Annotated in this window: 51 protein-coding genes and 3 pseudogenes (1 of these 54 running past the window's edge); 28 read left to right on the top strand and 26 right to left on the bottom strand. The window is 62.0% G+C overall.

All coding sequences use genetic code 11. The features are described from left to right. Positions 1-1,025 carry the 5' portion of a LacI family DNA-binding transcriptional regulator gene (locus AB0N24_RS20535; RefSeq protein ID WP_364128314.1) on the bottom strand. It extends 7 nt beyond the left edge of the window, so only the first 1,025 of its 1,032 coding nucleotides appear in the window; it begins with the start codon at positions 1,023-1,025; its stop codon lies off the left edge, out of view. Between the two features lie 650 nt (positions 1,026-1,675). Here AB0N24_RS20535 and AB0N24_RS20530 point away from each other — a divergent pair. From AB0N24_RS20530 to AB0N24_RS20510, 5 genes are all read left to right on the top strand, one after another. Then, positions 1,676-2,959, top strand: a complete 1,284-nt coding sequence (locus tag AB0N24_RS20530) for an MFS transporter (RefSeq protein ID WP_364128311.1) — start codon at positions 1,676-1,678, stop codon at positions 2,957-2,959. A 33-nt stretch (positions 2,960-2,992) separates the two neighbouring features. Beyond that, positions 2,993-4,234, top strand: a complete 1,242-nt coding sequence (locus AB0N24_RS20525; protein WP_364128309.1) for a CoA transferase — start codon at positions 2,993-2,995, stop codon at positions 4,232-4,234. Then, a complete protein-coding gene (locus AB0N24_RS20520; protein ID WP_364128306.1) occupies positions 4,231-5,394 on the top strand; it encodes an acyl-CoA dehydrogenase family protein in 1,164 nt (387 codons plus the stop codon). Before AB0N24_RS20525 ends, AB0N24_RS20520 begins: the two co-directional genes overlap by 4 nt. 93 nt (positions 5,395-5,487) lie before the next feature. Then, positions 5,488-7,536 carry a 3-hydroxyacyl-CoA dehydrogenase NAD-binding domain-containing protein gene (locus AB0N24_RS20515; protein ID WP_364128303.1) on the top strand — a complete coding sequence of 683 codons (2,049 nt, stop codon included), beginning with the start codon at positions 5,488-5,490 and terminating at the stop codon, positions 7,534-7,536. A 69-nt stretch (positions 7,537-7,605) separates the two neighbouring features. Next, complete coding sequence (locus tag AB0N24_RS20510; RefSeq protein WP_364128300.1) at positions 7,606-8,793, top strand: acetyl-CoA C-acyltransferase; 1,188 nt, start codon at positions 7,606-7,608, stop codon at positions 8,791-8,793. 39 nt (positions 8,794-8,832) lie between these two features. On the opposite strand, the gene AB0N24_RS20505 is transcribed toward AB0N24_RS20510, so the two are convergent. The 6 genes from AB0N24_RS20505 to eda form a co-directional block, all read right to left on the bottom strand. Next, positions 8,833-13,677, bottom strand: coding sequence for an NAD-glutamate dehydrogenase (locus AB0N24_RS20505; RefSeq protein WP_364128297.1), 4,845 nt, complete (start codon positions 13,675-13,677; stop codon positions 8,833-8,835). A 1,365-nt stretch (positions 13,678-15,042) separates the two neighbouring features. Continuing rightward, positions 15,043-15,834: an SDR family oxidoreductase gene (locus tag AB0N24_RS20500; protein ID WP_364128294.1), complete on the bottom strand. Its 792-nt coding sequence runs from the start codon at positions 15,832-15,834 to the stop codon at positions 15,043-15,045. A gap of 167 nt (positions 15,835-16,001) precedes the next feature. Beyond that, entirely contained in the window at positions 16,002-16,823 is an 822-nt protein-coding gene (locus tag AB0N24_RS20495; protein ID WP_364128292.1) for a sugar phosphate isomerase/epimerase family protein, read from the bottom strand. Positions 16,824-16,997: 174 nt separating this feature from the next. Then, the gene (locus AB0N24_RS20490) at positions 16,998-18,410 is read right to left on the bottom strand and encodes an MFS transporter (RefSeq protein ID WP_364128289.1); all 1,413 of its coding nucleotides are present in this window, start codon (positions 18,408-18,410) and stop codon (positions 16,998-17,000) included. Positions 18,411-18,746: 336 nt separating this feature from the next. Then, positions 18,747-19,292: an AAA family ATPase gene (locus tag AB0N24_RS20485; protein ID WP_364128286.1), complete on the bottom strand. Its 546-nt coding sequence runs from the start codon at positions 19,290-19,292 to the stop codon at positions 18,747-18,749. Continuing rightward, positions 19,289-19,936 (bottom strand): bifunctional 4-hydroxy-2-oxoglutarate aldolase/2-dehydro-3-deoxy-phosphogluconate aldolase, encoded by a 648-nt coding sequence (gene eda / locus AB0N24_RS20480; RefSeq protein WP_364128283.1) that lies wholly within the window; start codon positions 19,934-19,936, stop codon positions 19,289-19,291. Before eda ends, AB0N24_RS20485 begins: the two co-directional genes overlap by 4 nt. Positions 19,937-20,083: 147 nt before the next feature. Between eda and AB0N24_RS20475 the strand changes: the two genes are divergently transcribed. The 9 genes from AB0N24_RS20475 (at position 20,084) to AB0N24_RS20435 (ending at position 28,693) form a co-directional block, all read left to right on the top strand. Continuing rightward, positions 20,084-21,070 (top strand): Gfo/Idh/MocA family oxidoreductase, encoded by a 987-nt coding sequence (locus tag AB0N24_RS20475; RefSeq protein ID WP_364128280.1) that lies wholly within the window; start codon positions 20,084-20,086, stop codon positions 21,068-21,070. Beyond that, positions 21,063-22,058 (top strand): LacI family DNA-binding transcriptional regulator, encoded by a 996-nt coding sequence (locus AB0N24_RS20470; RefSeq protein WP_364128277.1) that lies wholly within the window; start codon positions 21,063-21,065, stop codon positions 22,056-22,058. The genes AB0N24_RS20475 and AB0N24_RS20470 overlap by 8 nt, the downstream gene beginning before the upstream one ends. Then, positions 22,055-22,621 (top strand): VOC family protein, encoded by a 567-nt coding sequence (locus AB0N24_RS20465; protein WP_364128274.1) that lies wholly within the window; start codon positions 22,055-22,057, stop codon positions 22,619-22,621. The genes AB0N24_RS20470 and AB0N24_RS20465 overlap by 4 nt, the downstream gene beginning before the upstream one ends. Before the next feature lie 3 nt (positions 22,622-22,624). Next, positions 22,625-23,515, top strand: coding sequence for a sugar phosphate isomerase/epimerase family protein (locus AB0N24_RS20460; protein ID WP_364128272.1), 891 nt, complete (start codon positions 22,625-22,627; stop codon positions 23,513-23,515). Next, positions 23,515-24,507 (top strand): Gfo/Idh/MocA family oxidoreductase, encoded by a 993-nt coding sequence (locus tag AB0N24_RS20455; RefSeq protein WP_364128269.1) that lies wholly within the window; start codon positions 23,515-23,517, stop codon positions 24,505-24,507. Before AB0N24_RS20460 ends, AB0N24_RS20455 begins: the two co-directional genes overlap by 1 nt. Positions 24,508-24,609: 102 nt before the next feature. Beyond that, a complete protein-coding gene (locus AB0N24_RS20450; protein ID WP_364128467.1) occupies positions 24,610-25,896 on the top strand; it encodes an MFS transporter in 1,287 nt (428 codons plus the stop codon). Positions 25,897-26,134: 238 nt separating this feature from the next. Next, complete coding sequence (locus tag AB0N24_RS20445) at positions 26,135-27,121, top strand: Gfo/Idh/MocA family oxidoreductase (protein ID WP_364128266.1); 987 nt, start codon at positions 26,135-26,137, stop codon at positions 27,119-27,121. A gap of 122 nt (positions 27,122-27,243) precedes the next feature. Further along, positions 27,244-27,993 carry an SDR family oxidoreductase gene (locus tag AB0N24_RS20440; protein ID WP_364128264.1) on the top strand — a complete coding sequence of 250 codons (750 nt, stop codon included), beginning with the start codon at positions 27,244-27,246 and terminating at the stop codon, positions 27,991-27,993. Between the two features lie 235 nt (positions 27,994-28,228). Beyond that, on the top strand, positions 28,229-28,693 hold the full coding sequence (locus AB0N24_RS20435) for a VOC family protein (protein WP_364128261.1): 465 nt from the start codon (positions 28,229-28,231) through the stop codon (positions 28,691-28,693). 788 nt (positions 28,694-29,481) lie between these two features. Here the strand turns inward: AB0N24_RS20435 and AB0N24_RS20430 are convergent. The 8 genes and pseudogenes from AB0N24_RS20430 to AB0N24_RS20395 form a co-directional block, all read right to left on the bottom strand. Further along, a pseudogene (locus AB0N24_RS20430) lies at positions 29,482-29,730 on the bottom strand (sugar phosphate isomerase/epimerase); the annotation flags it as partial. Between the two features lie 308 nt (positions 29,731-30,038). Continuing rightward, positions 30,039-30,899 carry a carbohydrate ABC transporter permease gene (locus tag AB0N24_RS20425; protein ID WP_364128259.1) on the bottom strand — a complete coding sequence of 287 codons (861 nt, stop codon included), beginning with the start codon at positions 30,897-30,899 and terminating at the stop codon, positions 30,039-30,041. Further along, complete coding sequence (locus AB0N24_RS20420) at positions 30,896-31,828, bottom strand: sugar ABC transporter permease (RefSeq protein ID WP_364128256.1); 933 nt, start codon at positions 31,826-31,828, stop codon at positions 30,896-30,898. Before AB0N24_RS20420 ends, AB0N24_RS20425 begins: the two co-directional genes overlap by 4 nt. A 56-nt stretch (positions 31,829-31,884) precedes the next feature. After that, complete coding sequence (locus AB0N24_RS20415; RefSeq protein WP_364128253.1) at positions 31,885-33,321, bottom strand: sugar ABC transporter substrate-binding protein; 1,437 nt, start codon at positions 33,319-33,321, stop codon at positions 31,885-31,887. Positions 33,322-34,573: 1,252 nt separating this feature from the next. Continuing rightward, positions 34,574-35,095 (bottom strand): hypothetical protein, encoded by a 522-nt coding sequence (locus AB0N24_RS20410; RefSeq protein WP_364128464.1) that lies wholly within the window; start codon positions 35,093-35,095, stop codon positions 34,574-34,576. Between the two features lie 30 nt (positions 35,096-35,125). Beyond that, the gene (locus tag AB0N24_RS20405) at positions 35,126-35,335 is read right to left on the bottom strand and encodes a hypothetical protein (protein WP_364128251.1); all 210 of its coding nucleotides are present in this window, start codon (positions 35,333-35,335) and stop codon (positions 35,126-35,128) included. 162 nt (positions 35,336-35,497) lie between these two features. Continuing rightward, positions 35,498-36,022 carry a PaaI family thioesterase gene (locus tag AB0N24_RS20400; protein ID WP_364128248.1) on the bottom strand — a complete coding sequence of 175 codons (525 nt, stop codon included), beginning with the start codon at positions 36,020-36,022 and terminating at the stop codon, positions 35,498-35,500. Positions 36,023-36,066: 44 nt separating this feature from the next. Beyond that, on the bottom strand, positions 36,067-36,783 hold the full coding sequence (locus AB0N24_RS20395; RefSeq protein ID WP_364128245.1) for an SDR family oxidoreductase: 717 nt from the start codon (positions 36,781-36,783) through the stop codon (positions 36,067-36,069). 126 nt (positions 36,784-36,909) lie between these two features. Here AB0N24_RS20395 and AB0N24_RS20390 point away from each other — a divergent pair, with 126 nt between their 5' ends. Further along, a complete protein-coding gene (locus AB0N24_RS20390; protein WP_364128243.1) occupies positions 36,910-37,392 on the top strand; it encodes a helix-turn-helix domain-containing protein in 483 nt (160 codons plus the stop codon). A gap of 161 nt (positions 37,393-37,553) precedes the next feature. Here AB0N24_RS20390 and AB0N24_RS20385 read toward each other — a convergent pair whose 3' ends face one another. Further along, entirely contained in the window at positions 37,554-38,186 is a 633-nt protein-coding gene (locus AB0N24_RS20385) for a Mov34/MPN/PAD-1 family protein (protein WP_364128461.1), read from the bottom strand. A gap of 541 nt (positions 38,187-38,727) precedes the next feature. Here AB0N24_RS20385 and AB0N24_RS20380 point away from each other — a divergent pair. After that, positions 38,728-38,892: pseudogene (locus AB0N24_RS20380) on the top strand (transposase); the annotation flags it as partial. Between the two features lie 535 nt (positions 38,893-39,427). Here AB0N24_RS20380 and AB0N24_RS20375 read toward each other — a convergent pair. The 3 genes from AB0N24_RS20375 to AB0N24_RS20365 form a co-directional block, all read right to left on the bottom strand. Next, positions 39,428-40,351: an aminoglycoside phosphotransferase family protein gene (locus AB0N24_RS20375; protein WP_364128240.1), complete on the bottom strand. Its 924-nt coding sequence runs from the start codon at positions 40,349-40,351 to the stop codon at positions 39,428-39,430. 380 nt (positions 40,352-40,731) lie between these two features. Next, entirely contained in the window at positions 40,732-40,875 is a 144-nt protein-coding gene (locus tag AB0N24_RS20370) for a hypothetical protein (protein ID WP_364128237.1), read from the bottom strand. A 344-nt stretch (positions 40,876-41,219) separates the two neighbouring features. Beyond that, on the bottom strand, positions 41,220-41,939 hold the full coding sequence (locus AB0N24_RS20365) for a TetR/AcrR family transcriptional regulator (protein ID WP_364128234.1): 720 nt from the start codon (positions 41,937-41,939) through the stop codon (positions 41,220-41,222). A 101-nt stretch (positions 41,940-42,040) separates the two neighbouring features. Between AB0N24_RS20365 and AB0N24_RS20360 the strand changes: the two genes are divergently transcribed. The 5 genes from AB0N24_RS20360 to AB0N24_RS20340 all read left to right on the top strand — a co-directional run bounded on the left by AB0N24_RS20360 (position 42,041) and on the right by AB0N24_RS20340 (position 45,624). After that, entirely contained in the window at positions 42,041-42,856 is an 816-nt protein-coding gene (locus tag AB0N24_RS20360) for a DUF4386 domain-containing protein (protein WP_364128231.1), read from the top strand. 5 nt (positions 42,857-42,861) lie between these two features. Next, positions 42,862-43,455, top strand: coding sequence for a hypothetical protein (locus tag AB0N24_RS20355; RefSeq protein WP_364128228.1), 594 nt, complete (start codon positions 42,862-42,864; stop codon positions 43,453-43,455). Beyond that, the gene (locus AB0N24_RS20350; RefSeq protein WP_364128225.1) at positions 43,452-44,411 is read left to right on the top strand and encodes an NAD-dependent epimerase/dehydratase family protein; all 960 of its coding nucleotides are present in this window, start codon (positions 43,452-43,454) and stop codon (positions 44,409-44,411) included. The genes AB0N24_RS20355 and AB0N24_RS20350 overlap by 4 nt, the downstream gene beginning before the upstream one ends. A gap of 163 nt (positions 44,412-44,574) precedes the next feature. Continuing rightward, complete coding sequence (locus AB0N24_RS20345) at positions 44,575-45,273, top strand: DUF2306 domain-containing protein (RefSeq protein ID WP_364128222.1); 699 nt, start codon at positions 44,575-44,577, stop codon at positions 45,271-45,273. 150 nt (positions 45,274-45,423) lie between these two features. Further along, entirely contained in the window at positions 45,424-45,624 is a 201-nt protein-coding gene (locus tag AB0N24_RS20340) for an AbiV family abortive infection protein (protein ID WP_364128220.1), read from the top strand. Positions 45,625-45,994: 370 nt separating this feature from the next. Here AB0N24_RS20340 and AB0N24_RS20335 read toward each other — a convergent pair. Together AB0N24_RS20335 and AB0N24_RS20330 are read right to left on the bottom strand one after the other, a co-directional pair. Then, positions 45,995-46,479: pseudogene (locus AB0N24_RS20335) on the bottom strand (recombinase family protein). Positions 46,480-46,748: 269 nt separating this feature from the next. Further along, positions 46,749-47,327 (bottom strand): ABATE domain-containing protein, encoded by a 579-nt coding sequence (locus AB0N24_RS20330; RefSeq protein WP_364128218.1) that lies wholly within the window; start codon positions 47,325-47,327, stop codon positions 46,749-46,751. Positions 47,328-47,394: 67 nt separating this feature from the next. Between AB0N24_RS20330 and AB0N24_RS20325 the strand changes: the two genes are divergently transcribed. The 4 genes from AB0N24_RS20325 (at position 47,395) to AB0N24_RS20310 (ending at position 50,193) form a co-directional block, all read left to right on the top strand. Then, complete coding sequence (locus AB0N24_RS20325; RefSeq protein ID WP_364128215.1) at positions 47,395-47,784, top strand: carboxymuconolactone decarboxylase family protein; 390 nt, start codon at positions 47,395-47,397, stop codon at positions 47,782-47,784. Next, complete coding sequence (locus AB0N24_RS20320; RefSeq protein ID WP_364128212.1) at positions 47,781-48,821, top strand: hypothetical protein; 1,041 nt, start codon at positions 47,781-47,783, stop codon at positions 48,819-48,821. The genes AB0N24_RS20325 and AB0N24_RS20320 overlap by 4 nt, the downstream gene beginning before the upstream one ends. 13 nt (positions 48,822-48,834) lie before the next feature. Next, the gene (locus AB0N24_RS20315; protein ID WP_364128209.1) at positions 48,835-49,458 is read left to right on the top strand and encodes a LysE family translocator; all 624 of its coding nucleotides are present in this window, start codon (positions 48,835-48,837) and stop codon (positions 49,456-49,458) included. A gap of 324 nt (positions 49,459-49,782) precedes the next feature. After that, entirely contained in the window at positions 49,783-50,193 is a 411-nt protein-coding gene (locus AB0N24_RS20310; RefSeq protein ID WP_364128206.1) for a DUF1016 N-terminal domain-containing protein, read from the top strand. A gap of 342 nt (positions 50,194-50,535) precedes the next feature. Here the strand turns inward: AB0N24_RS20310 and AB0N24_RS20305 are convergent, their stop codons facing one another. From AB0N24_RS20305 to AB0N24_RS20295, 3 genes are all read right to left on the bottom strand, one after another. Next, a complete protein-coding gene (locus tag AB0N24_RS20305; RefSeq protein WP_364128203.1) occupies positions 50,536-51,153 on the bottom strand; it encodes a DinB family protein in 618 nt (205 codons plus the stop codon). 444 nt (positions 51,154-51,597) lie between these two features. Next, positions 51,598-51,849 (bottom strand): hypothetical protein, encoded by a 252-nt coding sequence (locus AB0N24_RS20300; protein WP_364128200.1) that lies wholly within the window; start codon positions 51,847-51,849, stop codon positions 51,598-51,600. A 488-nt stretch (positions 51,850-52,337) separates the two neighbouring features. Then, complete coding sequence (locus AB0N24_RS20295; protein WP_364128197.1) at positions 52,338-52,601, bottom strand: hypothetical protein; 264 nt, start codon at positions 52,599-52,601, stop codon at positions 52,338-52,340. Between the two features lie 352 nt (positions 52,602-52,953). On the opposite strand from AB0N24_RS20295, the gene AB0N24_RS20290 reads away from it, so the two are divergent. The 3 genes from AB0N24_RS20290 to AB0N24_RS20280 all read left to right on the top strand — a co-directional run bounded on the left by AB0N24_RS20290 (position 52,954) and on the right by AB0N24_RS20280 (position 54,621). Next, entirely contained in the window at positions 52,954-53,544 is a 591-nt protein-coding gene (locus AB0N24_RS20290) for a molybdopterin-dependent oxidoreductase (RefSeq protein ID WP_364128194.1), read from the top strand. 100 nt (positions 53,545-53,644) lie between these two features. Beyond that, the gene (locus AB0N24_RS20285) at positions 53,645-54,292 is read left to right on the top strand and encodes an FAD-binding oxidoreductase (protein WP_364128191.1); all 648 of its coding nucleotides are present in this window, start codon (positions 53,645-53,647) and stop codon (positions 54,290-54,292) included. Beyond that, complete coding sequence (locus tag AB0N24_RS20280; RefSeq protein WP_364128189.1) at positions 54,289-54,621, top strand: DUF6510 family protein; 333 nt, start codon at positions 54,289-54,291, stop codon at positions 54,619-54,621. The genes AB0N24_RS20285 and AB0N24_RS20280 overlap by 4 nt, the downstream gene beginning before the upstream one ends. Positions 54,622-55,069: 448 nt before the next feature. Here AB0N24_RS20280 and AB0N24_RS20275 read toward each other — a convergent pair whose 3' ends face one another. Both AB0N24_RS20275 and AB0N24_RS20270 read right to left on the bottom strand, forming a co-directional pair. Further along, on the bottom strand, positions 55,070-55,282 hold the full coding sequence (locus AB0N24_RS20275; RefSeq protein ID WP_364128186.1) for a hypothetical protein: 213 nt from the start codon (positions 55,280-55,282) through the stop codon (positions 55,070-55,072). Between the two features lie 922 nt (positions 55,283-56,204). After that, positions 56,205-56,756: a hypothetical protein gene (locus AB0N24_RS20270; RefSeq protein ID WP_364128183.1), complete on the bottom strand. Its 552-nt coding sequence runs from the start codon at positions 56,754-56,756 to the stop codon at positions 56,205-56,207. Positions 56,757-57,671 lie beyond the last annotated feature (915 nt).

Below are 57,671 nucleotides of genomic sequence, written 5' to 3'. Positions count from 1 at the left end.
GAGCGTTCGCGCGCCGCCGCCGCGGGTGCAGCAGTGCTGCCGCGGCGGACGAGCCACCCCGCCGACACCGACTCATATGGGTCGTTGCCGGCTGGCGGGTTGTTGAGTTGGCGGATGAACCAGAGCCCGCAGGAAGTGGCCACGTCGCCGATGGGGAGGCTGATGGTGGTGAGGCCAGGCCCCCACCAGGAGAACCCGCTTTGATCGCCGAATCCGACGATGGACAGCTCGCCGGGGACGTCGACGCCCATCTCGAGCAGGCCGTCCAGCACGCCGACGGTGTGCAGGACGGACCCCAGGACGACTGCGGTCGGCGGGCTCGGCAGATCCAGCAGCCGACGCACCGCCGCTCGAGCGTGCTCGGGCTGGGCCGGTGGGCCCAGTTCGACCAGGTCGGAGCGCTGCGAGATGCCCTGGTCGTGCAGGGCGTGCCGGTAGCCCTCGAGTCGATCCCGCCCGGTGGGGAGGTCGGCCTGTGCGCCGATATAGGCGATCCGGGTATGGCCGAGATCCAGCAGGTGCGTCGTGGCATCTTTCAGCGCCCGGTGTTCGTCGAGGCCGAACCACTGGGCTCCGAGTGGCGGGTGCCTGCGCAGCAACTGGACGTGCGGCATGCCCCGCAACAGGTTGACCGAGTCATTGTGTGGGCTCGGAGTAGGGGCGATCACCACGCCCGCCGCGCGGCTGGCGGACAGCTCGCGCAGGTGGCGTCGTTCGATGAGGCGATCGTCGAACGTCTCGGCCAGCATCAGCTGGTAGTCTTCGCCGGCCATGATCGCGGACAGTTCGTGGGCGATGGTGTAGTAGAAGCTGTTCCGTATATCGGGGATGACCAACCCTACGACGTTGCTTGGGGCGCCGCGCATCATCCTGGCCGCGTGGTTGCCCACGTAGCCCAGCTCGGAAGCAGCTTGGCGGACGCGGGCCTTGGTCTGCTCACTGATGCGGGTGTCATCGGCGAGCGCTCGACCGACGGTGGAGACCGACAGCTGCAGATGTACAGCAATATCCTTGGTCGTGACCATCGTTCCTCCTGGCGCAGTCGCGGCGTATGACTCATGCTAACGATAGCACGAGCGTAGCCGGAGTCAAGGCCGATGTTTTCGTCGCGCACGGACGGCGCGCGCGACGACGAGTGGGCGGGACGCGTGTCAAGGTCGCATACTTCGGCGCCCAGGCATGGTCCTGATATCCCGACGTTTGTGGATCTAGAACAACGGCGGCCATGTCGCGCCGCGGTGGTTTACATGTGAAGCAACCATACAACCTCCCAGTGTATTGATGTGAGGCAGTGGGCCGTCCGCGACGAAATGGATCCTTCTCTTGACCCGCATCAGGGCTGTGCTATCGTTAGCACCAGTTGCACATTCCTCCGCACGCGATGATCCGCTAGCAGACTTGCGTCAGGAGGAAGGACAGCCCGAAAACTGTCAAGCGGCTGCGCACCAGGTGTGTCCGCCCGTGAACCAGGAAGGTGACTTCCAGGGGTTACCGGGACCGGCAGCCTGCCGCACTTCGTGTCCGTCCACTGCGCACCGGTCAAATCCACATGAGAACCCCAACCCCTCTCGACTAGGAGACAACGATGTCCCAATCGACCCCTTCCAGTGCGGGCCAAGCCCCCGCGGCAGCTGGTCCCACCGTTGGGCCCGCCGTACCCACGTACCCTGAGCCCATGGACGTCATCTCCATGGACTCGGTTCCGGCCAGCCCGGCTCCGTCCCGTGTTAGTAACAACCCTGAGGGCATGCCTTCAAAGGCCGTTGCTGCCGTATCCCTGGGACTGCTGGCCTTCTCGTTCACGCTCAACGCCATGGACCGGCAGGTCTTCGCGCCCCTGCTGCCCTCGATCAGTACTGAGTACGGGTTCAGCCTGCAGGCCGGTGGACTCATGGCTACAATCTTCACACTCGGGATGGCGGTCGCAGGCATCCCCGCCGGGTTCCTTGTCGAGCGTTTCTCGCGCAAGACGGTCCTGGTGGTCAGCATCGTGGTCTACTCCCTGGGCACGCTGGCTACCCCGCTGGCCTCGTCGTGGGGTGATATGGCCCTTTACCGGATCGTCTCGGGATTTGGTGAAGGGATGCAGGCCGCCGCACTGTTCGCGGCTGTTGGCGCCTTCTTCCACTATCGTCGTGGTCTGGCGTTGGGGGTCTTGGGCTTCGCGTTTGGTGTAGGTGCGATCTTCGGCCCGCCGCTGGGTGTCATGTTTGCCGCCCAGTTCGGATCCTGGCGCGCCCCTTTCGTCATCTTCGGGCTTCTTGGCCAGCTTGTGGCGTTGACGGTAGCGTTCTTCGTCAGCCGCAAGTTCACGGAACGGGCGATCAGCATGTCCAGCGTCGAGGGTTCCTACGACTACATGCCGGCGAAGGCTTACAACCGCAACTCCTTGGCGATCGCCGCCGCGTCCGGCTGCGGTGCCCTCGCTCTTTACGGGTTCCTGGGACTGTACCCGACTTTCCTTGTAACTCAGCTGGGCGTGTCCACCAGTCAGTCCGCGCTGGCGCTCAGCTTCGTGGGCTTAGGAGGCCTGGCCGGGCTCTTCGGCGGCTGGATCGGCGACCGACTCAACCAGAGGATCCTGCTGATCGTTTCCTTGATCGTGATGGCGGTGATCGGGGTGCTGATCTACCAGGTACAGGCATCGTTCGCCTGGCAGTGCGTCTTCGCCTGCTTGATGGGCGTGTTCGGTACCGGCGTCTTCTTCCCCAACACCAACAGCGCGATCCAGCGGGCGGTACGTCCACACCAGGTGGGGCGAGCCGCCGGTCTGTTCGTCACCTGCTACTACGGGTCGGCCGCCTTCTCGGGGCTGCTGTTCGCGGCGCTGGTGCCGAAGCTCGGCTGGCAGGGAGCCGGCCTGCTGCAGGTCACGGTGCTGCCGTTGGTGGCTGCCGCGATCATGCTGATCGTGCAGCCCAAACTGTTCAACAACGCGGCCCGCGCGGCCACTCACTGATCGCCTCGATGATCATCACGGAAGGAGAGCCAAATGACTGACTCCGGTTCGCAAGATCGGCCTGTAGGCGCGCTGTCGGGGGTCGTCGTAGCCGACTTCAGCAGGGTACTCGCCGCACCGTACGCGACGATGCTGTTCGGTGACCTTGGCGCCGACGTGATCAAGATAGAGCGACCGGGTCTTGGTGACGACACCCGTCAGTGGGGGCCGCCGTTTACTGATGACCATCAGGCGACGTACTTCCTGTCCGTGAACCGCAACAAGCGTTCGTTCACGGCCGACATGTCCGACCCGGCAGACCACGACGACCTGGTTGAGCTGATTCGTCGCGCTGACGTGCTGATCGAGAACTTCCGTCCGGGCACAATGGCACGGCACGGGTTGTCCTACGAGCAGGTCGCGGCGGTCAACCCGCGGCTGGTGTATTGCTCGATCACCGGGTTCGGGGCGGACGAAGCCGGCGCGGCCCTGCCCGGCTACGACCTGCTGGTGCAGGCCGTGGGGGGACTGATGAGCGTGACCGGCCCGGGCCCGGGTGAGCCGGTCAAGGCCGGCGTCGCGCTGGTGGACGTGCTGACCGGCCTGCACGCCGCGATCGGCGTGCTGGCCGCCCTGCGTGCTCGGGAGACCACGGGTCGAGGCCAGCTGGTAGAGGTCAACCTGCTCAGTACCCTGCTGTCCAGCATGGTCAACCAGAGTGTTGGCTACACCGCCGGCGGCGCGGTCCCGGGCATCCTGGGGAACCGGCACCCTTCAATCGCGCCATACCAGCTCTTCCCGGCTTCCGACCGGCCGGTCGTCATCGCGGTCGGCAACGACCGGCAGTTCGCGCAGCTGTGCGCGGCCCTCGGAATCCCCGAGGCTGGGGACGATCCACGTTTCGCGACCAACCCGGCCCGCGTCGCGCACATCAACGAACTCGATCAGACCATTACGGCACAAACCATTCAACAGACTGCCGACTACTGGTACCGGGTGCTGTCAGCCCGCGGGGTCCCCTGCGGCCCTGTCAACGACATCGCCGAAGCTTTCGCGATGGCCAGCGAGCTCGGGCTGAACGCCCGCATCACTGTAGGCGCCGACCAGGACAGTGTTGACCTGGCCGCCAACCCGATCATGCTGTCCGACACGCCAGTCACCTACGTCCGTCGGCCACCACGCCTTGGGCAGCACGCAGACGAAGTGCGCGCCTGGCTTCAGAGCGCCACCACCACCGACCCCCCGCAACACCACCAAAACAGCAGCAATCACCAGCCAATGGGAGCACATCCGTGACCGACCTTGCCATCGACTACCTCAACATCGACTCCCTGCTCACCCAGCAGGAAATCGACCTGCGCAGCCAGGTCCGCCAGTTTGTCGACGACCGAATCCGGCCCAACATCAAGTCCTGGTACGAGGACGCGGTCTTCCCCCAAGACCTGGTGAAGGAGATGGGGAGTCTCGGACTGCTGGGAATGCACCTTAAGGGCTACGACTGCGGCGGGCGGACCGCCGTCGAGTACGGGATCGCCGCCATGGAACTTGAAGCCGGCGACTCCGGCATCCGCACCTTCGTGTCGGTGCAGGGATCACTCGCCATGAGCGCGATCTCCAAGTTCGGTTCAGAGGAGCACAAGCAGCAGTGGTTGCCCGGCATGGCCGCAGGTGAGCTGATCGGCTGCTTCGGTCTCACCGAGCCCACCGCGGGCAGCGACCCCGCCAACATGCTCACCCGAGCCGAGCGTGCAGGGTCGGGCTGGGTGCTGAACGGAGCTAAACGCTGGATCGGTCTCGCCTCCGTCGCCGATGTTGCGATCATCTGGGCGGGCACTGAGGACGGCATCCGCGGCTTCGTCGTTCCGACCGATACGCCGGGTTTCTCGGCCACTCCGATCTCGGAAAAGCTGTCGATGCGCGCCTCGATCCAGTGCGACGTCACGCTCGACGACGTCCGGCTGCCAGACAGTGCCGCACTACCTGGCGTGGTGGGGCTCCGTGGTCCCTTCTCCTGCCTCAACGAAGCGAGGTACGGCATTTTGTGGGGCGCCATGGGCGCAGCCCGCGACGCCTACCAAGCCGCCTTGGCCTACGCGAGCGAGCGCACCCAGTTCGGCAAACCGATCGCCTCGTTCCAGCTCACCCAGCAGAAGCTGGTGGACATGGTCCTGGAGATCCAGAAGGGAACACTCGTGGCCCTTCAGACGGGGCGGCTTAAGGACGCCGGCCTTCTGCGTCCGGAGCAGATCTCCTTTGGCAAGCTCAATAACGTCCGCCAGGCGATCGAGATCTGCCGTTCGGCCCGCACCATCCTCGGCGGAAACGGGATCACACTCGAGTACTCACCCCTGCGGCACGCCAACAATCTCGAAAGCGTTCGCACCTACGAGGGTACCGACGAGATCCACACGCTGATCGTGGGCCGGGCCATCACCGGTATCCCGAGCTTCTCGTAGTCCAGGGCGATTCCTCAGCCCTGCGCTTCCGCAACCCTGACCTCTCGCGTGTCGGGGGCCCTGTCCTGTTTTGTCTATGTGAAGGGAAGTCTTGTGTCAGAAACCGTTACCGAGACCCGCACCACTTATGTTGACCATGCCGGTTACCGCTTTGCTCTGCTGACTCTTGGGAACTCCGGTCACCGCCCCGTGACCCTGGGCCCGGCATCGCTGGCCGGGTTTGAGGACGCTGTGTGCGCCTTGGACCTGTCCGGAGTGGATGCGGTGGCCGTGACCGGCAAGGGCTCGGTTTTCTGTGCCGGTGCGGACCTGAAGACGATGACAGAGGCCACGACGCCGGAGCAGGCCGAGGACGTGGCGCGTCGCGGCCTGGAAGTGCTGGGCCGGCTGGCGGCCGTTCCGGTGCCCACTTTCGCGTTCGTCAACGGGATCGCGCTCGGCGGAGGATTGGAACTGGCTTTGCACGCGGACTACCGCACCGCCGCAGACTCGGTCCGTGCTCTGGGCTTTCCCGAAGTCCGCCTCGGCCTCGTGCCCGGCTGGGGTGGTATTCCGCGCACCGCGGCACTACTCGGCTCCGCCCAGACGGCGTGTTTGGTGGTCACGGATTCGCTCGCGGGCAGAAACATCTCGGCCCGGACGGCCGCCGAGCTAGGCTTGGTCGATGCCATACTCCCCGAGGGCGGCTTCCTGACCGCATCGCTGGATTTCGCCGCCGGTATCCTCTCCGGCAGGGCTGCAGCTTCGGCCGGTGCCGGTCGTGGTCCGGAGCAGGAACCATCCGGCGCAGTCCATGGATCAGAAGCACTAGAGGACGTCCGGACACAGCTCGACGCCCGCCTGCACGGCGCCGCCCCCGCTCCCTACCGTGCCCTTGAGCTTATCGCCGCGGCGGCCGCCGCCCCCGCCGGCGCCGCCGAACAGACGGCGGCGGAGATCCTGGCCTTCGGCGAGCTGCTGCTCACCGACGAGGCGCGTGCCAGCATTTACGCCTTCCGCCTCACGCAATCCCTGGCGAAGAAGCCCGCGGGCAGGCCGACCGCCGAGCCGCTACCGATTCGCTCGATCGGCGTAGTCGGTGCCGGACTGATGGCCAGCCAGCTCGCCCTCCTCTTCGCGCAGCAGCTGCGCGTACCCGTGCGGATCACGGACCTGTCCCAAGAGCGCATCGACGCAGCACTGGACTGGATCGGCGGCCAACTGGACAAACTGGTGGGTCGCGGACGCCTGGACGCCGCCGAGGCTGTCCGCGACTTAATCACCGGAGGCACTGACAAGGCAGCTTTCGCGGACTGCGATGTAGTCATCGAGGCCGTTTTTGAGGAACTGGAGGTCAAGCGCGCGGTGTTCGCCGAGCTCGAACCGCTGCTGCGGCCGGAAGCCCTGCTGCTGACCAATACATCCTCGCTGTCGATTGAGGCTATGGGCACCGCCCTCGCCCGCCCCGGGCGGCTGATCGGCTTCCACTTCTTCAATCCCGTGGCCGTGCTGCCGCTGTTGGAAATCATCACCGCGTCGCAAACGGACGAGACCACGCTGGCGACCGCGTTTGAGCTGGCCCGGTGCCTGCGCAAGACCGCCGTAGTCGCCACGGATACGGCCGGTTTCGTGGTGAACCGCGTGTTGACGCGGATGCTCGTCGAGGTCCTTTCCTTGGTTGACGACGGCGGTGATCCCGCCGTCGTGGACCATGCCTTGGATCCGCTGGGCCTGCCCATGACGCCGCTGGAACTGCTGCAATTCATTGGCCCGGCCGTGCAGCTGCATATCTGCGAGACCATGCATGAGGCCTATCCGGCGCGCTTCGCGGTGAGCACCAGCCTGAGGGCGCTCGTCGCAGCGGGGCTCCCCGGCTATCTGGACAACCACGGCGGAATGTCAACTGCCGCCGCTGCCTTGCTGCCCGCGTCGAAACCGGTAGATGTCGGCGGAGTCCGCGCCAGGCTCCTGGCCGCGCTGGCCCAGGAAGTCACCGTGATGCTGGACGAGTCGGTCGTGGCTGGACCCGAACAGATCGACGTGTGCATGATCCTCGGCGCCAATTTCCCCTTCCACGCCGGCGGCCTGACACCGCTGCTGGACCGCGAAGCGGGCACCGCCTTCCATTCGGAGCTGCGCGTTCCCGTCCCCGCCGTCGGGTAGTCCCGCCCGCGGCCCGGGGCCCATGCCCACAGGCTGGCCCTCCATCGCCTGTCCCATCCAGGAGTACAGATGAACCGAAATGCAGATGTTGTTATCGTTGGGGCCGCCCGCACGCCGCAAGGCAGGCTGATGGGTCAACTCGCCCCGTTGTCCGCCGTCGAGCTCGGCGGCGCCGCGATCGCCGCGGCACTCGACCGCGCTGGCATCCATCCCAATGCTGTCGACGCCGTCATTATGGGACACGTGCTCCAGGCCGGGGCAGGACAGAATCCTGCCCGGCAGGCAGCTGTCGCCGGGGGCATTCCGCTCAGCGCCCACGCCGTCACCGTTAACAAGGTGTGTCTGTCCGGACTGAGCGCCATCATCGACGCGAGTCGGCTGCTGCGGCTGGGAGAAGCCGCGGTGGTGGTCGCCGGCGGACATGAATCAATGAGCAACGCCCCGCATTTGCTAGCCGGTTCACGCACCGGGCATCTCTATGGCGACGCTGCGCTGGTTGACTCGGCGGCCCACGACGGACTCACCGATGCCTTCGATCACGAGGCTATGGGCCTGGCCACGGACTATGCCAATGCCGCCCTGGGCATTCCCCGCGCCGAGCAGGACAAGGCGGCGGCCAACTCGCACCAGAGGGCAGCCGCCGCGCGGGCCGCCGGCCTCTTCGACGCGGAGATTGTCCCCGTCCAGGTGCCGCGGCGCCGCGGCGCCGCCGAGCTGGCAGGCACCGACGAGGGTGTGCGTCCGGACAGCAACGAGGAGTCGCTCGGCAAGCTCAGGCCGGCGTTCTCGCCGACCGGCACGGTTACGGCCGGCAATGCCTCGCCGCTCAATGACGGTGCGGCCGCCGTCGTCCTGACAACCCGGGGTTATGCAGACGTCCACGACCTCGAGATCATGGCGGTCCTCGGCGCCCCGGGACAGACCGCGGGTCCAGACACCTCGCTGCCGGACAAACCGGCCCGTGCCATCAGCAAGGCGCTTGAAACGGCCGGCTGGAGCGTGGATGATCTTGACTTCGTGGAGATCAATGAGGCGTTTGCCTCCGTAGCCCTGCATTCGGCGGCACAGCTCGGGATCGACATGGACAGAGTCAACGTCAACGGGGGAGCGATCGCTCTGGGGCATCCCATTGGAGCCTCAGGTGCGCGGGTTGTGGTCGCTGCCGCGTACGAGCTCCAGCGTCGCGGCACCGGCAAAGCGGCAGTAGCACTGTGCGGCGGCGGGGGCCAGGGTGAAGCGTTGCTCCTGTCACGTTGACTCAGCGTTTTTCAGAACTGAAACAGGCGCTATTCCAACTCACCGCCGCACCAGGGTCCGCAGGAGTTTCAGCGCCACGGAGATGGAGGCGAGGTCCATTTGCCCGGGCTTTGTGGCCTCCGCAAAGGTGTCCTTGATGCGACCCAGTTGTTCCTCGTGTCCGCGCTCCCACTCCACGATGCGTTCCAAGGTATTGGCACCTGGTGCACTAAGGCCCTGGGTGGTCTGCATGACGGAAATGGTCATGTCTGCCACGGCGGTATAAACATCGTCGCGCAATGCGGCCCGGGCGAGGGCCTCCCACCGGTTCTGCCGGGGCAGGTCGGTGATGCGCAGCAGCAGACTCAACGCACCGATCCGATGGAAAACGGCATAGTACAGATCGGCGATTGTAGTGAGGGGTTCATTCACCTGCTCCGACACGAGTGAGATGTCCAGCAGCCCGAAGCTTTCCAACAGATTAGAAGCGCGCTGCCCGAATTCCCGCGGCAGGCCGACCTCGTCCCAACGCGCCAGCCGGTCCTCGGTGTGGTCACGATCGGAGCCGCGCAGAAACTCCAGCGTCCTGGTCAGCAGCAGCCCAAACGTCGGCGCGATCCTGCCCAGGGCCTGGGCGACGGGCTGATCCCGGTGGTCGTGTGTCACGTACCATCGGGTTGCCCGGTCCAGCGCCCGGCGCATATACAGTGCCACTTCTGCGGCGTATTCGCCGGGAATCCCGGGGGGAAGTGCGGCCAGCCTACCCGTTATCCACGGCAGGTCGTAGGCCTCCCGGATGGCCACGAAGGCCCTGGCGACGGCCGCAGCAGATGCGGTGGTTTCCTCGGTGGCACGGAAGGCGAAGGTGATTCCTCCCAGGTTGATCATGTCGTTGGCCAGCACGGTGCAGATGATCTGCCGGCGCAGGGGGTGTTCGTCCAGCGCAGCGTCAAAGCGTTCGGACAGCTGGCGGGGGAAGTAGCTGCGGAGTACCCGTTTGAACCAGGGATCGTCGGCGAGGTCGCTGGCGGTGAGTTCCCTGGCCAGTTCGATCTTGGCATAGGCGGCAAGCACGGACAGTTCCGGTGCGGTCAGTCCCTTACCTGTCCGCAGCCGCTCGTGGAGCTGTTCTGTGCTCGGCAGCGCCTCCAGGCTCCGGTCCAAGTCTGCGGCGTTCTCGAGCCAGTCCATCATCCGCTCGAATCCTGGGCTCCACTCCAGCACGAGGTGCTGGTCGTTGAAAAGGAGGACGTTCTGGTCCATGTTGTTTGCCAGGACCAGCCGGGTCACCTCATCCGTCAGGGAGTGCAGGAAGCTTGCCCGTTCCGACGCCGGCATCTTGCCGGCTGCGATCATCCGGTCCACGAAGATCTTGATGTTGACCTCGTGGTCCGAGCAGTCCACGCCGGCCGAGTTGTCGATCGCATCGGTATTAACCAGGACGCCGTTTAGGGCCGCCTCTATGCGTCCACGCTGGGTGACGCCCAGGTTCCCGCCCTCTGCCGCGATCCTGGCCCTCAGTTCGTTGCCGTTGATCCGGATGGCATCGTTGGATTTGTCGCTCACTTCCGAGTGGCTTTCCGTGACCGCTTTGACGTAGGTTCCGATGCCTCCGTTGAAGAGGAGGTCCACGGGTGCCCGGAGAATGGCCTTAATCAGCCCGTGAGGCGGCAGCGATGTGATTCCTGGCTCCAGGCCAAGGGAGGCCCGGATCTGTTCCGTGATTGCGATCGTCTTGGCCCGGCGGGAATGGACGCCGCCGCCCTCGCTTATCAGCGAGGGGCTGTAGTCGGCCCAGGACGAACGCGTAAGGCCGAAGAGACGCTTGCGTTCCTCGAAGGATGCCTTGGTATCCGGAGCCGGATCAAGGAAGATGTGCCGATGGTCAAACGCCGCCACCAGCCGGATGTGGGACGAGAGCAGCATCCCGTTCCCGAAGACGTCGCCGCTCATGTCGCCGATGCCCGCCACAGTGAAGTCTTCGCTCTGCGGATCCATGCCAAGCTCGCGGAAATGGTGCTTCACGGATTCCCACGCTCCGCGGGCCGTGATTCCCATCCGCTTGTGGTCGTATCCCACGGATCCGCCGGACGCGAAGGCATCTCCCAGCCAGAAGCCGTATTCCTGCGCCACGGAGTTCGCGGTATCGGAGAAGGACGCTGTTCCCTTGTCGGCCGCCACCACCAGGTAGTAGTCGTCGCCGTCGTGGTGCACCACGTGGTCGGGCGGGGCCACCTCTTCGCCGCCCGGCGTGGTGACCAGGTTGTCCGTGAGGTCCAGCATCCCCCTGACGAAGATCCGGTAGCATTCCAAGCCCTCGCCCAGCCATGCTTCCCGGTCCATAAGCGGGTCCGGCAAGTGCTTGGGATAGAAGCCCCCCTTGGCCCCCGTCGGCACAATGACGGAGTTCTTCACGTTCTGCGCCTTGACCAGGCCCAGGACCTCCGTCCGGAAATCCTCGCTTCTGTCGGACCAGCGCAGACCGCCGCGAGCCAAGGCTCCGAAGCGGAGGTGGACGCCTTCCACCCGCGGCGAGTAGACCCAGATCTCGTACTTCGGCCGTGGAAAAGGGGCGCTGGCGATGGCGGCCGGATTCAGCTTGAAGCTCAGGTGGGCCTTGTCCAGGAAGTAATTGGTACGCAAGGTCGCTTCCACGAGGTTCATGAGGGTGCGCAGCAACCGGTCGGCGTCGAGGACCGGAATTTCGTCAATCGCTGCCAACAGCTCCTTCTTTGCCACAGCGGTGTTCCTGAAGCGGCCAGACTCGTCGGGCCCGGGGTCGAATTTGGCCTGGAACAAGGCCAAGAGCGCGTGTGTGGCCCGGGCGTTGTTTATCAGCGTGTCCGCGATGAAACCGTATGAGTTAGTGGTCCCCAACTGCTGGAGGTACTTCGCATAGCTTCGCAGGATTGACGCCTGCCGCCAGCCCACCCCCTCCCGGATAACGAGTGCGTCGATCCGGTCAGATTCGATGTCCCTCCGCATGGCAGCTCCGAAAGCATCGGCGAGAAGTTCGCTGGTTGCCTCGGGGTCGACCCCGCCGGGATACTTCACGCCGAGGTCGTATAGGAAAACGTCCTGGCCCGTCCCGCGCCGAAGCTCGAAAGGTCGCTGGTCCATCACCTCAAGCCCGAGGTTGTGCAGGAAGGGCAGGATCTGCGTAAGGCTCCTGGGCCTGGTCAGATATAGGCGGATCCGGGCGTCCTCGGCCAGGGTGGCCGAGTCGCCCTGACTGACATAAACCGTCAGCAGCGTATCCCCATAGGGTCTACCGCCTGTGCCGTCCAAGTCGAGGGTCTCGAAATTGGTGATGTCGCCGACAGCGGCTTCCGCATCGTAAGCCGCACGATAACCGGGAGGAAACGCGTCAGACCAGAGACTGGAGAGCCGTACGGCCTCTGCCGCCGGGAACCGGCCACGGATCACTTCGTCGAGCCCGTCCGACCAGGAGCGGGTGGCCGATATCAGACGTCGTTCGAGTTGGGAAGAGTCGACGTCGGCGGTGCTGGACGCTGAGGCCTCCGACCCGGAGCCACCTATTTGGATCCGGAAGAAGATCCGGGCCATGGGGGATTCGGTCAGGCGGACCTCGGAATCAACGGACTTCGCCTTGAACGCATGCCTGAGCTCTTCTTCCATCAACAGCCGGACGGCCGTGCTGTAGCGGCGACGCGGGAAGAAGACCAGCGCGGACACAAACCGGTCGAAACTGTCACGTCGAAGGAACACGCGTATTCGCTGCAGCACCTCGGCACGGAGAATTTCGCCCACCAGCCGCGAGAGGTCATCCGCCTCAACGTGGAACAATTCATCGCGCGGAAAGGTCTCCAGGACAGCCAGCAGGTCCTTGCCGTGATGGGACCGGGGTGTAATTCCCAGACTCTTGGTGACTGCCTGGACCTTTTCGCGGATAACCGGAATCCGCCGGACGGACTGGTGCGCGGCGCCGGGCGTGAATAGCCCCACGAACCGCCGTTCTCCTGTGAGCCTCCCGGCCTTGTTGAACACCTGCAGACGCAATTCATCCAAGTGCGACCGCCTTAGGACCGTAGACCGTGCCTCAGACGTGGCAAACGTGAGTGCCTGGCGTCCACGAATCCGAGCCAGCCCGGGCACCTGCATTCCGGCAACGCCCCCCTCCGGCCGCCGCAGCAGGCCCAGCGGGGCACCTTGCCGCTCAGAAAGCAGCTCCTCGCTACCCGCCGTCGTAGTTTCATATTCGGTGTAACCGAGGAACAGAAAGTTGCCGTCGTCGAGCCAAAGGAGCAACTGATGGAGCTGTTCCGGCGGCGGAACAACAGCCTGCGGGAATCCGTCCACCGAGGTGACGGCCTCGGCGACCTTGCTGTGTATGGCAGCAGCGTCCTTGGCGACAACGCGCACATCGTCCAACACCCTTTGCAGGCGTTCTGTGAGCTCGCTCGCGGCTGCCTCATCTGCCAGCTTGCCGATTTCGACGGCCACCCAGGTCTCGGATGTTCCACGGGCTGGGTGCACGGACTCTTCCAGGAGGCCTTCTCTGGAGAGGCCGGGGCGGACGTCCAGCAGGGCGTGGGAATCCGGATCGCGCAGCACTTGGAAGGTCGGATGAACGAGCAGCCGGATCGAGGCGTCGTCACGGGTGAGCTCCGCCGTTACGGAGTGAACCAGATATGGCATGTCCTCGGCAACCACTGCAACGATGCACGTGTCCAGCTCGTTCAGGATGCCGACGGCGGCCTGTCCTGGGCGCCGCGACGACGCCACCGAGAGATGGTGCACGGCTCTGGCGCGGAGGGTTTCGTGGCTGTAGTTCTGCACGTCCTCCCGGGGTACGTGAGCGTAGTAGGCGGCCAGGAAATGCCCGTCGGGCTTGATGGTGCCGGCAGCAGCAATCTGATTCGCCCGGTCTGATTTGGGTGACATGCCAATGCGCCTCCACTACGCGGGGTGCTATCGGAAACTGCGGTTGGTCGTCTCGTCTCCGCGCATGTTTTCATCATCGCCGCCACCCGGAAACACGTCCAGAGCCACAGCGTCCCGAGTTCTCGCATCTGTTTGAAGTCCTACTCCCGGTAACGGGCGTTTCGTCCCCCTGCCATTTGGGAGAGTCCAAGACGGTTGGGCTATTGGCGACTCCATCAAGCCATTCAGTGGTTCGGTGGTCACGGTGGCCGACCTGAGGCGTCGGAGTGCGCAAAAAGTAAGTGTGGACTGGGTCGTACATCGGTCGGACTGGCTCGGATTGCCTATGTTTTCTGGACTTCCCAGTGTTTGCAAGGGCTGGAATGCAGTTCGAGTCCCACCTCGGGCACGCATGACCCCTCGTCAGAGGGGTTTTTGCTTTAATGTGTGGACATTGAGCCTCCGCGGGTCCCTCTGACGTTGTCCGCGGTCTGTGCCTGGCGCCGCGGACACCTATTCGGTTGTGTGGGTAGCGGGGTCAGCCCTGGCTGGGGAGCCCTCCGCCTGCTGGGATGTGCGGTCATTAGGGTCTCCGTTCTTGTTCCTGTGGTGGCTGGGGTAAGGTCCTTCACTTATTCATGGGGCGGGGTTGTGCTGACGACATGACTCTAGTGAGATTTCTTGAAGCATTTTCGTCGCCCGTCGCTAGATAATATGGCGTAGGGGAGGGGGAATGTGGCCGGTTGTCCGGCCAAAGGGCGTGGACAGTGTCCACACTGGATAACCTGTGAGAATTGCCCCCGGTGTGTTGGTGCCGGGGCCAGCGGCGTGCCCCGCACCGGGGATTTGCCCCCGGCACCATACTCCGCTGTAGTCATGACATGGCGTCCGACTCTAGAAGTCCAGGCTGAGCGGACGGCGGTCGTCTTGGTACACGGTGGACTTGGAGTCCCGGTCCATTGGTAGACCCTGGCCAGTGATCGTCATGCCGTGGAAGCTTTGTTGGCCTGGCCTCCGAAAGCAATTGAAAACCTGGCTCGCCTAGGACTCTCACAGCCGGAATACCCAGCGAATATCGGGCGCACTCTAGGTTCGCCGCGCTGGGCCACCGCCGCGACGCTCTCGAGTCGGTGCGGCAGTTCGTGGCGAAGCGGACAAGGCCCCCGCACCGTCGGCCTTCCCGGACGGCGGGCAGTGGCACCTACCGCCGGACCGGCGACTGGACGGCCTTGTTGGACCGGCCGAGCGCTTGGTGCTCTGCCCACCACGGCCGCCGACGGGAATGTCCGGTAGGCCGTCGCCGGCGGTGAGCTGCGGTAGCGGGGCTGCCGCTGTTCCGGGGCGACGGGCTACACCACTCCCCGGGGGTGCCGCTACAGATCGGCGTCAAGATTTAGAGCTGGGCCGACCAGGAATGTGGCTAAGAATCGACTTTGTGAAGCCACCATCGACACAGATGTCTTGCCCGGTGACGTAACCCGCCAGAGGGCTTACAAGAAACTCGATCACGTTCGCAATGTCCGTGGGGTCACCGATTCGTGCCAACGGGATAATATCTTCCCTTGCCTTCTTGATTTGGGGATCTTCATACATTTTTTCCGTCATCCGTGTATGAGTCATACCCGGGGATACCACATTTACACGAATTCCTTCAGGGGCCCATTCCAGCGCAAGTGTTTGGGCCAGCATCGTCAACGCAGCCTTGCTGGGGCTGTAAGCACCTGATCCGGCATGTGGGAGCTGGCCAGACATTGACGAGGTAAAACAGGCCGAACCGCGGCTCTGCCTCAAATGCGGGTAGCTTGCTTTGGCAAGAAGCCACGGGCCGCGGAGATTAACGGAGAACATGCTGTCCCAGTCCTCAACAGATAGGTCACAGATGGCAGCGGGGCTGGCGATTCCGGCATTCGCCACCAACGCGTCCAGGCCACCGAATTCGGCGACTGCAGCTTCTACCAGTTGGCTTGGCACCTCAGGGTCGGCGAGGTCGCCTGCCAATGCGATGGCGGTACCTCCCATGGCCTGGATGGAACGAACAACGTGCTCTTGGCTACTGTTTGGTTCGTGTCCACACACCGCAATCATCGGTTGAACTCCCCGAGCCAAAGCCGCCTCTGCGATTCTCACGCAGGTCGCTGCGCCTATTCCGCTACTTCCGCCACTTACCAAAGCTCTCATCGCACACTCTCTTTAAAATAGACTCACATGGGAATCGTTTTTTGACTACCAAAACATGATTGAAATCCTGGACCCAGGACAAAGGTCGATTCGTAGTTGAACACAATATATTCCAGTGCCATAATTTTATGGCGCGCGGCCGACGCGTTGCATTCCCCAAGCTGGGGCTAAGTTCCTAGTTCCCAGCCTTGATTCTTGAGATCCTGCATCGCCTTCTTGAATTCTTGCACGGGGTTCTCTTCTCGAATGATCTCAAGCACAACGTTATTGACTCCGCAGGTTGCTTTGACGGCATTGCCTAATCCGGCCCAGTCGATCACTCCTGTGCCGATTGGATCATGGCCCCAGGTTTCCGTGCCCGTATCAGAAATATGGACAAGTCCGATTGATTCATGGTTGGAGAGCAGACTGTCTACTGGATCTTCTCCTATGTAGGCGGCGTTGGCGACGTCATACACGATCTTCACTGAGTCGTCGTTGACCGTGCTTACGACGCCTGCCAGGTCCCGGATGGTGGGAGTGAAGCAATAGGGAGTGTTTTCGAAAAGTAGTCGTGTGCCGGCCTGCTTGGCCAGGGGAATGAGAGTCTCCAGACTCTCGTACATCCACCCGTAGGTCTTCTCGAGTGAAGGTGAGATCATGGGGCGCCTTGTGCCGGGGGATATCACAACTTCGGGGACATCCCACGCTGCAGCCAAGTCGATCACCGACTTGATGTGCTCGGTACTTTTGCGGCGCATGTTGGCGCCAGGGCTGGCCAAGTTGATGTCATATCCGCCGGCGTTCAGTGACCTGATTTTGGCGCCGTATTCATTGAGCCTTGCATGAGTTGCCGAACGCTCTAGGCCAGATATTTCATCCGGCCAGCAATGTGGTGAGCTGATCGGAACTTCAAACGTTTTATACCCGTTGTCGACCAATTCAGCTATCGCATCAATTGCCGTAGATGACCATAGATAGGAAAATGTATTAATAATCATTTGGTTCATTTGAAAGCATCCTCTCTGTTCTTCGCCTATGGAGAAAAGTGTTTCATATATAGCGCACTGTTTCGATCTTGCGAAAGGCATCGCAAGCGCGAGCAAGGCGGCTCGACGAGCCCTCGGGCAGACACGCCCCTTCTCGCCTAGTCGAGCCGCCCGACTAATTGGTAATTAGCGTGCCTACCGGGAACGCACAGCCTCGTCGGTGGCCGACGAAGTGCTCACAAGCAGGTGCTCGCCTTCGAGTACCTCGGGGTCAGCAGGCGCCACGGTGGCACGGTCACCGCGGTCGCCGGTCTCCGGGAGCGTGAAGTAGACGGCGAGGCAGAGGGCGACAATGACTGTCATGTAGATCGCGACGTACATGGGATGTCCGGCGCCGACGAACGCAGCGGCGATCAGCGGCGCGGTACCACCGAAGACGGCAATCACGATTTGGTGTGCGAAGCCGATGCCCGATACCCGTACCGCAGCTGGGAACAGTTCGGCCTGGATGGTCGGATACACCGACTGCCAGATACCGAGAACCACCCACCCGGACGCCGAGACCAGAACGTAAACACCGAAGCCCGGCTGGTTCAGCAGCAGCAGCATGGGGTAGAAGAGAACGATCATGCCGATGGCACCGATGATTGGGAAGATTTTGCGTCGGCCGAGCCGATCAGAGAGCGCGCCGACGGACGGCACGATGATGACCAGCAAGGCCAGCCCGATAACGCTCCCGGCCAGGGTGGAGGCCAGGTCCCGGCCGGTGGTCAGCTTGGCGTAGGTGGGAAGGAAGGTGGCCCAGGTGTAGTAGGCCACGGCCGGGGCGGACAGCGCTGCTGCCTGCAGCAGCGCCTTCGGGTGTTTGCGAAGCAGGTCCATCAGACGCGCCGGTGCGGACTTTTGATCGACGAGAGCACTGGCCTCAAACTCGGGGGTCTCTTCTGCCCGGGCCCTCAAGATAAGGCCGACGACGCCGAGGATGCCCCCCACGACGAACGGGATGCGCCAACCCCAGGCGGCGAGGTCCGCGGGCGAAAAGGATGCTGTTACGATCGCCGCGGAACCGGTCGCTGCCAGGGTCGCCAGGCCGCTTGCCATGTTGGTGAACGAACCGAACAGGCCCCTGCGGTTCGCGGGAGCGTGTTCCACCATGAATGCGATGGCGCTCTGCCCCTCACTTCCGGCCGAGATGCCCTGGATGATGCGTGCAACCAGAAAGAGAACAGGCGCTGCATAGCCGATGGTCGCAAATGAAGGTGTGAGGCCGACGATGAGCGAGCCGAGCGCCATCCCGGAGACGGACAGCGTCAGGATGAGCCGTCGGCCGAAACGGTCGGCCAGTGGAGAGATGATAATTCCGCTGAGCGGGCGTACAACAAACCCGACCGCGTAGGTGAGCAGCGCCGCGATCAAGGAGGCGAACGGGGAATCACTTGGAAATATCTGTGATGAGAACACCGCTGCCAGGAGCCCGTAAATGTACCAGTCGTACCACTCCACGAAGTGGCCGATCGTGCCTGCCACGATGTTGCGGAGGCTGCGAGTGGGCGTCTTGAGACGATCGGAAGGGGCCGGGACGGCGAGGGCGTCTTGTGAGGTCTTCATTGAGCTCTCCATATTTTGACGTGTACTGAGGGGGGTATCGGAATATTCCCGGCCACCTGAAACGGTGTGCGGGTCTCACCCGGCTGCAACTCGGCTCGACGGGACAATTGACTGCCAAGGCCAAGAGCCGGAGCAACGCATAGGCGCTGCCTGACTTGCAGTGGGAAAGAACTGATCCAGCCTCCCCGTGTTTAACAAATGAGATCGGTTGCTGAGATCGGTTGCAAGCAACGATACGGATGAGAAGTGAGTCTTGTCAACGTTCTATGTGGTCGCGGCGCAGATATCGAAGATAGACCTCCGACTCAGTGACTAACCGCCCGACGCCGGTCCACTTCAATCGACCGGAAGGGGTGCCTCATTGTTGAAGTCCTGGAAATGCACTCCGGACCAAGCGCACTCCAAGCTGCCGTATACCGACCAGTAGTCATCCCAGTGGGCAAGTTTCCACTGGTCTCGTTCCAGTCCGCGCCGGGTGAGCCGCGTACGTAGAACGTCTTGAGGTACCCGGACCCGTATCACGATGATCGCGGTCGACGGCCATTGGAATTCTTCTGACACACGACTCAGATAGTCTGGTTCTTCGAAATAGGCTCCGAAGGGAGCATCAAGGACCACTGATCGGCCGAGCCGAAGGTTTATCCCCGCCACATCCATGAGAGTCTCGTACTCGAGGGGCAGCAAATTGTCGCGATAGTAGTCGTTGGCCTCGCGGTCGGTGGGATCATGCCCGGTAGCGGTCAGCGCGAATTCGACGAAGCGGCCACTGACCCGGTCCTTGTCCAGGTACGCAGCCCCGTGCTCTTGTGCTGTTTGCTGGGCAATCGTTGTTTTCCCTGAGCCGGCAGGACCGATGACAATGAAGACTTTGGGGGCCTTCATTGGCGGGCCTCTGCCACAGCTGACAGGAACTCCTTGGCGGCCTCGGTGACGCGGGAGAAGTCGCCATCGGGTTGCCATGCTTTCGTCACGTAGCTGCCGACGCCGACGCCTGCCACGCCAGCCGCGAACCATTCGCCCACGTTCTCTACGGTTACGCCGCCAGCTGGCATGATCGGCAGATGTGCGAGCGGGGCGAGGACTGATTTGGCGTAGGGGATGCCGCCGGCTTCGGTGGGGAAGAGCTTGAGGATGTCGGCGCCTGCCTCGGCGGAGTTAACAAGCTCAGTGGGTGTATAGGCGCCGCTGATTGTCGGCACCTGGTACCGGTTGGCGGTACGGATCATCGCGGGGTTCAGCTGAGGACTGACCAGGAACTGAGCGCCGGCCCGAATGCATTCATAGGCTGAGTGCTCGTCCAGCACTGTTCCGGCACCGATTGCCACGCCGGTGGAGCCGTGTTTGGCGGCGAGCCGACGGATCACGTCGACAGCGCCTGGAATTGAAAGCGTGATCTCGAGTGCCCGGAAACCTCCTTCGATGGCAGCTTCCGCAACGCGCTCGGCAACCTCCGCGTTCTTCAGCCGCACGATGAGGACGGCCCCTGACTCCTCGATAGTTTGCAGGGTGCGAAGTTTCTTATACATATTGGCCTCTCTCCGGCCGGGTATCTCTTACTTCTTGAGCGACCCGACCCCTTGTTGGTGTTTAGTTCCGTTGACAAACTCTCCCACCATCCATAGTGTTATTGCAACCGATCTCAGCAACCGATCTCATACAAGGAGGTATTGCGGTTGACTTACGTACGCACAATCATTCTTGGTGCTTCCCATTGGCATGTTCCGCTCTGCGCGCCAGCCATTGCCGAAGAGCACGAGGTGATCGGAGTCAGTGACGACGATGTATCCCGCGTGCAGGTGCAGGACCTGGCCGAAGGCTGGGGGGCGCCGGTTGAAGCCGACTGGCAGAAGCTGGTTGATCTCACCGATGTCGGACTCGCATATGTCTTTGGTCCCCATGAGGGTATGGCCGAAAAGTGTCTCGCCCTGATCGAGCGCGGTATTCCGTTCGTCGTGGAAAAGCCATTGGGCACTTCCCTTGACGAGCTCTCTGCCGTGCGTCAGGCCGCCGAGGCAGCTGGCGTGCCTGCCACTGTCCCCCTGGTCCAGCGCGGCGGACCCACAGATCAATGGCTTGCCAAGGCAGGACGGCCCGCTTACCAGCGAACCTCATTTATTGCTGGTCCACCATCCCGGTATATCGATAGTGCCAATCCCTGGATGCTCGACCCGCTCAAGGCGGGCGGGGGTTGCCTGGCCAATCTGGGTCCGCATTTTGTCGATCTGTTCCTCAGGGGCAGTGGCGAGACTGCAGCACATGTGGACTCCCGGCTCTCATCGGTTCTTCACAGCCAGGCTGTTGAGGATCATGCCAGCCTCATCATCACCACGCCTGACGGCCGCGAAGCCATCGTGGAAGTTGGCTACGCATTCCCTGGCTCGCCGCTCAAGCGCTACTGCAGCTTCACCTCGGTCGGTGAGGCAGGATTCGCCTCCGTTGATTCGGACGGTACAGCTACGTTCACGGCATTGGATGGCACCACGGAGGTCGACAAGATCAATGTGGATAGCGACCCTCTTTACGATCCGTTCGTGCGGAGCGTCGCCCGGACGCTGGATGATAGATTCCGGGGCCTGCCGACGCTGGCCCAGCTCGAAGACGTTATGCGCCCGATTTGGCAGGCCTATGACGACCAGCACGGAGGAAGAGAACATGCCTGATCTGAGTATCGACGTCGTCGCGAAGGCTGCCGGTGTCCACCGGTCCACCGTTTCCCGGGCTTTCTCCCGGCCGGAGGCCGTCAAAAGGGAAACGCGTGAACACATCCTCAAAGTTGCCGAAGGGCTCGGTTACACGATGAGTCCACTCGCCCAGGCTCTTCGGACCAAGACCAGCACATTCATCCCGCTGATCGTTCCTGACATCACCAACCCGTTCTTTGCTGAACTTGCCAAGACGATGACACAGGCAGCCGACGACCGCGGTTACCAGCTGCTGCTCTGCGTCACCAACGGGGACCCGGCCAAAACCGACGGATACTTCACCGCCATGCAGGCCATGTATGCCCCCTTCGGCATCGTCGCACCCTCCACAAAGGTCGATACCGAGGCGATGAAACGCTTCGACTTCGGCCACAAGGTCGTGGTGATCGACCGGGTTGAAGGGGACGATGCCGTCCCAACGGTCACCGTCGACAGCCGCCGCGGAATCATGATCGCCCTGGAGCACCTGCACTCTCTGGGGCACACCTCGATCGGCTACGTATCCGGCATCGCCGGAACGCACACCGCCCAGGACCGTATGGACGCCTATCTGGAGCTGTCCGCCGAGAGCGGCAGTGCACCTGTCGTGCTGGACAGCGGGTCGGATCTGGATGCGGGCACGCGCGGGGCAGAGCATTACCTCGAGATGGACAATCCTCCAACGGCAATCATCGCGGCCAACGACATGGTGGCCTTTGCGGTCATCTCGGCACTCGGCCAACGTGGCGTACGGGTACCGGAGGACGTGTCGGTCATCGGCTTCGACGGTCTCGCTCTCGGCGCCCGGTTCAACCCGCCTCTGACTACGGTTCGCCAGCCGATCGCCGACATGGGACACATCGCCATCGAACTGGCTGAGAAGCAGAACATTGACGGCTCCGTGGACCACATCGTCCTCGAACCTCAGCTTCTGGTCCGCGACTCCACTTCTGGACCACGCAAATGACCAGGGGACAGGAGTCAACGCTCCGGCGTCTGCCCGGGCTCCAGCACACAGACCACGTCGGCCTGACAGTGCCAAATCTGGAGGAAGGCATCCGCTTCTTCGTCGAAGTCCTCGGAGCTGAGGAGCTCTACCGCTCCGAGCGCGGGCCCGACGAAGAATTCATGCCCACAAACTTCGAAGTCCCGGCAGATGCCAAGCTCACGCTCGCAATGTTGCGCCTGCCACCAAACCTCAACATCGAGCTTTTCGAATGGAGCAGCGCTGAGCGGCGTGATACCCCGCCGCGGCACTGCGACGCCGGCGGCCACCACCTGTGCTTCGTCGTGGACGACGTCGACGAAGCGATCGCAGTGCTGCAGGAAATACCTGGGGTACGCGTGCTTGGTGAGCGCAAAGAAGTCGCTGGCGACAGCCCCCGAGTAGCCGGCAATCGCTGGACATACTTCATCACCCCTTGGGGATTGCTGATGGAAATCGTGGATCGATCCCGCGTCGCAGCCCCGCCCCGGCTGGTCGGTCCCACGGACTGGGCAGCACCTCCAAACACTTCAGAAAGGACATAAACAATGCGGCTAGCCGGTCACACACTAGGCACCCCGGACCACACGGTTCCCCAAGCACTTGATCTATTCCGAGCCGCAGGGCTCGATGCCGCCGAAGTCATTTACCAGAATGACTACAAATCAGGATTGCCATTAGGTGACCGGCGTGCCGCGATGGAGGCACTGAAAGCGGCCGAAACCGCAGGGATACCCATCGTAGGTCTGACGCCTTACACGACCGCCATCAACTCACTGGACGACGCGGAATGGCGCACAGCAGTCGATGAATTCCGCGGCGCCATAGAAACCGCACACCTGCTGGGCGCTGACCGGGTCCGTGTCTATGCTGGTTCGTGGCACCCTGGGGACAACGACCACGCCGCGCGTTGGGGCAAACTGCGTAAGGCGCTGGAGGCCCTCGCGCCCGAAGCCGGCCAGGCCGGCGTTCGCCTTTGCGTGGAAAACCACTTCGGCACCATGACCCAGACCGCCGCAGACACCGCTGCCCTAGTCCGGGAAATTGCCCATCCGGCCGTCCGCGTACTCTATGACCAGGCGAACCTGACATTCACGCACGACGAAACGTACGAACAGGCCTTCGCAGTTCAAGGTGACCTGATCGGTCACGTTCACGTGAAGGACCTCGTCTTCACGGATCCCAACGCGGCCTTCCGCGCCACGGAAACAGCCCGAGTCAACGCTTCCGAACGGGCGGTCCGGTCCCGGGTCGTCGGAGGCGGCGTCGTTCCATGGACGGACATCCTCGCCGCGTTGCTGCAGCATGGCTACGACGACGTGCTGAGCATCGAACTCGAGTACCGTTGGCACCCGCAAGACCTCCCCGCGCCCGAGGACGGATTCCGCGAATCCGCCGCCGTCCTGCGCTCAATGCTCTCTGAAGTGAGGAACGCCTGATGACCACCAACCGTCTCCGCGTCGGAGTTGTCGGCGCGGGCAATATCGCCACCATTGCCCAATTGCCCACCCTCGTCCAACGCGATGATGTCGAGTTGGCCGCTCTGGTGTCCCGGCGTGAGGACCCGGGCAACCTGGTCCGGCGCTGGGGCTTCAACGCCGCCTACAAAACGGTCGAGGACATGCTGGATTCGCAGGAGCTGGATGCAGTATTCGTCCTCACGCCGCGGTCCGAGCACGCCCACGCCGTCCAGCTGTGCCTGAGCCGTGATGTTGACGTGTTCTGCGAAAAGCCGCTGGCTCCGGCAACCGATGAAGCAGAACGTCTGGCAGATCTCGCCGACCAGCGGGGACGAGTCCTGATGGTGGACTTCAACCGCCGCTACGCCCCGGTTTATACGGCCGGTCGGGAAGTCTTTGGCGACAAAGGCGCCACCTTCTGCGTCGCCCAGAAAAACCGCCCTGGATCGGAATACCGTGCGACATTCGAGAACGCCATTCACATGGTCGATCTCCTCCGCTGGTACTGCGGCGGCGAGCCGGTGGACGTCGCCGCGCACGCCGCCGGTGACGACCCTTGGGAAGAAGACGGCATCGCAGCAACCATCCGCTTTAGTACCGGGAACATGGGCGTCCTGATGGCAGCCCGCACGGCAGGTGCATGGAACGAAAAACTGGACGCCTACGGCGACGGAAAGACCGTCGAAGTCAGGGCACCGGAGACGGTTTCAACCACGGTCAAGGGTGTCACCACATCGCGGGAACTTAGCGCCGAGGCCTATGGCTGGGCCACTGCGACAGAAACTCTGGGCTTTGCGGCCGCCGTTCATCATTTCCTGGACCGGGTTGCCGACAGGGCGCAGCCGCTTACCTCAGGCCGGGAAGCTGTCCATACCCAACGCTTGCTCGACCGGATTCTCGCTGCCGCCGGTTTGCCGACAGAAGAGCAAGCCGGCCGGGAATGGGCCAGCCACGCAGTAAACGGAAGCTAACAACCAACCGAGCTCGCCCATTCTCCACTGCACTTCCAGTCCTTAATGCGGGCACTGTAGATCAGTGCCCTGACAAACCTGCTGAAAATGGGAGGTGCCACCATAGCTCCACTTCGCCTCCGTCAGCGCAGACCACAAATCGGGGGAGCGGGGAGACAACCGTTACGCGGCCGGCTCACCGCGCTTACCGGCATCCTGCTGGTCGCGTTCAGCGCCAGAGAAGCGGTTTCGGCGGTGTCCCCGCTCCTCGGCCCGATAAGCGAGGACCTTCCCCTCGACGCGGTGACGACAGGGATCCTTGGGATGCTGCCGACCGCCGGCTTCGCAGTGATGGGCTTCCTGGCTCCGCCGCTCCTCCGGCGCAACCAGCTGGAACACCTGCTACTCGTTGCGGTCCTGCTGACAACACTCGGTCAGGTCGGCCGCGCACTGGGATGGAACATCCCGGCATTTCTGCTGTTCACCTGGATCGCCATGCTCGGGATCGGGATGGTCAATGTCGTGATTCCGCCTCTGCTGATCAAGTACTTTCCCGACAAAACCGGGATCCTCGCAGCGCTCCACATAACTCTCCTGGGCGCCAGCACGGCCGTGGCAGCCCAATCTGCCATCCCCCTGAGCAATCTTTATGGCTGGCGGTTCTCCATCGGCATTTGGGCGGCCCTCAGCGCGGTCGCTGCGATGCCTTGGCTGATTGTTCTCGCAGGCAAGCGGACTGTTGCCCGCTCCACGGCATCGCCAGCCAACGATGGGCCGTCTTCGCCCACGAAAGCGATCAAACCCTGGAGATCATCCATTGGCTGGGGTGCGGCACTGATCTTCGCCGGTTGCTCAAGCAATACTTTTGCGGCGCTCACCTGGCTTCCGGCTGTTCTTGTCGACAGGGGAATGAGCCAGGAAACCGCTGGATCCATGCTGGCACTCTATTCAATCCTCGCCCTGCCCGTCGCCCTGATTGTGCCTCTGGTAGTAGTGAGAATGCCCCGCCCGCTACCCGTCGCTATCCTGTTCGTGGTCGCATTCGCCATCGGCTACGGAGGCATCATCTTTGCTCCACCGGCCTCTGCCGTGATCTGGGTCGTCATTGCAGGTCTTGGCCAAGGCGCGTACCCGTTTGCGTTCACGATGATCAATAAGCGAACACGAACGCAAGCCGGCTCAGGCATTCTTTCCGGGTTCGCCCAGGGAGTCGGCTATGCCCTCGCAAGCGTTGGCCCGTTCCTTTTTGGTCTACTGCATCATCCGGGGGACGGCTGGCTGCCCTCGTTCGGCATGCTCGGAGCCTGGCTCCTGGTGCTCTCGGCAGGAGCCATAATGGTCAACAAGCCACGTCTGCTGGAAGATGCCTTCGGGGCGGTACAACCGGGCATTAGAGAAGCAAGAACCTGATGCAGAGCCCGCCTGCGGCAGATCACAGAACCGAAAAAACTTTCGCTGACGACCGAGAATGCCGGGACCCAAACCCGGACCGCATCAATCCTTGACAGGTTCTTCCTTCAATCCTATGTTTATTGCAACCGATCTCAGCAACCGATCTCATTTCTACTGAAAGAATCCAACCGAACTCGAAGGAGAGGTTTATGTTCAACTGGTTCATCGTCGGCCTGACCGCCGGTGGCGTCAAATCATGACCGCGACAGCACATGCCCCGCGCGTCGCCGTCGTGGGAGCGGCCGGCTGGGCCGGATCACGGCACGCGCGGGCATTCGCCGCGGCAGGTGCCAACGTCACCATCCTTGTGGAGAAGAACGAGCGCGGCGTCGCCCTCGCTCAGGAGCTGGGCGCACAGCTGGTGCCCACAACCGCGGAACTCCACCCCGAAAATCTGGACCTGGTAGTCGTAGCATTGCCCACCACCATGCAACCGGTCATATGCGCAGATCTGCTGAATAGGGGATTCCGAGTGTTGACTGAAAAGCCGGTGGCCGCAGATGCCGAGGGTGCTGCCGTCCTGGCTGCCGCTTCCGGGGTGAATGAGAGGCTCATGGTCGGGTATACGCTCCACCAACATCCCGCCGCCGCACTGGTCTCTCAATGGATCAGGAGCAAGAACGTGATCGCCGTGTCTGTTCGTTCCGTCGCCCATAAGCAGAACGTCCAATCATGGCGCGCTGACCCGAAGGAGGGCGGCGTCGCTGTAGTGAATGGCATTCACGCCATCGAATTAGTCTCATCATGGTTCGACGGCGACCCAAAAGTACTGGCCAGCAGCGCCAGCAGTAGCCTCTATGGGTCGCCGGTGCCGGAGCACGTCGTCTCCACCCTCGAATTTCCTGAGGGCGTTATATTCACCATGCAGAGCTACTGGTCTCCCTGGCAGGAGCCTGAAGGACTCAATCAGGGCGACTGGAGCCTCACCATCGACGTCCTGGCCACTGAGGGCCGTATGTTGTGGTCCAACGACTCCCTTCACGTGTGGGAACGTGACGGCGGCCAGTACGTAAAGACCTTTGACCCCTCCGACCTCTTCCTTCGCCAAGCAGAGACGGCGCTGAAGTTTTGCACGGGTGGAACCCCTGCAGTCACATTCGCCCAGGCCCTCCGCGCGACAGAAATCGCCGATGCAGTCCTGGCAGCGGCACCTTCCCGCGCTGAGGATGTGGTCTCCCCGTAACATCTCAAAAACCTGACCGTCGACTGAACAACCATAACTAAGGAATTAGACATGAAGCGAGCAACCCACAGCCGGACCGCAGGAGAACCGCGGCGCAGCCGCATCCAGAGTGGGGAGAACCGATGAGCCTCAAAGACCAGGTGGTTCTGGTAACCGGATCGAGCGGGGGAATCGGCGATGCTGCTGTCAGCGCATTCGTAGCCGCAGGCGCCCTCGTCGTCGGCGCTGATCGTTCCCCTAAGGAGGACCAGGCGCTGGGGGCCTTCTATCCTCTCGATATCACGTCCGAGCAACAATGCGCGACGGTTATCCAGGACATCAAAGCCAGATTCGGCCGCATCGACGTCCTCGTCCATGCAGCAGGAGTGCTCGGCACCACGCCGGACATTATGGAGACAACCACAGAAGAGTTCGACTCCATTCTGAGGATCAATGCCTCTGCAACGTTCTCGATGGTACGAGAGACAGCAAAGTCAATGCTTGAGTCCGGCACGGCCGGCGCCATCGTGGTCTTATCCTCCGTCGCGGCCAAAGAAGCACGCCTGAACTACCTGCCTTATAACGCGAGCAAGCTCGCAGTCCTTCACATCATGTGGTCATTCGCAGAATTACTCGGGCCTCAGGGCATCTCCGTCAACGCCATCGCACCAGGCCCGGTGAACACACCCATGTGGGCACAGTTTGCAAAAGATTCAGGCCCGGATGCGGCTGCCAACCGGGCGAAGAGGGCAGCGCAACTGCCGATGCGCCGGTTTGCCGAACCCGACGAGGTCGCCCGCGCCATCCTTTTTCTGACCGATCCCGACAACCGCTACATCACCGGAGTGTCTCTCGATGTGGCCGGCGGAGCACACCTGGGAATCGGAACCTGAAACCCCCTGCACTGTGCCTCGCAATCATAGAGACTCACACACCTTTTTTGCGGGGTGGCAACCCATCGTACCCATACGGCAGGCAAACCCAGCACCGACCCCTCAAGGCTGCTCTGACATCCTGACTGTGACTGCGGAACCCAAGCGAAGTTGAAGCCTTAAGCTACGAGGAGATAACGATATGTCCGTTCTTTTGGCCCAGTTCAAGCCCCTCAGGAATGTTTAGGTGGGAGAAATGAAAACTGCAATCCGACATCATCACACTGCTCTGCACGTTACAGACATCGAGCGCAGCGCACGGTTCTACGTGGAAGGACTTGGCCTTACCCGCTTGAAAGCGTGGACATCGGGCCCATACGTCGGCGAACTCTACGGCCGTCCCAACGTCAAGGTCAAAGCACTGATGCTCACAACGGGTGACGGGACCTTCAACCTGGAACTGGTCCAGGTTGAGGATCCGCCACCCGCCGTTAACCCATCAGAGGCGCAGCCGGGGACGGCACATCTTGCCTTCACCGACATTGACCTGCGCAAGGTCTACGCCAGAATGACCGCGCTCGGGTATGGGGCCCTGTCCGAACCGGTCGCACCCGCCTCAGGCCCAGTTGCAGGAGGCCTGCTGATCTACATCCTCGATCCAGACGGAAACCGCGTGGAGCTAATTCAGACGCCAGACTGGCAGCCAACCGACAACTCTTGAGCCACCCGGTGATGTAGGGGTTGTGGGGATCGGGCAAAGTAGAGGAATGTCGCATGGAAGCCGGAGCGATGCTCCATGAACCCGGCCGGCAGGGGCCGCTGGTCATAAACGAGTCTGAGTCTCCTCGACAGCAATGATTCTCTGCCGAAGAAACCGATCCAAATGGACAAATCCGAGGCAAGGACTTGCTGCGCCACCTGATGGAATGGCTCGCGTGGGACACAAAGCATCCCCGTATCGTGCCATCCCAAGGGTGCCCGACATTTGCTGAACCACCCTTAAAAGAGGGGCGAGGTAGTGGCCCCTGTTCGGGAGCCGCCTGCCGCGGAACACAGCCTGAGCCTGTGTTCCGCGGCAGGCTGTTTGGTTCCTGATCCAGCGCTTCGTGGCTGAGGGGAATCTCCCCGGCGCACCGTCGCAAGGTCTTCGCTGACCACATGCAGGAATGGTCTAGGCGGGAGCGCTGTCAGGCTACCGCTTGCATCCCTGGGGCCACTGCTATTCGGCCTGCTGCACCACCCGGGTGGCAGTTGGATCCCATCGTTGGGGAGGCTGGGGATCTGGTTGCTCGTGATGACCCAGGGGCAGCCATGAGAAGCCGTCCCCGAATGCTCGTGTCCCTCATGGACTCAGCCACTTCGGGACGGTCCATCGATTGAGCTCCGGGCTGCAGATGATCCTAATCTCAGCAGTGCGGTTGAGGTTAAGGCTGCCGACAAGAGCCGAACAGGGTTCACAGCTACGGTGGGAGGCCTGCCTGTTCTTTTGAGGAGGGGTGAGAGCTGGCTTTCGGCGGCGCGTTGGCAGATGCCTTCGGGTTCGATGTCACTCCGGCACGCGGGAGCCGGCGATGCCTTCGAGGCGAAAGTCGATGGGGTCATCGCAGACAGCTTGGCCTTTGAGATGTACTCGTCCAGGAGATTGAGTACGGATTCGACGTAACGGGGCTATTCCCAGCGCCAGGCGTCCGGGCGGTCTCCGGAGGAGGCGATTTCCAGGCCGTCGTAGCCGAAGTGTACCCGCTGGCCGCTGAACAGGGCGTCCGGGCGGGTCCGGTCAGGCTCCTTCGCTGGCGTTTTGGTGTGGAATGCGAGTCCACGGAGGGACACACGGTGGGTCCGGCGTCGTCGACACGTCAGGCTCATGCCGGTGAGAAAATCTGCCTTCGTTCGAGCACACTCAGCCCTTGCAAGCAGCTGATGACGCGGGCTAAGGGGCTTGTCAGAGTTTAGGGATTGCAGTTCCGGTGAGTTGGTCGCGAAAGGCCACGCCACATGACCGCTTGGAAGCGGCCATGTGGCGTGCTTTTCTAGGTTGGGCCTGGGCAGCAGAACTCTTGCTGTAGTTAGCCCTTGACACCACCGGACGTCATGCCGGCAACAAACCAGCGCTGGAACGCCAGGAAGATTGAGAGAACGGGGATGAAGGCAACGACGATGAATGCCGCGAATAGACCCCAGAAGCTACCGAAGCCAGTGGTGATATACCGCACGATGCCGTTCTGGACGGTCTTCATGTCTTCTGTGGTGGCAAGGACGGTGCCTACAAGGAAGTCGTTCCAAACAAACACGAAGATGAAGATAGCTACAGCAGCGATACCGGGACGGATGAGCGGGAGAATGATGCGCCACAGGATCTGTATCCGGGAGCAGCCATCGATCGCGGCCGCTTCCTCAATCTCGACGGGTATGTTCTCGATGAAGTTGCGAAGAAACAGGATGGTCTGTCCACAAATGATGGCCGTGTAGACGACGATCAGCATCGGGTAGGTGTTGATTAAGGTGGTTTTGACGAACATGGAGTACAGCGCGATAAAGACCACGATTGCCGGAACCATCGATAGCACCAGGATCCCGGTCATCAGCGTTTCCATGCGGCGGCTTCGGTACCGGGTGGCAACATATGCTGCAGGAATGGAAATCGCCAACGCGAGGGCGATCGAACCGCCAGCGTAGATGAGGGAGTTAACAAAAAACCGGATGTTCGTTGAAGTCAGCAGGCCCGCATAGCCCTCGAATGAGATCGGGTCCGGAATCCATCTCGGCGGGAACTCAAGGGTATCCGAGGCGGTTTTCAGCGAGGTGGATACGATCCATGCGACAGGCGGTAGAACGATCGCAGCTGAGAGGGTGACGTATGCCCAAGCCGGAACCGCCCGAAGGACCGCGCCGACGCGGCCTTGGCGACGTGAAGTTGTGGTGCTCACAGGCTTTCCTTCCGTCGGAAGCGAATCGCGACAAGAGTGAGGACAATGTTTACGGCAAAAAGGAGGATAGCCGTTGCGGATGCCCCGGAGAGATCGAACTTGTCGAACATCTGGTTGTATACCCGCATTGACAGCGTCTCGGTCGATCCGATGGGACCACCTCGTGTCGTCACCAGGATGATGGTGACCATCTGTACATAGAGCATGAGTAGAACGATCACGACGGAGACGATGGTGTTGCGCAGGTGAGGCAACGTGATGTTCACAAATGCATGCCGGATCCCCCCGCCGTCCACTTTGAGGCTTTCGTACAATTCCTCTGGAATGGTTTGAAGGGCGCCGAGAAAGAGAAGCATGGCTTGCGGGTAGGACCACCACGCCGTCATCAGAGTCACGGCAACGAGCGCACTATTCGGGGACGAGAAGACATCAGTAGGACCGAACCCAAGGGATTTAGTGATAGCTGAGGCCGGCCCGTAATTGGGGTTGAGAAACCACAGCCAGATTGTTCCTGCTGTGGCCTGGGACATGAGCCACGGCAACAGGAAGAGGCTGCGGACGGAGCGCTTGAATCGGTGCAGGTTGTTCAGCACAATCGCAGACAAGAGTCCCGCGGGCAATGCAATGACCAGAGCTCCGAGGGAAAATACAAGGGTTGTCCAGATGCGGGCGGGCAGATCGGAGTCTGAGAACAGCTTGGTAAAAGAGTTCAGACCGGAGAATTTGCCGATCTGGTAGTACGAAGTCTCGTGGAGCGCTGTCCATGCCGTGTAGATGAGCGGTCCAACAAAGACAAAGAGGAACACGGCAGTGACGGGGACGACGTACAACCAGACCATACGGTCCTTACGAGCCCGGCGGGAAGCCTGGATGCCTGTGGGCGGGGTGGCCGTCTGAGATGAAGTGCGGGTCGGGCTGTTTGTTGACATTATCTCTCCCTTCCGAGGGGAGCCTGATTTTTCAGGCTCCCGACGGACGTTGGGGGCTATTTCTTGTTGGCCGCATCCTGGGCGGAACGGATAAATTCGCTGCCCGATGTGCCGTTGAGGGTCAGTTTCTGTCCCGCTTGGGAGAGCCCGGTGGCCAGCGAGGTCCAGTTATTGGAGTATGTGCGGGGTTTGCTGTTGCTCTTGACGTAGGCGGCGATGTCGTTCACCGTTTTCGCTTCGGGCGTGGAGAAGAATGGCTGCTCATAAGTGGCAGCGCGTGTGGGGACCTCACCGCCGGTGGCCATCTTTGCGCCGGCTTCGGGACCGGTCATGTACTCGATGAACTTCCAGGCCGCCTCTGTGTGCTTGCTTCCCGAGCCTATTCCCAGAGTCCACCCGATGGTGGTGCCGGTGGTGTCGCCAGTAGATGCCTTTGGCAGGGAGGTCCACTTGAGGTCCGGGTTCTGCGAGGCGAAGGAAACGGCTCGTTCCGTGCCGAGGACTGCCATTGCGACAGTGCCGCTGGCCATGCCGTCTGCTACGGTGCCGTACGTATCGGAAACGACATTGCTACCCAGAGCCTTTGCGTCCCGGAGCTTGGTAAGGAAGTTGCCAAACTCCTCGCCCTTCTTTGTCGCAAAATCTGCCTGTCCGTCCCCAGTCCATATTTCCTGATCAACCTGCGTCATGAAGCAGTTGAAGAAAGTGCTGATGATGGCTGAGTTATCGGTGTCCGAGAACCCGGTTCCGAACCCGGTGAACCCAGCTGCGGCAGCTTTTCGTGCAACGTCGACGACTTCCTCGTAGGTGGTTGGAGTGGCCGCACCGATCTGAGAAAGAATCTTTTGGTTGTAGTAAAGGGCGCAGGTCCGGTATTCGTAGGGCACTGCGACCTGCTTGCCGTCAGGACCGGCAAGCGTGTCGGTGGGGCGAAGCCAGTCCTTGACTTTGGACGCAGCATCAGGCAGCGGCGAGTAGACGCCGGCGCCTGCCATTTGGGGGACGAGCGGGGTGAACATCTTAAATACATCCGGCGCCTGACCGGCCGCTGCTGACTGCGGCAGCCTGTTCAGCATGTCGCCCAGTGAAACAACGGAGAGGTTGATCTTGATGTCCGGATTTGCCGCCTCGAAATTGGCGATATTTTCCTTCAGGGCTTTTGAGCGCGGATTAGCCTGGCTGGGATCGAGGAAGTCCCAGTAATTGAGCGTCACCGGCCCTCCAGATTCCGGAGTTGAGGGGGAGCAGCCGCTGAGGGCAAGGCTAGCTACGACTGCTGTGACGAGCGCCAAGCCCCATCGCTTCTTTATCATGAATCTCTCCTGTGTGCTGGGTTGCTGATGCGGGAGCATGCCGGACTCAAAACGACGCCTGCTGAATGTGGGGCTACCCAAGGTCCGGGGATGAGCCAGTTGATCATCGAGTCTCTCCTTTGAGATCGGTTGCATTGATGAGCAGTGAGATCGGTTGCTGAGATCGGTTGCAATAAACATAGGGCTGCAGGAAGGCTCTGTCAAGGATTCTTTTAGTGCGGATCTTGGGGGTCCGGAGTTCTCGATCGTCATCGAATATTTTTGTTTGTATTCTGCTGCGATCGGGCTCTATCCGTTTCTTCCGTACCTTAGAGGGCGTGCCAGCTCCCGAGTCGGTGTGCGGATCTACGAAATTCCTTTAGTTACGTGCGCGGCTGCAACCTCGACGACGTAGCCAGCGAACTCATGGCCGAGGCTATGAGGCCCTGTTTCTCCCATGATCGGGTTCGCGTAATCCTGAGGTACGGGTGCGTCTTGGTAAAGCGCCAGGTCCTACTGGCTCTATAGCTCCTGCAACCGCGTGCGAGGGGTGACTATCCATGTCCGCTTTGGAGGTTACACGGAGGTCGGCTACGAGGGTTCTCATTTCTCAGGTCCTTTCCATGAGGAGTCAAAGAGTCTGTTGACTACGGCATTAGGCCCGTAGCCCAACGCCGGCGGACCCCATGACTTTCGTAGCTTAAAATTCTTGGAGCACGAAGCGTCCGGTGGGCAGTGTGAACATGATGCTGCGGAAGGTTACGGATACAGTGAAGGTCCGCTGATGGCGGGCCTGGAAGCCTCCTTCGGCTATCCGCGGCGGTTAAAGAAGAGCAGTTGCTGGGGTTCAACCCAGACCGCATCGCCATCGAGTTTCTCGATTATCATTCTCGACTCGACGCCTTCCTGCGCGATTCATAGCAGCTCCGAAGTTGCTTCTACCACGCGGCCAGTTCTGAAGTAGGTTCCATTGCGGCGGACTTCCACAGTTGTTCCCCGCAGGTCGGACCAGTCATGGAGACGGTGTGGATGCGTTGTTCGTGCCATGAAAATCCTGTGGTCGACGTTGGCCGTCCATGCGGTTGGATGTCCTGCTGGTGAACTCATGTGGGTCCTTGGCTGTGCCGGTTATTTCGAATCAGTGGGATTGATGGCGACCGCGGGCGGGATATCCTGCGGCGGCACGGCTGACAGTTGGTTGCAAGAGCCGAAGAGTGGCTTGGTATGTTGTGCCGCTGGCTGTGTGCTTGCCAGCCGGATAGGTATCACTACTCGCAAGCGGTTACTATGCGGCAGCCCAGGGAAGCGCCGCTAAACGATGCAACTGAGGTATGTGTTCGCAGGAGCTTCAGCGCACTTCTGTGCTCTGTGCTGTGGCTTGTCTCGCCGATTTTGGGGCGATGGCTGTGGGGCGGTGCGAGCGGCGATGGCCAGGGTGAAGGCTGTTGCGAGGCTAAGAATCGTCCAGGCGTAAATTTCCCTGCCGGGGAGGTCGGTTGTTGCAAGCCAGCGGATGGAATAGTTCGCGGTTGCAGCAACGGGAAAGGTGAACACCCAAAACATTTGCGTGAAGGGAAGCTTGCGGTACTCGGGGAGGAGCATGAGCTGCATCAGCGCCATGATCACCGGCACGCCTGTTAGACCAAGTGGACGAGCCCACGGCTTCTGGATGTGACAGCATCCAGGCAATGTTGGCCGTTGCGGGCGCGGCGAGATAGGCGGACAGTCCGGTTGTAGCGGCTGGTGACAGCTCGCCGCCGGTCATCAGGCGGACGCTGACGATGGTTCCTATGACCAGCCAGAAGAACGCGCCAATGCCGAACGCGGCAATGGCTGCGTTATGGGCGTGGATGCTTGAGAAACCGATGCTGGCAACGAAGAATCCGGGCACGACGGGTAGAAGATAGCCGGGGTGGATGGACTGCATGGACACCCCGCCGGTGACCCAGTGGGCGAGGAGCTGCGCGGCGACGATGGCAAGGGCGGCAATGAAACCTATACACAGTCAGGCGCCCCATGGCGGCAGATACTGGCTGTAGTGGGGCGAAAGCAGGATCCCCACGAGCGGGATGAAGGACGCGAAGGGCCCCGCCACTTCGCGTCGCAGGTCTGACCGGAATGCTCCTTTCCGGCTCGGGCCCCGAAAAACGTAGACGGCGTTCAGGATCAGCCACAGCGAGCTGGCTGCCCCGTAGAGGATTTCCTCCGGCCACATCGTGACCCGAGAAACCTCCTCGCGGCGGACCTGCCGCCGCCAAGACCGGCAAGCCCCAAGGGAACGCCGAAGCGGCTCAGCGCCGGCATTCCCGAAAGGGGGCCGGGGGCAAGGCGCGAACCTGAGCGGCTGGCGTCAGGGCAAGGGCGGTGCCGGTATCAGTCATCTTGTCGGAGCGCCCGGTTGGTGGGGGAAGATGAGCAGCGTGCTCGTGGCGGTGGCGAGGAGTTCTCCGTCGGCGGTGCTGAGGCGGCCTTCGGTGAAGATCACCCGCGAGCCGGTTTTTACGACTGACCCCTCTGCGCGTAGAGCACCCTTCTGGAGCGTGATGGGTCGCAGGTACTTGACCGCCAGATCGATAGAGGTGTAGCCGATCCCTGCTTCCAAGGTACTGTGTGCTGCGCAGCCGAGCACTGTGTCGAGGAGCGTGCAGGCCAGGCCGCCGTGCACCATTCCGAGGGGGTTGTAGTGCGCTTCTCCCGGCGAGCACTGGAACTCGACGTGTCCGTACCTCGCATCGACGAGATCGAAATTCATGAGGGAAGCGATCGGCGGCGGCGCAATGCTACCGTCGCGGAGGCCGTAAAAGTAGTCCAGACCAGACAGCCGTGGCAGCTGTTCGAGCGCGATTGCCGGGTCAATCCAGGTGAATGTTTCCGAGCGTTGCGCCGAGGTGTTGGTTGACACCGGGGTTTCCTCCTTAGAGCTCTGCAGGTCAGGGTTTGTCGCGGTCATGCCGGGGTGTTGGCTGCCAGGGCCGGGTACAGATCCGAGATCGAACCGGACAGGCCGAGCTTCACGCCCGCGCTGATGTCGTCCACGATGACCTCGTACTCACCCTGCTCGAGCCCATCGAACGACTTCCGCGCGACTTCCTCCGGGGAGATCTTCGGGGCATCCACGCCCTCAGCCATGGCCGTGTCCATGTAGCCGACGTGCACACCCGTGACCTGCGTTCCTTGGGGGGCCAGTTCCACCCGGAAGGAGTTGGTCGCCGACCACAGCGCGGCCTTTGATGCACTGTAGGCACCGGTGAGTGCGATCCAGCTAAGCACAGAGTGGATATTCAGGACCGCTGATGTCCCGCTGGCGGCGAGCACCGGCGCGAATGCCCTGGTCAGGGCGACCGGTCCGAAGAAGTTGGTCTCCATGACCTCACGGATCTTCTCGTCGGGGAGTGCCAGAAGCGTGTCCGATTCGACGCCCATGCCTGCGTTATTGATAAGGACGGTGACGTCCCGGGCCAGGGTAACGGCGGCACGGATCGAGTCAGGGTTGGTGACATCGAGGGCGAGGGGGACGACCCGGGAGTCGTTCCACTCTTGCGGGCGGCGGGCCGTCGCATACACCTTCGCAGCACCCCGGGCGAGGGCCTGTTCCACGAGCTCGCGGCCCAGGCCTCCATTTGCACCGGTAACGAGGACGACGGCGCCAGATAGCAGGGGCAAGGATTCTCCTGATGTCGGTCGGGCGGCGACGCGGTTGTCGCGACCTCAGAACATCAGAGTAGTCGAGTGAGTTGGATTTTCCAACTGACTTGTATACTTGAAGAAAGTACCGAAAGCAGGTGAACGATGAATCGGCCGACCGACAAGGCAGTAGATGCGCCCAGGGCGTGTTTCATCGCGGCGGGGCTCGACGTGCTCGGGGAGCGGTGGTCGCTGCTGGCGCTTCGCGAGATGTCCTTGGGCGTTCACCGGTTCGATCAGATCGCGCGTAACACCGGCGCGTCCCGCGACATCCTGGTGGGCCGACTGCGCAGACTCGAAGACCAAGGCGTGATCGAGCGCGTCCGGTACTCCGAGCGCCCCCCGCGCTACGAATACCACCTCACAACTTCCGGGGCCGAAGTCGCGCCCATCCTCATTTCACTCGCAGCGTGGAGCAGTACATGGATGCGCGACGAGACACCCCGTGCCTCTTACCGGCACAGTTGCGGGGCCGACCTGAAACCGGTGGTGTCGTGTGCGGAATGCGGTGAGGAGTTCACCCCAGGAAGTCTGATGCTGGGACCGCTTGTGTCAGCGGCCGGTACGGACCCGGCGTCCGACCAGTAAAAACAAAAACCGGACAGAGGACGACGGCGGTACCTCCCGCCGTCGTCCTCTGGCCACGGTTCCGCCGGGCGGATTCCCTGGAATCAAGCCTCAGGTTGCTTCTCGAAGCAGACTGACTGTGATGTCGCGGTGTCGTAGGGCGAATAGCCGGGTATGTATCTCTAGCCGATCTTCGGGTACAGGGCTTCTGCTTCTGGTTGTTCGTCGCCAGTTTGAAGAATGACCCGCCTGGCGCCAGCCACGGCTGCCATCTGCGCCAGTCCGGCCACCAGTCGAGTCGCCGCACGAGGCCGCGCGCTGCCGGGTCCACAATGACACGTTTGACTTCCAAGACGAAGTGCCCCATGCCCTATGGTGTGCCAAAGGAGACAACGAGGATATTCGCGACCATGCTCACCATGCCTTCTACTGCTCTCGCCAGCGCCCGCCCGCGGCGGACCCAGTCCTTTCTGGAACTGCACGGCGTCCCGCCTTTCCCCCGACAGCCCTATGCCGGCCCCTACAGGTATGAGCCGCCCTCCGGGGAGGCCCGCCCGGGCGCCAGAAACTACTTGGTCGAGCGCTTCCTTGCCCAGAATAGCCATCAGAGGCTCCGGGGAACGCGCCGGGGAGTACGCAGCAATCACTCCGAGAGTTTCCAGGTGGCGGGAGCTCGGGATTGGTTGAGCGGTTGGATGCGTGTGCCAATCTCCCAAATAGGACACTCGGCGGTCCCGTTCGGCGTAGATTTTGGCGAGCTCGGAAGCCTGCCAAGCCGTGTCAGGTACGAAAGTAACCCGGCACCAAGTGCGAATCCGTGGAGCGCAAAGGGTGCCCTCACGGACATTTTTGGGCCGGTCTAACCGGAATGTCGTGCTGGCCTGGCTTTGCGAGCTTTCTAGCTGAGTACCGCGACCACGGCTAGTGTCGCACCTATGACGGCGGGCAGCGGCATGCAGCCGCCCACACTCGCGTTTGGGTGAGTAGCCCGGCTACTGTCTCTTCCGGAGCCATAGATGGCCGGTCTACCCCCCGTACCTCCAGCCTCGGCACCGTAACAGACTAAGTAGACGGGTGCCAGGAGTCAGCAGCAACCCGCCCCGTCACCCTTTTCGTAGCCCGGGTCCTGTTGCAGCATAAGGGTGTGTTGGCCGGTCGGTCCCGGCATAGTTTCTGCCCCCAGTTGTTCAAGACTCACAGGGGGTGTTGCAACCGTACCGGCTTGGCGGCAGTTGATCGCTGATAGAGGCACGACAATGGGTCAGGCACGACGATCGGTCCTTCGCAACGTCGATGCCGACACCTGCCGCCGTTGACGGCCAGTACAGACAGTGACGTGCGAACAAGGGAGCGAGTGTGGGGCTGATTCTGGATCAGCAGGATATTGACGTATTCATTGGTTGGGACGTCGGAAAATCCGGCCACCATGCCGTGGCCCTGAACCGTGCGGGGAAGAAGCTCTTCGATAAGGCCCCGCCCAACGACGAGCCCGGCTGCGAGGGGATCCTGGATTCCTTGTCCGGCCACCGCAGCAGCCTGACGCGTGAAACTGCAACGGAAATGATTCCCCAGGGGCCGGCGTTCATTTCAAATAGCCTTCGTATTCAGTGCCGGCTTGGGCATTAGCTTGCGCGGAGCGCGTGGGTGCGTCTCAACAACCCTTCAAGGCACAACAAAGAATGGCAACGCAAACGGGTCCGGCACGAGGACGTTCGTTTACCCCAGATACAAGTAGTGGATCCTTGCCGGCGTCTGCCGCCAGGAACTACGAACAAGAGGAGCACTAGTGAAGCGTAAACGAGTCCTAGCCTGGGACGATCCGGCCATTGGCGCGGCAGCCATGCCCGGCATGAGCGGCTTGGAATACCTGCACTCAATGATGGGCAAGAAACTGCCACCCCCACCGATGGGCGAACTACTGAACATGACCCTGGTCGATGCGGCACCGGGCACTGCCACCTTTACCTGTCACCCCGACGAGTCCCCTTCGGCGATCGGGACGATGGAATCGGGAGCGCGCCTTACGCCGCGTACCAAGCACGGACGCAGGTCACTGTCACACGAGCAGCGCCTCGAGCTCCGGAAGTCGGCCGAACAGGTCGGGGAGGCCGCGCACCCCGTTGCGCACGGACTCGTGCGACAGCGCGAGGTCGGGGCCGGTGCTCGCCTCGATACCGGCGAGGCACCGGAGGATGTTCCACCTCGTGTGCCCCAGCCAGCCGCCGATCATGAACACAAACCAGCTTGGACCTGACGGCGGCAGCGCTCCGCCCCCCGCGACATAGCCGTCGAGAACCGAGCGGAAAATGGCGGGCTTGATGTCGTCGAAGCCAGGTCTCTTCGCGAGGCTCAGCGCGGTCGAGCCGAGCTCACTGGACAGGTCGAGCATCCCCGAGAGCTCCCAGTCGAGCACCACCGGCCGACCCTCTCGAGCGAGCAGATTCCACGGTTGGATGTCCCTGTGGGTCAGCACGACGGGGCCTGGCCGTTCGCAGGTGTCGACGAAGTGGGCAATCGCGAGGAAGGTCTCGACGTGAGAGGCGAGCTCGTCGGCCCACGGCTGTCCGGTCGCCGCCGCCCGCGCGGCGAGCTCGGACCAGTCCCGTGACGTCGGGTCCTCGATCGACACATGGGTCCACGCGACGTCGAGCGCGTGGATGCGCGCGAGGATCTCACCGATCTCAAACGCGTACGCCGCCGACACCGGCGCTTCGGGCACCTTCTCGCCTTCGACCCATCGGTGAACGAGCGTGTAGTGGCTGGCCGAGATCGGCTCTGGCATCGGAATGCCGGCAGCGAAGGCCGCCCGCTCAAACCTGAACACGTCCTCGACGCGATAGGTCCAGCGGCGGTCGACGAGGTTCAACTCCTTCACCGCGAACGACCCCTGGTCGGTGTCGAGCCGGTACATCCGGTTGGCGAACCCGCCGTGGACGCGAATCATCGGCCCGATCGGCGCGCCGAGATGCGAAAGGTTCACCCACTCATTCTAGGAGCTGGCAGTTCATCGATGCACCGAACTTTCCCGCAATGCATGCTCACGATCACCGCCACGCCGACGAACGGCCACAGCCCGACCACTTACCAAACACGCCTTAGCCCGATTCGGTGTCTCGGATCCTCTGCGCCTCGAAACCCTACGGTTATGTGATGCGCCCGGGGACCACTCAGCGCAAGCAGGCGAGATCCGGGTCCAAGGCGATCTCAATCCCGACCTGCGGGGCGTCGCTGCTGCGACATTTGGCCATAAGCCCCCACCGCACCCAGCTGGTTCTCCTGGCCCACCTGCGCGACATCCAAGATCCGAACGATCTGCCACCCTATTAGGTCAGGGTGCAGACGACCGACTTAGAGGAATGATCAGGGGTTCTCGGATCGCCTGGCCTTCACGCGTTCCAGACTCTTGCGGAGCCTGCCCTTGGCTGAGGGCCTTCGGCGATCGAACAGCTGCTCCAGGAACGTAAGCGCAACCACGATTAGCTCGAGGATGAAGTCAACGATCATGCGAGTCCCGTCTTTGGCCAAGAATCTGAAGCACCGGTGAAGTCAGCCTGTCCCAGCTTCCTCACGCTGGCAACTCCGGGGGTCACATTTCCGCTCGCAACAACGACGGGTTCCCCGCTGTCTTGCACTAGCCTGCATCTTCTTCATTCGCCCAGCCTTACGTATACGGAACTGCGCAAAACCGCCATCTCAAGCAGCGATTTAACCGCCATTCCGAGTTAACAGTCACAGGCAGGACGTCGCGCGACTTCGATGAGCCATCGACCCCGGGATTCTCGATTGGATGTTTTCTCGGGATCCTTCGTTTTCAAGAGCCCAGCCGGGGCACAAGTTGATCCAGGCGGTTAGCCAGCAAATGCCTTGGATGTGTCCGATTCCGAAGTGAGCCCTGCAGTGATGCCGTCGAGCACTTTGCGGAGTCCCCACATGTACTGCTCGGTGGATATGTAGCCAGCCATGGTGCCGGCTGCGGCGGCGGAGAGGGGATGGGTTTCGGCCGGGATGGCGGAAAAGCCTGCCTGCCGTGCTGCTATCCGTTCTGCTTCCGGGGGCAACCGGTGTGTTTCTCCGGAATCCGCAACTTCCAGGGCTATCGAGCCGAAGACGTAGACGATCAGCAGATAGGCCGCTTTGGCAGCGTCCCCTGGTGTGAGGCCGGTATCCACGAGAATCCCCATGAGGCGTTCGTTCAGGGCGAGTGCGTGCGGACCGTTCATGGGTCCGCCAATCATCAGGTTGACCGCCCCTGGATGGGCGGTGAGTCGTTCCCGCAGCTCCAGGGCGAGAGCTTCAATTCTTAGGCGCCATGGCACGTTGCGGTCCGCGAAGACCGCACGATCGACCAGTCCGAGCAGATGCTCAACAATCGCCTGAACCACCGCGGCTTTGTCGGGAAAGTATGTGTAGACCGCGTTCGGCGCCACGCCAACCCGCGCAGCGATGCCCCGGATCGACGCCGCCTTCATGCCGCCCTCATCCAGAAGGTCCAGTGTCGCCTCCAGGATCTCCTCCTGGGTGAGGGCCCGGCGGGGTCCGGGTCTGGATTTACGGGCTGGTGATGCCATCTTTCGGGTCCTGTCGCTTGACAATATTCTGTACGTCGTACAGTATTTGTACATCGTACACTATTTGTACGGCGTGCAACATTCTCGGGAAGACGGACACCATGACACCCACTTACACGGACAGGAACCTCCTACGGGTCACCGGTGCTTTGTTTGTCGTGAGCTCCCTGGCCTTCGCCGCGGCTGCCACAACCCTCTCGGTCACGTTTGACTGGCCGGACATTCTGCGGGAACCGGCCAGCACTGTGCTGCCGGCCTTCGCGGCCGGCGGACCCGGGCTGGTCTGGACCTGGTTCGCAACTGCCTGGACCTACGGACTCCTGGCGGTGCCGGTCCTGCTGCTGCCCGGTGCTCTCGGCCTCCGCGATCATCCGGCCCTGCGCGTCGCCACATACGTAGGTGCCGCCTCGGTGCTCCTGTCTCTCATCGGGTTCCTCCGCTGGGTGTTCGTCGTTCCACCCCTTTCCGCCTCATATGTCGGTGGCGACGCCACGACGCAAGCCGCAGTAGACGCCGCCTGGACAGCGCAGCACCAGTTCGGCGGAGCGCTCCTGGGAGAACATCTGGGCCAATTGCTTGTCATCGCGTGGTCAGTCACCCTCAGCGTGATCATCCTGCGCAGCGGGATCCTTCCGCGCTGGCTCGGCGCCGCAGGGCTCCTCGTCAGCATCATCTACGTACTGAACCAGGGCGACATCCTTGCCACCGCAGTCCCCGGCTTCCCGATCTGGGACCTGGCCGGCCTCCTCGGCAGCACCGGCTGGGGTTTGTGGGTGGCGGCCCTGGGCGTCTGCATCCTGATCCGCTCCGCCCGCCGCAGAAACCCCACAGCCACCGCGCCCTCCGTTACCTCCTCTCCCTCAGAACCCACAGAACCCACAGAACCCCGGCACCCAACGACCGGCAAAAGGAATTGACCCACATGAACCGCACCAAATCATCCCGAACGACATTCCTTCGCAGCTGGTTACTCTGGACCGCAGGGTTCCTCGCCCTGCCACTGGCCGGGTTCGCCGGAAGCGCGGTCACCGGACACGTGGACGGGCCGCTTCCAGCCCTGGCAGGAGGGGCCATAGCAGGGCTCATCATCGGCGCCGGCCAGGCACTCACCAGCAGCGGCCGGCTGCAGGCCCGAACGTGGATCCCCGCAACAACTATCGGCATGAGCGCAGGACTCTTCCTCGGCGCCGCGGCCGTCAGCTACCGCACGTCCCTCACCGATCTTGCCCTGATGGGGGCCATCAATGGCCTCGTCCTCGGATCCGCCCAAGCGTTGGCCCTGCCCGGCGGGATGCACCGGCGCTGGATCTGGGCCGCGGCAATGCCGGCATTGTGGGCTCTGGGATGGACCATCACTACCCTCTTCATGATTCAGGTCGGCCAGCAATTCATTGTCTTCGGCGCCAGCGGAGCACTCGTCGTCACCGCGATCTCAGGACTCCTCCTCCAGGTCGTCCTGCCCTTCCGGGTAAGGGAGCGGCGTGCCGGACAGGCGCCCTCGGCGGCAACAGCATGAGTACCGGACTGCACGTCATCTTCGGCACCGGAGCCATCGGACTCGCCACCTTCGACGCCCTCCGGCGCCGCGGCCGGACCGTCCGGCTCGTGAACCGGTCAGGACAGGCACCCGTTCCCGATGGCATCGAGGTCGCCGCAGGGGACGCCAGCGATCCGGTCTTCGCCGCCGAGGCGGCCCGGGGCGCCGCCGTCGTTTATCAGACCCTGAACCCGCCGTACTCTCAATGGAGCGCACAGTTCCCCGCCCTGCAGTCCGGTGTCCTCGCCGCCGCCGAAAGCAGCGGCGCCCGCCTGGTCAGCATGGAAAACGTCTACATGTACGGACGCCCCGACGGACGCCCCCTGACAGAGGACCGCGCGAACAACGCCCACACGAAAAAAGGGCAACTCCGGGCAAGGATGTCGCAAGAGCTCCTCACTGCCCACAGTGCCGGCCGCGTCCAAGTCGCCATCGGTCGCGCCTCCGACTACTTCGGCCCCCGCGGCGGCGCTCAATCCAACCTCGGCGACCGGGCCTTCCCCGCCGCCCTGGCCGGGAAAACCGCCAATGTGCTCGGCGACCCGGACCAGCCCCACACCTACACCTACATCCCTGACATCGGCGAAGGCCTCGCGGTCCTCGGCGAACATCCCGACGCCCCGGGAGAAATCTGGCACCTACCCAACGACCCCGACACCCGCACGACAAGAGAACTTGTCGACATGATCTACAAACTTGCCGGCCAGCCCAGCGCCAGACTCCGAACCCTGCCGCCGCTGCTCCTGCGCGGCCTCAGCCTCTTCAACCCCACCATCCGTGAACTCCTCGAAATGCAGTACCAATTCGAGGAACCCTTCATCGTCGACAGCAGCAAAATCACGGACCGGCTAGGCCTCACAGCAACCCCCATTGATGAGGCCCTCGCCGAAACACTTCTGGGTTACAGACCTGATAAGTCCGCGGCCGTCCGGTAAACATCCTCAATCCCTTGTCGGCCGATCGAATAAGGGATCCGGAATGGACCAGGCAGCCGGAACCCGCACCACCGCTTCTCGCTTGACCGCTGGGATTCTCAGGGGCTCCCGGACTGACTAAATCCCTGTGAGTGCGTGAGCACACCAACCAGAGAGCCGTACCATGACAACCGCAACCATTCCCCGTTCCCGTAACAACCCCCGGACCCGATGGCTCGTGCCCGCCGCCCTGATCTTCCTCAGCCTCGTCCCGATAATCGCAGGGGCAGTGCGCCTGACCGACTTAACGGGAGGTCAGATAACACCGGACAACGCGCGCTTCTTCGACTCGCCGATCCCCGTGCTGATCCACATACCCGCCGTCACCGTCTACCTGCTGCTGGGCGCGTTCCAGTTCGTACCCTCGCTTCGCCGGAGCAAGCGCGGCAGGACCAGCTGGCACAAGATTGCCGGACGCATCCTTGCCCCCACCGGACTGCTTGCCGCCCTGTCCGGCTTGTGGATGGCAATCTTCTACGACCTCCCACCCCTGGACGGAACGCTTCTCCTCGTCCTCCGGCTGGTCTTCGGCTCCGCCATGGTGGCCTTCATCGTCCTGGGATTCATCGCGGTCCGGCGCCGGAAGTACGTCAGACACAGTGAGTGGATGTCCCGGGCGTACGCCATCGGCATCGCCCAGGGAACCATCGTTGTAGTCACCATTCCCTGGATTCTCCTGGTAGGACCGGTTGACGAGCTGACCCGGGCGCTGCTGATCGGGGCATCATGGGTCATCAGCCTCGCCGTAGCCGAATACTTCATCTACCGGCGCGCCCAAGGACCGGCGCGGACGCAGCACCGCCCTTCCCTCCGGCCCGCTTAGGCCCCGGCCACAGAAGCCCGTATCCAGTGAAGGCAGCCGTCCCACTCCCGTAGGGTGTGCCGGTTCCAAGGAAGTGGAACACCTCATGCCGAGGGAGACTTGTTGGACCTGATAGGTTCCAGACGACGCCATGGACTCGGAGGTTGTTGCATGGAGCTTTCTGCAAAGAATGCCCGGGAGCTTTGGAAAGCTCTGATGGCTAACGCTGCGTCTTTGGTGCGCGACGCGGAGCTTTTACTGCGTTCCGAGTCTTTTGGCCGCGCATGGTCCCTAACGGTGCTTGCTCAGGAAGAGTTGCGACAGCTCGACCGATGGGAATCGAAGCGAACCACAGGGAAGTTTGGCAAGTAACCACTGACCTGGTCGGGGTCGCGAGAACGTGGGAATGACGATGGTTGGCCGGTGCAGACGACCTCGGAGGCTAAGAACCAATTTCTAGGTGTCTGTGCGGTTCGGTAGAGCCCTGTCGCTGGTGCTCAACTCGAGGGGTCTACCGGGGTCTTTCAAAAGGTCTATTGGTGTTCTACGGTTGCGGATATGAAGCTGAACGTTACCTACGCAGGTGGGGACAAGGACGGACAGTCCGACCTTCGAGAAACACCAGAGTTCCCGATGGATCTTCCTGGGGGAAGGTACGTCTTGACCTTTAGGCATGCGATGCCAGATTCAGGTCCGACTGAGGCCGTAGCCACGTGGGTGCCGCACGCGGACAGTGGAACAGTTAGTGATGCTCCCGAGGAAGTTGACTAGGCCTGCGTAGCGATTGCTTCGATTTGGGAGTCCATGTGCGCCACAGCGTCCGGAGTAGGGCGGGGTGTTCGAGTTTGGCGGGATCGACCACGGACGGCCGGCCGGTGCGCCGGCCGTTGGCCGTGGGCACCGCCCGCGCATGTGAAGCGCGCTCGGCCGCGTAGGTGCGTTCCATCTGCCCGAACAGGGCCAGCATGACGAATGCCAGCTGGGCCATAGGCGAGTCAGGTTCGGTGGTGTCGATGGCGAGGGGATCAGCCAGGGTCCGGACACCCACACCGCGCTCTTTGAGGCCGTGGACCATATTCAGGGTGTCCCGGACTGTGCGGCCAAGCCGGTCCAGGGTGTGCACGATCAGGACGTCACCGTCCCTCGCGCGGTCAGTGCTTCGTGGAGTCCGGGGCGGGCGGTGGTGGCTCCGGATTTCTTGTCCACGAAGATGTGTTCGTTCTTGATGCCGGCGGCCGCCAGGGCGTCCAGCTGCCGGGCCAGATCTTCTTTCGCCGTCGAACTCTCGCCGAGCCAATGTCCATGCCTGGAACCGTACCGAATGTTGTGACTGTGGCAGGACTTTTGGGATAACTTACGGGACAGTCAGGTTACGCGACATTCCACGGATCCCGAGCAGTGGGGGGTGTCCCATCGGGGCTGTCCCACAACCAAGGAACTGGGCCCCCAAGCCACGCGGGCAAACCGCGGATCCGGCGTGGCAACCGGGATGGCTGTTATGTCGCAGCTTCGGTTGTCGGTTCCGTGGTTCCGCTCCTGGCACGGTGTGCTCGCACCCTTCCGCGGCTGGCGCAGGCTGGTGACGGGCACCAGCGACGCCGCTTGGATGGATCGAGGAATACCCACCGGCAGTCGCTCTCGCCGCACTCCGTGAGATACCCACGGTCCGGCCCCCTCAACGAAACGACCGCCTGGACGGAGACGGCGGCGAGTGCGGCAGATACGGGCATCCGAGTCTTCGGCGTCGACTGCAGCCGGCCGAGCCCGGGATCAGCATTCCGCCCAGCAGCGATTGTGAAGTTCACGCAATCCTCAGAATGCGCTGACGGTTCGCGGCCCTCCACTGCGCTCATGGCGAGATCCCGCAGCGCCTCCCGAAGGGAGATCGCTTTGGCCAGGTCGCCGGCGGAGACCTGATCGGATGGCTCCATCCCGGCAAGAGTCAACCAGGAGTGAAGGTCGGAGGGGGAACGGAGCCGCTCGATTGGGCGTGCACCGAACGACTGGCCCTGCGTGGCCAACAGGTTCAGCCATGTAGCCCCGCCGTCGAAGCGAAAATCTGTCTCAGAGTTCATATCTTCTAGTGTAACGTGTAAACCGTTACGCTCCGTAACGGACAGGCCATTACATCAGAAGGCGAAAATGACCAGCCCTTTCGACCCGATCGCCGGCGCTTCGACGCTTGCCGAACTGCAGGACGCAGCAACCACCGAAGGTTGGCGGGCAACTGTGTCGGCCGCCGCTCCGGGACTGGACGACTGGATTGTCGGCGCGGTCTTTGGCGGCACCTACCAGCGCCCTGCGCTGACCCTCCGGGACCGCCAGCTGCTCAACCTTGGGGCCCTCGCTGCCCTGGGCAGTGTCGACCCACAACTCGTGGGACATGTCCGAACCTGTGAGCGCATCGGGATGACTTCCGAGGAGATTGCTGAGGCGGTTGTCCACCTCATCCCGTACATAGGGCTCCCTCGCGCACTGGCGGCACTGCGCATGGTCAATCCAGCCGCCTCGGACAGTAGCAGTGCGAGATGACCGCCCACACTGTCCGCACCCTCACCGGAGACGTCCCCGCGGATAGGCTCGGTGTCGTCAACTCCCACGATCACCTGTTCCTGGCGACACCAGCCCTGCCCGGTGATGAGTTGCAGGACTACGACGCCGCCAGGCGGGAACTGCTGGATTTCGCCGCGGCCGGAGGTACTACGGTTATTCAATGGACGCCCCGCGGCCTGCGCCGCGGCCTGCCGTGGCTGCGCACCTTGTCTCAGACCACGGATAACCTCATCGTTGCCGCAACCGGACGGCACCGCCGCGAACTGTACGGGCCGGGGAATCCCGTCGCGAACGCAAAAGCGGGGGAGTTGGCGGGCATGTTCATCGACGATGTCCATCAACAGCGATGTGGTCTGATCAAGGTGGGCACCGGGTACCGCAGCATGAACGCATTTGAACGCGAAAGCGTGGAAGCTGCTGCCGTTGCCCATCATGCAACCGGCGTGCCTATCGCCGTTCACTTGGAAAGAGGCACCGCCGGCCACGAAGTCCTGGACGCCTTCATGGCCGAGGGCGTTGCACCTGATTCGTTAATCCTGGGGCATATTGGCCGTAACCCGGACCCATACTATGCGGGGGATCTAGCTCAGTCAGGGGCTTTTCTCACTCTCGACGGCCCCTCTGCGGTGAACCATCTGACGGACTGGCGGCTCATGCCACTGATCCAGAAACTTGTTGCGGCCGGCCACTTGGCGCAGTTACTTCTGGGTGCCGACACCACGAAAGCGCGTGCACAAGGTGTCCTCGGCGGCCCCGGCATGGGCGGATTGCTCAGGCGCACGAAGAACGATATCGAAAGGCACCTGGGATCAGAGGTAGTCCACTCAATCTTTGTTTCCGCTCCTCGACTGGCGTGGCAGCAGCGGTCGGCAAAGATCGAGCACTATCGGGGGAAGGAAAGCGCCAGCACGTCCGCTGAACTCGTGGACCTTGCGGGCACGGACCCGGGGCGGAGAGACTCCGGCTCCCTCAGTCGAGCGACCAGCGCTAATTCTGCTCCAACTGCTGGGCCCTGACCTGATGAACCACATGGCCCTTTCGTCCTACCTCACCTTCTGCGGACTCTGCGCAGCCCTTGCGGTAACACCGGGACCGGACAGTCTCCTCATCCTACGGTTCAGCCTGCAACAGCTGAGCTCCGGGATCGCGGCTGCCCTGGGCTCGGCACTTGGCAACGTCGTGTGGGCCTTGATGGTCGCCATCGGTCTGGCTGCCCTGATCGAACCATCCGCCGAAGCGTACCGTGCCTTGACACTGACCGGGGGGCTCTACCTTTTCTATCTTGGCACCCAGGCAGTCCGTGGCCGGAAGCGAGGCAGGCAAGGTCCGGCTGAAATAGGCCCTGGCACGACCGGCGTCATGTCATCGGCCAGGGCAGGGCTTGTCTCATGCATGCTGAACCCCAAAGTCGGGCTGTTCTTCCTCGCAGTCGTTCCACAGTTCTTGCCTGAAGGTGGGACAGTGTTCGCGCTCACCATGCTGCTGGGCGGGACTCTTGCCGTCATTGTCCTCGTGTACCTGACCATACTGTGTCTTCTCGCAGCCAAAGCCAGCGCATGGCTCAACCAACCCAAGGTGAGCCGCACCATCGAAAAGATGTCCGGTCTCATCCTCTGCGCCCTAGGCATTGGCACGGCTGCTTCAGCGTACTGAGCAGAGCACCCTGGTCTGTCGCATTCCCTGGGAAGCTGCGCGACCGTTGCAGATCCAAGGAAATGGGACGGCGGCGTCATACAAGAAAGCCGACCGATGGGAGCGTCCGCTTTCGCGGCTTTCACCTGGAACTCTCCGCCGCCAAGCCCAGGAGATGGCTTAGATCGGCGTATGACGGGTTGGCACCGAGGCATCGTCCCAGGCGGTCAAGAGACTCTATCTAGCCCTGCGCCGTGCTCGCTCTTGGTTGCTGCACAAATCCCGAAGCACACAGACGACGCCACCGGCACGCCAGTAAGTGATCCGCGCAGGACATACACCGCAGTGCAGACGACTTCCGGATATGAAGGGCTTGTCCGCCCGGAACCTGCAATACATGACCGCGATGGTGCGGCGCGGATCGAAAATGTGCCACAGGTTGTGGCACATTTGCCGTGGGGCCACATCCGAACGATTCTGGACAAGGCGGCAACCGCCGAAGAGCGGGCCTGGTACGCCGCAGCCATCCAGTATGGGTGGTCGCGGAACGTCTTGATAAACATGATGATGATCCGCTCGATGGAGGGGGACGCCGACGTTGGTGGTCATTTCGTCCAAATTGACGTCGCCGATCATCGCTCGCTCGGCTTCAGCGGTGAGTCGGCGCCGCTTCAGGTTCTCGTAGGTCCCCGGTTGGTGGTGTCGGGGATTTTCGTACATGGCGTGGAGCACCCAAACCGATGCCGGCCAGCCTAACGGATCCAAGCCCGTGCAGACGTCCATATCCGGATGTTCAAGCAGCCAAGCGAGTTCCCGCTCCTGATCCGTCACGCGCCTCATCAGTGCACGCGACGGCTGCGGGTGCACAGTCACCTCCCACATCCCATGCCGAAAGCATAGAGGACCAAGATGCGCGGGGTTCGCCCTGCCCGTAAGCCGATCGGCTTGCGGGCACCTATGCACCGATGCGGACGTAATCCTCTTTATCATCTCGTGCACGAGATGACGTTAAATTCTCTATGACGCGGGACACATTCATGGAATTGCCGGCTTCGTAGAGACTCCGCCAGCTGAGCTGTCCGCGGTGCGCGCTCGTCGCTACTGAGCGCGGTGAACGTAGAGGTCGCGGAGCAGCGCGATCTCGGCTCCGTGGTGCAGGATCTCCTGGTTCTCCCACCACACGATCGACGGAAACGTCTCCTCGGCATCGCTGCCGTATGGGTAGCTGCTTAGCCCGGTCCGGTCATAGTCGGACTCATCGACACTGAGTAGTACCCGGCGCCAGTCGGCCGCGGCCTGACGGAACCTCTCGATAGCGCCGGCTGCATCTGGTCGTGATTCGTACGTCGCTCGATCGAACGTTCGGTCGCCCCCGAGGTGGTTGGATCGGCCCAACAGCGTCTCGGAGATGTGGTCAAGCCGCCAGGCGATCGTCGTGAGGGGCGGAGGCCACGGACTTTCGGGGGCGCCGTCTCGCCCCCACTCACCCGCGCCGATGAGCTTGATGGCACCCGGTCCGGGCCCATCGGCGCGCCTCCGTACCGACCAGCACGCGTCGACCGGTTCCCAAAGGTACTCGGCATCCGTCAGTACCGGTACGTCGACGTCGCTGTCATCACCCGAGTTGCTGGTGGGCCCGGCGAGCCGAGTGAGAAGTCGTTCCGTCGCCCAGTCGTACTGCTCGAGCAGTGGCTTGAGGCGCTGGTTGGTCATCATGGCACGTAGCCTATACTCCCCGAGATGCCGTTAGGCGCCCACGCACGGTCGATGTTCGTCTTCGGGGCATCTGCTGGCTGTCCACAACCAAGTGCCCGCCAAGGGATCCTTCAGCGTTCAGGACAGATCAGCCAGCCCCCACCAGAGACCGGAACCGATCGTACGCATCCGGATCAAGGGCTAGTTCAACCAGAGCTCTTTGGTAACGAGTCGATTCGAGCTGAAGTTCATTGGACCGATTAACTTGGGACAAAATCCTACGCTCGCAAAGAGTAGTCAAGGGTTCCCCAATTCCCGTCGAAAGTTGAAGCCCAGTAGTTGCAGGACGTTGACAGTTTCAACGGAGAGCAGTGGTTTCATTTGCTTCCAGTTGCTTTAGCTTCTCGTTGTCCTTTTCGGACCCGGCTCCCGCCATTGCTTCTAGAAGTGGAAAGACCGTGTCGGCTATATACCTGACGTCGCCGCTTGTCTGTTGCTGGGACACCAGTTCCGACTGGTATGACTGGCGATACGCGTTAGCTCACTTTTATCATCCAGCAGATCACTGATGATTTCTACCAACCCCGCAATGACGTCTTCTTGGCGCGCTGATGCACAAATCGCTCGTATTTTGTCCGTGATCATGGCCGCACCGTTGCGGGCCATACTTTCAGCCAGCTTCGTGCCGAGTTGCAACACTTCAGGTGAGATTTCCATCAGTTCGTTCAGCTCCTTGTGGGTCCGCATATGACTAGTCAATGGGGGTGTCGTGGCTCAACGCAATAACTCTCCGTCCACAAGTGCCCGTAAGCCGGTCGTCCACCGTGCAACCGACTTCGAGCAAGCGCATCCGCATAAGTTCGGGCCACTGCCATGTACGTTTGCCCCGCACGATGAAATGGGTGAGGGTGCGACAACTGCAACATCGAACTTGCTGACATCGGTGTGCTGTTGAAAACATCAATCTCTCCGAAATTGGGATGACCCTGAAAGTCGGCGATAAACGCCCCCGAGACTCACCGACAAGCCAGGTATGCCTGCGGCGACGTGATCGGTGGTCCCAGGGCGGTGGTCCTGAAGGGGTGGCTCTGGTGGTGAAGCGGCGGGACTGATAACAGCGCATCGAATCCCTCCAAGCTGACACTCCAGGGCGTTGACAAGTATGTCCTTGGGCAATGCCGCATTCCGCCAAAATCCTCCACCAATCACAACTCGACCGTCCCCGCGCGGGCTAGCGGGGCGATCCCAAATTCCACGGATCCCTTCGCAAGATCGCGCTGCTGTTCAGCCGAGTGCTGCCCCACATCGGTCCAGCCCCGGGCGACAAGTGCGTTCGCAAGAACGGCCATTTCGCTATTCCAGACATACCAATCGACGTCGAGGTGTTCACGGGTGACTCGACCAAAGGTAAAACTCCATTGCCCATCCGCCACGCAGCCAAATCTCACTACCCAGGCTTCGGGCAACATCTACCATTTCCGAGATGGCAGCCAACTGCAAACCGCTGATCGAGATTTCTGACATGCCAAAATGCTATCTCCGGCGTCCGCTTCGGGCCTTTACCAGAGGTGAGGGAGCAGCACGCCAAGGTCCGCTTGCCATCGCAGCGCCCTGATCACTGGGCTCGACGATGTCAGGGTGGGGTGTGTCTCTACCGGGCACCACTCGCGCGCCGACAGCTTGTTTACTTCAATATGGGATTGGTTATTGCTCAACACACTGGCTCAGTCTCGCTGATCCCTAGACCACGCCCGGACGTTGCCCTATGGTTGGGGCATCAACGGTCGTTGGCCGGGTGGAGCTCCACTGCGGAGGTGCATCATGGGTATCATTTCTTCCGGTTTTCGTGGACGGCGGTCCGAGAATCCTGCACTGCCTCCTGGACAGCATGAAACGCAGGACTTTCCCGTCCTTACGGCGGGACCTGCTCCGCTTATCCCCGTCGACGAATGGGAGTTCTTCATTGCCGCAGAGAATGGCCAGCGGCTCTCGTGGTCCTGGAATGAGTTCATGGCCCTGCCGCAGGAGGAAATCACCAAAGACATTCACTGCGTGACCAGCTGGTCAAAACTGGGAACAGCGTGGCGTGGAGTTTCATTGGACACACTTTTCATAAACGTGGAAACGACCAGCGACTTCGCCACCGCCCATTCCTTCGGCGGCTACACAACCAATGTTCCGCTTTGGGACCTCTTGGGCGGCAAGGCGTGGGTGGCCTGGGAGTTCGATGGCGAACCGCTCGAACGAGCCCACGGCGGTCCGGCACGGCTTTTGGTGCCGCACTTGTATTTCTGGAAAAGCGCCAAATGGATTCATGGTTTGGAACTGACAGGGGAAGACGTTCCCGGTTTCTGGGAATCGAATGGCTACCATCTTCACGGCAATCCGTGGCGTGAGGAGCGGTACGCGTGAGGCCCTGGCTGTGAGCTCCGTATGGCGTGTCGCTGAAGTGGTTGGTGGGGTCCTGGAAAACGCCACAGCCCGGACCGTTAGGCTGCGCGTGGATGGTTTGATGGGACATCTGGCCGGCCAACACATTGATATCCGCCTCACCGCAGATGATGGGTATACCGCCGTCCGCTCTTACTCGGTGGCATCCGCAAGTGCAGATGAGCATCTGGAAATCACCGTGGATGAGCTGCCCGACGGCGAAGTGTCGCCGTATCTTGTCCGGGACCTGGCCGTCGGAGACAGGCTGGAAATCCGTGGGCCGGTGGGCGGCTGGTTTGTCTGGCGGCCGAGCAATGCGAACCGGGTGCAGTTGATCGGGGGAGGGTCAGGTGTAGTGCCGCTGATGTCGATGATCCGCGCCCATCAGGCTTCCAATAACGCAGCCCCTTTCAGGTTGCTCTATTCCCTCAAGTCTCCGGATGCTTCGCTTTACCGCGACGAGTTGCGCCGATTGGACCAGGAAACAGCCAAACTGATGGTCGACTACGTTTATACGCGCTCGACGCCGGAGGGCTGGCCGGCCACGCCGGCGCGCCTTACGTCGGAGAGCCTTTTGGGCAAGATCTTCCCAGCTGAGGAGAATCTGGATGTTTTTGTTTGCGGCCAAACAGTCTTCGTGGAGACCGTTGCGGACTGGCTTGTGATGGCCGGCTATTCGCCGGAGTCGATAAAGACCGAACGGTTTGGCGGGACGGGAGGTATCCGGTGAACAGCCCCGACAACTTTGCTGTCCCCGACGCCGAAGACCACGACATTGCAGCGGGACCCCATGACCCGATTGCGCATGTGGACGGGAACGCCGCGGCCGGCGCCCTGTCCGAAGTGTTCCGCATCGACATCATCGCTGCGCTGGGACGCTGCAGGCATTGCGGCTCAGTCAGGGCTTTTGGCGAAGCCATGGTCTTCACGGACGCGCCCGGTATTGTGGTCCGGTGCCGCGACTGCCAGGGCGTGCTGCTGCGATTGGTGGAAACACCAACGCAATATTGGCTGGATTTGAGCGGCCTCAGCTACTTGGAGATTGACCGCGAGGAGTAGGCACCAGGAGCCCTGGCGTCGACACCGCCTCAGTCAGGACTCCTCCTTCACCGCTTCGGAAGGCCGATATTGCAGATTCCGTCAATCTATTCGCGGAGGTATTGGCGGAGTCGGGGGATTGCGAAGTCCACGGTTGGAGATCTGTGGCTCCCTGGCTCTGAATCACGTACATCAGGTCCTGCAGGCGGCCTTCGACTGGGAGGACGCGCACGCGCACCTGTACAGGTTCACAGCAGATGATCCCTTCGCGCCGCTGCGGCCGGTCAACGGCGAGACTCCGGAGGTCCTGCAATCCGAGATCCCGACACACTCCGAATAACCAAACCGATACTGCAGTGCCTCCTCAACCCGCGGACACCACGTGACCGGACCCGGACCATATTCGGGGTCCCGGCGTCGTTCATCTTTCACGAAGGGCAGCAAAGGGCGTTCATTGAACACGCATGCGCTAGGAGTTGGGGCGGTGGCTAACCGGTCCGGGTGCATTTCGGTGCCCGATAAGGGTCGCCCTGTCGCCGTCAGAACTCTCGAGTTCGAGAGTCACAAGCTTCCGGTCGCGGTATCGGCTGAGGACCCGGAATCGGATGTCCTGGACGAGGAGGAGTTCCCCTTCGCGGACACGCTTCAGTGTGTTCCGGGTTTGCAGGTCATCGTGATCCATGGCAGCTGCCGTGTCCTCTCCTGTAGGCCACGCCGAGCATATCGGCGTGTCGTCTAAGGGCCTTGGCCAGCTGCACAACCTTGGCCTACCTATTCCTACTTCCCGCCTGCTGAGCTGAAGTTGTCAAGGGTTCTCCGGCCCGAATGAGCTGTCCTCCCGGCCATCCGAAACTGTCACTGTCCGGAGGTCCTGTGGCCCTACGCCAACGGGGCGCCAACAAACAAGACTGAATCATGGGACAGCTTCAGGACATGAGTGCGGAAGAACCGGCATTGTCTGCCACAGCGGTTTTTGCCAGTCTCGCGGAGTTGCGGGACGCCCCCGGCTATAGCCCAGGGCAATAGTCGAACGGCTCAGAAACTCGATGGCCGCGGATGCTGTGGCTCCTTTGCTGGGCATTAATGTGGAACTTCTGGACCGCTGGGCGTCGGGCCAGGATGCCCCGAATGCGCACGGCCGGCTTCAGCTTGCGGATCTCGACGCCCTGGTAGGGCACCTTCACGGTGCGTTCACGCCGGCTCAGGCCATGGACTGGATGTGCAGCCCCAACGCGCAGCTCGGCTCCAGGCCGGAAAAAATCGAAGTGTCTGGGAGCGTACAGCGCACCGAAGGCGAGCCCGCTGATGAAGTAAGCCGAGCTGCCGTCAGATGGGTCAGGGAGATGAGCTGGAGGCGGGGATTGGGGGTCCTGTGGCAGCGGACCACACCTGTGCCCAGGTCAACATGATGGTTTCCGGCAGACCAACAAGACGCCGTTACAACCCCAACCCTCAGGCGGGGACGTATTGGTGGTGGTGTTCCGTTGTCCGATCGCGGAGCGGCGTCGCACAAAAAGTGGCGCCCTGCCCGGAAGTCTCCGTGCGGGGCGCCGCTCATGGGTTTTCTGTGCTTACCTCAACGCCGGTTCAACAGGTAACCGAAGTCACCAGCAGTGCGCTACGTCGATTACCAGCCGCGACCCGGAGCCCGGTCCGTCCAAGGTGAACACCCGGAACGGTAGCCGTGCACGGACGCCGAGGCCGATGCTTGTATAGCCTTCAAAGCTATCTGCGTAGGCGACCTGCCGGAAGGTCTGGTACCCCGTCACGTTGGACAGTTCGGCTTTGGCCGCCGGGCTGTACGTGACGGTGCCGGTCTCGCTGTCATAGGAGGGCGCGTTCACAGTCACCTGAAGGAAGGCCCTGCCCTGCAGCGGAATCGTGAACCCTGAACCGTCCTGCACAACGCGGGGAACATACTGGGCGGTGTAGCCGGCCACTGGGCCGTTGAGATTAACCACCATCCGGTCGAAGCAGAGGTGCTGCCCCGTCCTGACGTCGGTGACCGACGCGGTACTCATCGCTGGATTTGAATCTGCCAGCGATCCCCATTCGAGGCCGCAATAGGACATGGTTGCCGAGGCGGGCCCCGGAGCCAGAAAACCCAATCCGACAGTCATAACGATGACTGCCAGCCACGTATGAAATTTTTTCACGGTGTGCCACCCTTCGAGTGATTGGATAGCTCAAGCGTAGGAGCCCTGAAGTCCCTCAAACAGCGTTGTGTCCGCTTCGGCGCGGAACCGTTAGAGGGACTCGATTCCGGTCACGCCGGCGTGTTTCTAGGGCAGTTTTCAAGCCTAAAGAAGCACTTTTGACACCGTTCCTGCACGCTACCGTTATCCCTCATAACGACGCGAAAGGGTCCGGCGAAGTGTGGTCCGACCCCGAGACCCCGTCACCAAGATGCAGCAGGACTCCCGAACAGTATTTGGCGTTCACCGCTGGGGGGATCGGATCCGCTGAAACCTGTGGACAGAGTCGAGGGGGACGCCAGCGCTCCGGCATTAGTCGCGAAAAAACTCCGCGACCCCATCGAGGGTTCTACTCCCAGCGACAGGGCGGCGTGTGGGAATTACTGGGGGAGGGCTGATCATGCATCGGATGCAAAAATGAAGCAGAACGAAACCAGCGATATCCTCATCTGCGGCACCAAGAACGACCGCACCGTCAGATACAGCCTCGGACGCACCACTTCATCCATGGCCGTGGCACGACGAATACGCCTTCCTTGGAAGGGTAAACAAGAAGGCTCCGTCACTCTCCACCCCAGTGCCCCGCTCGCCAGGCCGTTCACGTGGCCTGGTCGGGCTGACGCAGACCCCGTGGACCGGACGGCCGGCTAATTGTCCAAATTTCTCTGGACAATTAGGTCCGTCAAGTCTTCAGCGATGCGACCACAGGTCATAGGGTGCCGGCCCAACGCCTCTGACTGGGGCATCGCATGGCCAAACAATGGCTCCTAGTTTTGCTGTTGGGACTGTCTGAATAACGGTGGATCCAGGGTTGGCCTGACACGCCGGGCGTTGCCTGGCGGGGAGGACTGATCATGAGCGACACCATGGATCCCA

The sequence above is a fragment of the Arthrobacter sp. NPDC093128 genome, from assembly GCF_040683875.1.
Classification (GTDB): Bacteria; Actinomycetota; Actinomycetes; order Actinomycetales; family Micrococcaceae; genus Arthrobacter.
The sequence above is the reverse complement of the archived record's forward strand: the minus strand, read 5'-3'. Positions and strand labels throughout refer to the sequence as shown.

What these genes read in the sequence shown, in the direction of transcription:
- AB0N24_RS20530 (WP_364128311.1), top strand. Translation starts at nt 1,676, where the DNA reads ATGGACGTCATCTCCATGGACTCGGTTCCGGCCAGCCCGGCTCCGTCC.
- AB0N24_RS20525 (WP_364128309.1), top strand. Translation starts at nt 2,993, where the DNA reads ATGACTGACTCCGGTTCGCAAGATCGGCCTGTAGGCGCGCTGTCGGGG.
- AB0N24_RS20510 (WP_364128300.1), top strand. Translation starts at nt 7,606, where the DNA reads ATGAACCGAAATGCAGATGTTGTTATCGTTGGGGCCGCCCGCACGCCG.
- AB0N24_RS20505 (WP_364128297.1), bottom strand. Translation starts at nt 13,677, where the DNA reads ATGTCACCCAAATCAGACCGGGCGAATCAGATTGCTGCTGCCGGCACC.
- AB0N24_RS20500 (WP_364128294.1), bottom strand. Translation starts at nt 15,834, where the DNA reads ATGAGAGCTTTGGTAAGTGGCGGAAGTAGCGGAATAGGCGCAGCGACC.
- AB0N24_RS20495 (WP_364128292.1), bottom strand. Translation starts at nt 16,823, where the DNA reads ATGAACCAAATGATTATTAATACATTTTCCTATCTATGGTCATCTACG.
- AB0N24_RS20490 (WP_364128289.1), bottom strand. Translation starts at nt 18,410, where the DNA reads ATGAAGACCTCACAAGACGCCCTCGCCGTCCCGGCCCCTTCCGATCGT.
- AB0N24_RS20485 (WP_364128286.1), bottom strand. Translation starts at nt 19,292, where the DNA reads ATGAAGGCCCCCAAAGTCTTCATTGTCATCGGTCCTGCCGGCTCAGGG.
- eda (WP_364128283.1), bottom strand. Translation starts at nt 19,936, where the DNA reads ATGTATAAGAAACTTCGCACCCTGCAAACTATCGAGGAGTCAGGGGCC.
- AB0N24_RS20470 (WP_364128277.1), top strand. Translation starts at nt 21,063, where the DNA reads ATGCCTGATCTGAGTATCGACGTCGTCGCGAAGGCTGCCGGTGTCCAC.
- AB0N24_RS20465 (WP_364128274.1), top strand. Translation starts at nt 22,055, where the DNA reads ATGACCAGGGGACAGGAGTCAACGCTCCGGCGTCTGCCCGGGCTCCAG.
- AB0N24_RS20460 (WP_364128272.1), top strand. Translation starts at nt 22,625, where the DNA reads ATGCGGCTAGCCGGTCACACACTAGGCACCCCGGACCACACGGTTCCC.
- AB0N24_RS20455 (WP_364128269.1), top strand. Translation starts at nt 23,515, where the DNA reads ATGACCACCAACCGTCTCCGCGTCGGAGTTGTCGGCGCGGGCAATATC.
- AB0N24_RS20445 (WP_364128266.1), top strand. Translation starts at nt 26,135, where the DNA reads ATGACCGCGACAGCACATGCCCCGCGCGTCGCCGTCGTGGGAGCGGCC.
- AB0N24_RS20440 (WP_364128264.1), top strand. Translation starts at nt 27,244, where the DNA reads ATGAGCCTCAAAGACCAGGTGGTTCTGGTAACCGGATCGAGCGGGGGA.
- AB0N24_RS20435 (WP_364128261.1), top strand. Translation starts at nt 28,229, where the DNA reads ATGAAAACTGCAATCCGACATCATCACACTGCTCTGCACGTTACAGAC.
- AB0N24_RS20420 (WP_364128256.1), bottom strand. Translation starts at nt 31,828, where the DNA reads ATGTCAACAAACAGCCCGACCCGCACTTCATCTCAGACGGCCACCCCG.
- AB0N24_RS20415 (WP_364128253.1), bottom strand. Translation starts at nt 33,321, where the DNA reads ATGTTTATTGCAACCGATCTCAGCAACCGATCTCACTGCTCATCAATG.
- AB0N24_RS20405 (WP_364128251.1), bottom strand. Translation starts at nt 35,335, where the DNA reads ATGTGGCCGGAGGAAATCCTCTACGGGGCAGCCAGCTCGCTGTGGCTG.
- AB0N24_RS20390 (WP_364128243.1), top strand. Translation starts at nt 36,910, where the DNA reads ATGAATCGGCCGACCGACAAGGCAGTAGATGCGCCCAGGGCGTGTTTC.
- AB0N24_RS20370 (WP_364128237.1), bottom strand. Translation starts at nt 40,875, where the DNA reads ATGATCGTTGACTTCATCCTCGAGCTAATCGTGGTTGCGCTTACGTTC.
- AB0N24_RS20365 (WP_364128234.1), bottom strand. Translation starts at nt 41,939, where the DNA reads ATGGCATCACCAGCCCGTAAATCCAGACCCGGACCCCGCCGGGCCCTC.
- AB0N24_RS20360 (WP_364128231.1), top strand. Translation starts at nt 42,041, where the DNA reads ATGACACCCACTTACACGGACAGGAACCTCCTACGGGTCACCGGTGCT.
- AB0N24_RS20355 (WP_364128228.1), top strand. Translation starts at nt 42,862, where the DNA reads ATGAACCGCACCAAATCATCCCGAACGACATTCCTTCGCAGCTGGTTA.
- AB0N24_RS20350 (WP_364128225.1), top strand. Translation starts at nt 43,452, where the DNA reads ATGAGTACCGGACTGCACGTCATCTTCGGCACCGGAGCCATCGGACTC.
- AB0N24_RS20345 (WP_364128222.1), top strand. Translation starts at nt 44,575, where the DNA reads ATGACAACCGCAACCATTCCCCGTTCCCGTAACAACCCCCGGACCCGA.
- AB0N24_RS20340 (WP_364128220.1), top strand. Translation starts at nt 45,424, where the DNA reads ATGGAGCTTTCTGCAAAGAATGCCCGGGAGCTTTGGAAAGCTCTGATG.
- AB0N24_RS20330 (WP_364128218.1), bottom strand. Translation starts at nt 47,327, where the DNA reads ATGAACTCTGAGACAGATTTTCGCTTCGACGGCGGGGCTACATGGCTG.
- AB0N24_RS20325 (WP_364128215.1), top strand. Translation starts at nt 47,395, where the DNA reads ATGACCAGCCCTTTCGACCCGATCGCCGGCGCTTCGACGCTTGCCGAA.
- AB0N24_RS20320 (WP_364128212.1), top strand. Translation starts at nt 47,781, where the DNA reads ATGACCGCCCACACTGTCCGCACCCTCACCGGAGACGTCCCCGCGGAT.
- AB0N24_RS20315 (WP_364128209.1), top strand. Translation starts at nt 48,835, where the DNA reads ATGGCCCTTTCGTCCTACCTCACCTTCTGCGGACTCTGCGCAGCCCTT.
- AB0N24_RS20305 (WP_364128203.1), bottom strand. Translation starts at nt 51,153, where the DNA reads ATGATGACCAACCAGCGCCTCAAGCCACTGCTCGAGCAGTACGACTGG.
- AB0N24_RS20300 (WP_364128200.1), bottom strand. Translation starts at nt 51,849, where the DNA reads ATGGAAATCTCACCTGAAGTGTTGCAACTCGGCACGAAGCTGGCTGAA.
- AB0N24_RS20295 (WP_364128197.1), bottom strand. Translation starts at nt 52,601, where the DNA reads ATGTTGCCCGAAGCCTGGGTAGTGAGATTTGGCTGCGTGGCGGATGGG.
- AB0N24_RS20290 (WP_364128194.1), top strand. Translation starts at nt 52,954, where the DNA reads ATGGGTATCATTTCTTCCGGTTTTCGTGGACGGCGGTCCGAGAATCCT.
- AB0N24_RS20285 (WP_364128191.1), top strand. Translation starts at nt 53,645, where the DNA reads ATGGGACATCTGGCCGGCCAACACATTGATATCCGCCTCACCGCAGAT.
- AB0N24_RS20275 (WP_364128186.1), bottom strand. Translation starts at nt 55,282, where the DNA reads ATGGATCACGATGACCTGCAAACCCGGAACACACTGAAGCGTGTCCGC.